56 protein-coding genes and 1 tRNA gene (1 of these 57 cut by a window edge) are annotated in these 56365 nt (G+C 54.7%); 29 read left to right on the top strand and 28 right to left on the bottom strand.

Annotation, left to right across the window (positions count from 1 at the left end):
* Positions 1-88 precede the first annotated feature (88 nt).
* A complete protein-coding gene (radC, locus tag E3U32_RS07970; protein WP_134348338.1) occupies positions 89-757 on the bottom strand; it encodes a RadC family protein in 669 nt (222 codons plus the stop codon).
* Positions 758-927: 170 nt separating this feature from the next.
* Between radC and coaBC the strand changes: the two genes are divergently transcribed.
* From coaBC to slmA, 3 genes are all read left to right on the top strand, one after another.
* Positions 928-2139 carry a bifunctional phosphopantothenoylcysteine decarboxylase/phosphopantothenate--cysteine ligase CoaBC gene (gene coaBC / locus E3U32_RS07965; RefSeq protein WP_134348431.1) on the top strand — a complete coding sequence of 404 codons (1212 nt, stop codon included), beginning with the start codon at positions 928-930 and terminating at the stop codon, positions 2137-2139.
* Entirely contained in the window at positions 2117-2575 is a 459-nt protein-coding gene (gene dut, locus E3U32_RS07960) for a dUTP diphosphatase (RefSeq protein WP_008502691.1), read from the top strand. The genes coaBC and dut overlap by 23 nt, the downstream gene beginning before the upstream one ends.
* 120 nt (positions 2576-2695) lie before the next feature.
* Positions 2696-3292 (top strand): nucleoid occlusion factor SlmA, encoded by a 597-nt coding sequence (slmA, locus tag E3U32_RS07955; RefSeq protein ID WP_008502690.1) that lies wholly within the window; start codon positions 2696-2698, stop codon positions 3290-3292.
* Between the two features lie 82 nt (positions 3293-3374).
* Here slmA and pyrE read toward each other — a convergent pair whose 3' ends face one another.
* Together pyrE and rph are read right to left on the bottom strand one after the other, a co-directional pair.
* A complete protein-coding gene (gene pyrE, locus E3U32_RS07950) occupies positions 3375-4016 on the bottom strand; it encodes an orotate phosphoribosyltransferase (protein ID WP_010426430.1) in 642 nt (213 codons plus the stop codon).
* 67 nt (positions 4017-4083) lie between these two features.
* Positions 4084-4800, bottom strand: a complete 717-nt coding sequence (rph, locus tag E3U32_RS07945; protein ID WP_059310368.1) for a ribonuclease PH — start codon at positions 4798-4800, stop codon at positions 4084-4086.
* Between the two features lie 125 nt (positions 4801-4925).
* On the opposite strand from rph, the gene E3U32_RS07940 reads away from it, so the two are divergent.
* Both E3U32_RS07940 and E3U32_RS07935 read left to right on the top strand, forming a co-directional pair.
* Complete coding sequence (locus tag E3U32_RS07940) at positions 4926-5789, top strand: YicC/YloC family endoribonuclease (protein ID WP_134348337.1); 864 nt, start codon at positions 4926-4928, stop codon at positions 5787-5789.
* A 203-nt stretch (positions 5790-5992) separates the two neighbouring features.
* Positions 5993-6610 (top strand): trimeric intracellular cation channel family protein, encoded by a 618-nt coding sequence (locus E3U32_RS07935; RefSeq protein ID WP_047347516.1) that lies wholly within the window; start codon positions 5993-5995, stop codon positions 6608-6610.
* Positions 6611-6612: 2 nt separating this feature from the next.
* On the opposite strand, the gene ligB is transcribed toward E3U32_RS07935, so the two are convergent.
* Complete coding sequence (gene ligB, locus E3U32_RS07930) at positions 6613-8283, bottom strand: NAD-dependent DNA ligase LigB (RefSeq protein ID WP_134348336.1); 1671 nt, start codon at positions 8281-8283, stop codon at positions 6613-6615.
* Between the two features lie 251 nt (positions 8284-8534).
* Between ligB and gmk the strand changes: the two genes are divergently transcribed.
* Genes gmk through recG form a run of 5 tightly spaced genes read left to right on the top strand, consistent with a single transcriptional unit; the run spans position 8535 to position 14401 of the window.
* The gene (gene gmk, locus E3U32_RS07925) at positions 8535-9158 is read left to right on the top strand and encodes a guanylate kinase (RefSeq protein WP_010426438.1); all 624 of its coding nucleotides are present in this window, start codon (positions 8535-8537) and stop codon (positions 9156-9158) included.
* Between the two features lie 54 nt (positions 9159-9212).
* Positions 9213-9488, top strand: a complete 276-nt coding sequence (gene rpoZ / locus E3U32_RS07920) for a DNA-directed RNA polymerase subunit omega (protein WP_000135058.1) — start codon at positions 9213-9215, stop codon at positions 9486-9488.
* Between the two features lie 19 nt (positions 9489-9507).
* Entirely contained in the window at positions 9508-11622 is a 2115-nt protein-coding gene (gene spoT / locus E3U32_RS07915) for a bifunctional GTP diphosphokinase/guanosine-3',5'-bis pyrophosphate 3'-pyrophosphohydrolase (RefSeq protein WP_134348335.1), read from the top strand.
* A gap of 4 nt (positions 11623-11626) precedes the next feature.
* Entirely contained in the window at positions 11627-12316 is a 690-nt protein-coding gene (gene trmH, locus E3U32_RS07910) for a tRNA (guanosine(18)-2'-O)-methyltransferase TrmH (protein ID WP_134348334.1), read from the top strand.
* Positions 12317-12319: 3 nt separating this feature from the next.
* Positions 12320-14401 carry an ATP-dependent DNA helicase RecG gene (gene recG, locus E3U32_RS07905; RefSeq protein WP_134348333.1) on the top strand — a complete coding sequence of 694 codons (2082 nt, stop codon included), beginning with the start codon at positions 12320-12322 and terminating at the stop codon, positions 14399-14401.
* 2 nt (positions 14402-14403) lie between these two features.
* On the opposite strand, the gene gltS is transcribed toward recG, so the two are convergent.
* The gene (gene gltS / locus E3U32_RS07900) at positions 14404-15606 is read right to left on the bottom strand and encodes a sodium/glutamate symporter (RefSeq protein WP_134348332.1); all 1203 of its coding nucleotides are present in this window, start codon (positions 15604-15606) and stop codon (positions 14404-14406) included.
* Positions 15607-15831: 225 nt separating this feature from the next.
* On the opposite strand from gltS, the gene xanP reads away from it, so the two are divergent.
* Entirely contained in the window at positions 15832-17223 is a 1392-nt protein-coding gene (gene xanP, locus E3U32_RS07895; RefSeq protein WP_014881972.1) for a xanthine/proton symporter XanP, read from the top strand.
* A 119-nt stretch (positions 17224-17342) separates the two neighbouring features.
* Positions 17343-19031, top strand: coding sequence for an AsmA family protein (locus tag E3U32_RS07890; protein ID WP_134348331.1), 1689 nt, complete (start codon positions 17343-17345; stop codon positions 19029-19031).
* A gap of 85 nt (positions 19032-19116) precedes the next feature.
* Here E3U32_RS07890 and yicI read toward each other — a convergent pair whose 3' ends face one another.
* Positions 19117-21435, bottom strand: a complete 2319-nt coding sequence (gene yicI / locus E3U32_RS07885; RefSeq protein ID WP_134348330.1) for an alpha-xylosidase — start codon at positions 21433-21435, stop codon at positions 19117-19119.
* Between the two features lie 327 nt (positions 21436-21762).
* Here yicI and E3U32_RS07880 point away from each other — a divergent pair.
* Positions 21763-21857, top strand: a tRNA-Sec gene (locus E3U32_RS07880).
* A gap of 15 nt (positions 21858-21872) precedes the next feature.
* Here E3U32_RS07880 and E3U32_RS07875 read toward each other — a convergent pair.
* Complete coding sequence (locus E3U32_RS07875) at positions 21873-22886, bottom strand: DUF3800 domain-containing protein (protein ID WP_134348329.1); 1014 nt, start codon at positions 22884-22886, stop codon at positions 21873-21875.
* 5 nt (positions 22887-22891) lie between these two features.
* Positions 22892-23062: a YlcI/YnfO family protein gene (locus E3U32_RS07870; protein ID WP_134348328.1), complete on the bottom strand. Its 171-nt coding sequence runs from the start codon at positions 23060-23062 to the stop codon at positions 22892-22894.
* Positions 23063-23190: 128 nt separating this feature from the next.
* Here E3U32_RS07870 and E3U32_RS07865 point away from each other — a divergent pair, with 128 nt between their 5' ends.
* The 4 genes from E3U32_RS07865 (at position 23191) to E3U32_RS07850 (ending at position 26012) form a co-directional block, all read left to right on the top strand.
* Complete coding sequence (locus E3U32_RS07865) at positions 23191-23532, top strand: SymE family type I addiction module toxin (RefSeq protein ID WP_134348327.1); 342 nt, start codon at positions 23191-23193, stop codon at positions 23530-23532.
* 498 nt (positions 23533-24030) lie between these two features.
* On the top strand, positions 24031-24726 hold the full coding sequence (locus E3U32_RS07860; RefSeq protein WP_126786504.1) for a hypothetical protein: 696 nt from the start codon (positions 24031-24033) through the stop codon (positions 24724-24726).
* A 211-nt stretch (positions 24727-24937) separates the two neighbouring features.
* Entirely contained in the window at positions 24938-25417 is a 480-nt protein-coding gene (locus tag E3U32_RS07855) for an Hcp family type VI secretion system effector (RefSeq protein ID WP_134348326.1), read from the top strand.
* A 10-nt stretch (positions 25418-25427) separates the two neighbouring features.
* Positions 25428-26012, top strand: coding sequence for a hypothetical protein (locus E3U32_RS07850; protein ID WP_286164243.1), 585 nt, complete (start codon positions 25428-25430; stop codon positions 26010-26012).
* Between the two features lie 38 nt (positions 26013-26050).
* Here the strand turns inward: E3U32_RS07850 and E3U32_RS07845 are convergent, their stop codons facing one another.
* The 5 genes from E3U32_RS07845 to E3U32_RS07825 all read right to left on the bottom strand — a co-directional run bounded on the left by E3U32_RS07845 (position 26051) and on the right by E3U32_RS07825 (position 30085).
* Positions 26051-26488 (bottom strand): acetyltransferase, encoded by a 438-nt coding sequence (locus E3U32_RS07845; protein WP_134348325.1) that lies wholly within the window; start codon positions 26486-26488, stop codon positions 26051-26053.
* A gap of 102 nt (positions 26489-26590) precedes the next feature.
* Positions 26591-27589 carry a class I SAM-dependent methyltransferase gene (locus E3U32_RS07840; RefSeq protein WP_134348324.1) on the bottom strand — a complete coding sequence of 333 codons (999 nt, stop codon included), beginning with the start codon at positions 27587-27589 and terminating at the stop codon, positions 26591-26593.
* An 85-nt stretch (positions 27590-27674) separates the two neighbouring features.
* Positions 27675-28544: a GlxA family transcriptional regulator gene (locus E3U32_RS07835; RefSeq protein WP_286164242.1), complete on the bottom strand. Its 870-nt coding sequence runs from the start codon at positions 28542-28544 to the stop codon at positions 27675-27677.
* 253 nt (positions 28545-28797) lie between these two features.
* Positions 28798-29277, bottom strand: a complete 480-nt coding sequence (locus E3U32_RS07830) for a hypothetical protein (protein ID WP_134348323.1) — start codon at positions 29275-29277, stop codon at positions 28798-28800.
* 1 nt (position 29278) lies between these two features.
* Positions 29279-30085, bottom strand: coding sequence for a winged helix-turn-helix domain-containing protein (locus E3U32_RS07825; protein ID WP_134348322.1), 807 nt, complete (start codon positions 30083-30085; stop codon positions 29279-29281).
* Positions 30086-30893: 808 nt separating this feature from the next.
* Between E3U32_RS07825 and E3U32_RS07820 the strand changes: the two genes are divergently transcribed.
* From E3U32_RS07820 to E3U32_RS07795, 6 genes are read left to right on the top strand one after another with little or no spacing between them, the layout of a single operon-like run.
* On the top strand, positions 30894-31496 hold the full coding sequence (locus tag E3U32_RS07820; RefSeq protein WP_134348321.1) for a helix-turn-helix transcriptional regulator: 603 nt from the start codon (positions 30894-30896) through the stop codon (positions 31494-31496).
* A gap of 51 nt (positions 31497-31547) precedes the next feature.
* Entirely contained in the window at positions 31548-32132 is a 585-nt protein-coding gene (locus tag E3U32_RS07815; RefSeq protein WP_134348320.1) for a fimbrial protein, read from the top strand.
* Positions 32133-32185: 53 nt separating this feature from the next.
* Entirely contained in the window at positions 32186-32863 is a 678-nt protein-coding gene (locus tag E3U32_RS07810) for a fimbrial biogenesis chaperone (RefSeq protein WP_134348319.1), read from the top strand.
* Between the two features lie 23 nt (positions 32864-32886).
* Positions 32887-35412, top strand: a complete 2526-nt coding sequence (locus E3U32_RS07805) for a fimbria/pilus outer membrane usher protein (RefSeq protein ID WP_134348318.1) — start codon at positions 32887-32889, stop codon at positions 35410-35412.
* Complete coding sequence (locus E3U32_RS07800; RefSeq protein WP_134348317.1) at positions 35403-35921, top strand: fimbrial protein; 519 nt, start codon at positions 35403-35405, stop codon at positions 35919-35921. The genes E3U32_RS07805 and E3U32_RS07800 overlap by 10 nt, the downstream gene beginning before the upstream one ends.
* Positions 35921-36931 carry a fimbrial protein gene (locus tag E3U32_RS07795; RefSeq protein ID WP_134348428.1) on the top strand — a complete coding sequence of 337 codons (1011 nt, stop codon included), beginning with the start codon at positions 35921-35923 and terminating at the stop codon, positions 36929-36931. The genes E3U32_RS07800 and E3U32_RS07795 overlap by 1 nt, the downstream gene beginning before the upstream one ends.
* A gap of 3 nt (positions 36932-36934) precedes the next feature.
* On the opposite strand, the gene E3U32_RS07790 is transcribed toward E3U32_RS07795, so the two are convergent.
* Entirely contained in the window at positions 36935-37459 is a 525-nt protein-coding gene (locus tag E3U32_RS07790) for a lipocalin family protein (RefSeq protein WP_134348316.1), read from the bottom strand.
* A gap of 117 nt (positions 37460-37576) precedes the next feature.
* Here E3U32_RS07790 and E3U32_RS07785 point away from each other — a divergent pair, with 117 nt between their 5' ends.
* The 4 genes from E3U32_RS07785 to E3U32_RS07770 all read left to right on the top strand — a co-directional run bounded on the left by E3U32_RS07785 (position 37577) and on the right by E3U32_RS07770 (position 41108).
* Positions 37577-38302, top strand: coding sequence for a MerR family transcriptional regulator (locus E3U32_RS07785; RefSeq protein ID WP_134348315.1), 726 nt, complete (start codon positions 37577-37579; stop codon positions 38300-38302).
* Between the two features lie 99 nt (positions 38303-38401).
* The gene (uraH, locus tag E3U32_RS07780; RefSeq protein ID WP_134348314.1) at positions 38402-38812 is read left to right on the top strand and encodes a hydroxyisourate hydrolase; all 411 of its coding nucleotides are present in this window, start codon (positions 38402-38404) and stop codon (positions 38810-38812) included.
* Between the two features lie 102 nt (positions 38813-38914).
* The gene (locus tag E3U32_RS07775) at positions 38915-39874 is read left to right on the top strand and encodes a YbgA family protein (RefSeq protein WP_134348313.1); all 960 of its coding nucleotides are present in this window, start codon (positions 38915-38917) and stop codon (positions 39872-39874) included.
* 145 nt (positions 39875-40019) lie between these two features.
* Positions 40020-41108 (top strand): AAA family ATPase, encoded by a 1089-nt coding sequence (locus E3U32_RS07770; RefSeq protein ID WP_134348312.1) that lies wholly within the window; start codon positions 40020-40022, stop codon positions 41106-41108.
* 28 nt (positions 41109-41136) lie between these two features.
* Here E3U32_RS07770 and E3U32_RS07765 read toward each other — a convergent pair whose 3' ends face one another.
* The 14 genes from E3U32_RS07765 to E3U32_RS07700 all read right to left on the bottom strand — a co-directional run bounded on the left by E3U32_RS07765 (position 41137) and on the right by E3U32_RS07700 (position 55330).
* The gene (locus E3U32_RS07765) at positions 41137-42090 is read right to left on the bottom strand and encodes a GlxA family transcriptional regulator (protein WP_134348311.1); all 954 of its coding nucleotides are present in this window, start codon (positions 42088-42090) and stop codon (positions 41137-41139) included.
* Between the two features lie 26 nt (positions 42091-42116).
* The gene (locus E3U32_RS07760; protein WP_134348310.1) at positions 42117-42896 is read right to left on the bottom strand and encodes an MBL fold metallo-hydrolase; all 780 of its coding nucleotides are present in this window, start codon (positions 42894-42896) and stop codon (positions 42117-42119) included.
* Between the two features lie 89 nt (positions 42897-42985).
* Positions 42986-44236, bottom strand: a complete 1251-nt coding sequence (locus E3U32_RS07755) for an HlyD family secretion protein (protein ID WP_134348309.1) — start codon at positions 44234-44236, stop codon at positions 42986-42988.
* 6 nt (positions 44237-44242) lie between these two features.
* Positions 44243-44992, bottom strand: a complete 750-nt coding sequence (locus tag E3U32_RS07750) for a hypothetical protein (protein ID WP_134348308.1) — start codon at positions 44990-44992, stop codon at positions 44243-44245.
* Positions 44989-47085 carry a peptidase domain-containing ABC transporter gene (locus E3U32_RS07745; RefSeq protein WP_134348307.1) on the bottom strand — a complete coding sequence of 699 codons (2097 nt, stop codon included), beginning with the start codon at positions 47083-47085 and terminating at the stop codon, positions 44989-44991. The genes E3U32_RS07750 and E3U32_RS07745 overlap by 4 nt, the downstream gene beginning before the upstream one ends.
* A 65-nt stretch (positions 47086-47150) precedes the next feature.
* Positions 47151-47336, bottom strand: a complete 186-nt coding sequence (locus tag E3U32_RS07740) for a hypothetical protein (protein WP_134348306.1) — start codon at positions 47334-47336, stop codon at positions 47151-47153.
* A gap of 23 nt (positions 47337-47359) precedes the next feature.
* Positions 47360-47554, bottom strand: coding sequence for a hypothetical protein (locus tag E3U32_RS07735; protein ID WP_134348305.1), 195 nt, complete (start codon positions 47552-47554; stop codon positions 47360-47362).
* A gap of 72 nt (positions 47555-47626) precedes the next feature.
* Positions 47627-48286: a hypothetical protein gene (locus tag E3U32_RS07730; RefSeq protein WP_286164240.1), complete on the bottom strand. Its 660-nt coding sequence runs from the start codon at positions 48284-48286 to the stop codon at positions 47627-47629.
* Positions 48287-49885 carry a receptor gene (locus tag E3U32_RS07725; protein WP_134348304.1) on the bottom strand — a complete coding sequence of 533 codons (1599 nt, stop codon included), beginning with the start codon at positions 49883-49885 and terminating at the stop codon, positions 48287-48289.
* Entirely contained in the window at positions 49863-52457 is a 2595-nt protein-coding gene (locus E3U32_RS07720; protein ID WP_134348303.1) for a CS1-pili formation C-terminal domain-containing protein, read from the bottom strand. The genes E3U32_RS07725 and E3U32_RS07720 overlap by 23 nt, the downstream gene beginning before the upstream one ends.
* A 6-nt stretch (positions 52458-52463) precedes the next feature.
* Positions 52464-53141: a fimbria/pilus periplasmic chaperone gene (locus tag E3U32_RS07715; protein WP_134348302.1), complete on the bottom strand. Its 678-nt coding sequence runs from the start codon at positions 53139-53141 to the stop codon at positions 52464-52466.
* A gap of 45 nt (positions 53142-53186) precedes the next feature.
* Positions 53187-53810, bottom strand: coding sequence for a common pilus major fimbrillin subunit EcpA (locus tag E3U32_RS07710; RefSeq protein ID WP_134348301.1), 624 nt, complete (start codon positions 53808-53810; stop codon positions 53187-53189).
* A 229-nt stretch (positions 53811-54039) separates the two neighbouring features.
* Positions 54040-54525 (bottom strand): hypothetical protein, encoded by a 486-nt coding sequence (locus E3U32_RS07705; protein ID WP_134348300.1) that lies wholly within the window; start codon positions 54523-54525, stop codon positions 54040-54042.
* A gap of 4 nt (positions 54526-54529) precedes the next feature.
* Positions 54530-55330: a transcriptional regulator gene (locus E3U32_RS07700; RefSeq protein WP_134348299.1), complete on the bottom strand. Its 801-nt coding sequence runs from the start codon at positions 55328-55330 to the stop codon at positions 54530-54532.
* Between the two features lie 374 nt (positions 55331-55704).
* Here E3U32_RS07700 and E3U32_RS07695 point away from each other — a divergent pair, with 374 nt between their 5' ends.
* Positions 55705-56289, top strand: a complete 585-nt coding sequence (locus E3U32_RS07695) for a fimbrial protein (RefSeq protein WP_134348298.1) — start codon at positions 55705-55707, stop codon at positions 56287-56289.
* A 52-nt stretch (positions 56290-56341) separates the two neighbouring features.
* Positions 56342-56365, top strand: the 5' end (the start) of a protein-coding gene (locus E3U32_RS07690; RefSeq protein ID WP_134348297.1) for a fimbrial biogenesis chaperone. 669 nt of this gene lie beyond the right edge of the window; only the first 24 of its 693 coding nucleotides appear in the window; the start codon lies at positions 56342-56344; the stop codon falls past the right edge of the window.

Below are 56365 nucleotides of genomic sequence, written 5' to 3'. Positions count from 1 at the left end.
ATTCTCAAAGGTGGCGTAGTATACGCTGACTCGGCGGTGTGCTCAAGTCCCGAACAGACAAAGATCCCGATGGATCGCGAGAAATAGCCTAAATCCAGCCATGTTCTGCAAAAGAAATGTACTCTCCGCGGCCAATTATCAGATGGTCCAGCACACGAATGTCCATGAATTGACAGCATTTGATAATGCGTTCGGTGATTTCTTTGTCAGCTCTGCTCGGTTCTGCACAGCCAGAGGGGTGATTATGCGCGAGGATCACGCCCGCTGCATTCACTTTTATCGCTTCCCGCACAATTTCACGCGGATGCACCTCGACGTGGCTTAACGTGCCCGCAAAGAGGCAGCTATGTTTCAGCACCCGGTTTCTGTTGTCGAGAAAGATCACCATAAAGATCTCACGCTCGGCATCGGTTAACTGGCTTTGCAGGAATTCACGCGTCATCGCGGGCGTCAGGATCGGATCTTCCTCCTCCATGCGGACCTTGTAAAAACGGCGGGCCAGTTCAGCAATGCCTCTCAACTGAGCATATTTTGCCACGCCGATCCCCTCGACGTGCTTAAACTGCGCCAGATCGGCGGTCAGCAACCCATGCAGTGAACCGAAATGCGCTATCAGCTCTTTTGCCAGCGTAAATACGGTCTTCCCGGACGTTCCGGTACGTAAAAAGAGCGCCAGCAGCTCATCGTCTTTTAACAGGGTGACGCCATAGCGCAGTAGTTTTTCGCGCGGTAGCAGCTGCTCATCCTCTTCATCCATGCTCTTTCTCCTTTTTTACCGCATGCTGCCACAGGCCAGTCAGTGGCTCGACGACCACGTTGCGTACTTGCGTAGCGCCTCGCAAAGTGTCCGAAGGACAAAATCACCTCGTTTTGGGGATTGTGATAAAATGCCCGCTCTCTGGTGAAACCCAACAGGAAAGAATCATGATGAGCCTGGCCGGTAAAAAAATCGTTCTTGGCGTGAGCGGCGGTATTGCTGCCTATAAAGCGCCGGAGCTGGTGCGTCGTCTGCGCGAGCGCGGGGCAGATGTGCGGGTCGCGATCACCGAAGGCGGTAAAGCCTTTATCACTCCCTTGAGCCTGCAGGCGGTTTCAGGGTACCCGGTATCTGACAGCCTGCTCGATCCGGCCGCCGAAGCTGCAATGGGCCATATTGAGCTTGGGAAATGGGCAGACCTGGTTATCCTTGCCCCCGCCACAGCGGATTTAATCGCGCGGGTGGCAGCCGGTATGGCAAACGACCTGGTCTCCACCATTTGCCTGGCCACGCCTGCGCCTGTTGCCGTCGTTCCTGCCATGAACCAGCAGATGTACCGCAACGCGGCCACCCAGCACAATCTGGAGACGCTGGCTGCACGCGGCCTGCTTATCTGGGGACCGGACAGCGGCAGCCAGGCCTGTGGTGACGTTGGCCCGGGCCGCATGCTTGATCCGCTGACGATTGTTGATATGGCCGCCGCCCATTTTTCGCCTGTCAACGATCTGCAACATCTCAACATCATGATTACCGCGGGCCCCACGCGGGAGCCGCTGGATCCGGTGCGCTATATCACTAACCACAGCTCCGGTAAGATGGGCTTTGCCATTGCCGCCGCTGCGGCAAAGCGCGGCGCAAACGTCACGCTGGTGAGTGGCCCGGTATCGTTGCCTACACCTGCGTTTGTAAAGCGAGTTGACGTCACCACCGCGCTGGAGATGGAGGACGCCGTGCAGGCACACGCGCAAAACCAGCAGATATTTATCGGCTGTGCGGCCGTCGCAGACTATCGCGCTGAGACCATCGCCGAGGCTAAAATAAAAAAGCAAGGTGATGAATTAACACTAAAAATGGTGAAAAACCCGGACATTGTCGCCGGCGTCGCCGCACTAAAAAGCCATCGTCCTTACGTTGTTGGGTTTGCCGCAGAAACAAATAATGTGGAAGAATATGCCCGGCAAAAACGTACCCGCAAAAACCTCGATTTGATTTGCGCGAACGACGTATCGCTGGCCACACAAGGATTTAACAGCGACAGCAACGCACTGCACCTTTTCTGGCAGGATGGAGATAAAGTCTTACCGCTTGAGCGCAAGGAACTCCTGGGCCAACAATTACTCGACGAGATCGTTACCCGTTATGATGAAAAAAATCGACGTTAAGATTCTGGACCCGCGTGTTGGCGAGCAATTCCCGCTGCCAACCTATGCCACCTCCGGCTCTGCCGGACTTGACCTGCGCGCCTGTCTCGATGACGCCGTAGAACTGGCGCCGGGTGCCACTACCCTGGTGCCGACTGGCCTGGCCATTCACATTGCTGACCCGTCTCTGGCGGCGGTGATCCTGCCGCGTTCTGGCCTGGGCCATAAGCATGGCGTTGTGCTGGGTAACCTGGTTGGCCTGATTGACTCTGACTACCAGGGTCAGCTGATGGTCTCCGTCTGGAACCGTGGTCAGGACAGCTTCACCATTGAGCCCGGCGAACGTATCGCACAGATGGTCTTTGTACCGGTGGTACAGGCAGAATTTAACCTGGTGGCAGACTTTGACGCCACCGACCGTGGCGAAGGCGGCTTCGGCCATTCCGGGCGCAAATAACCGCCCGACAGAGACGTTTCCCACAGCGCCATAATGCAATAACAAACCGCAAACGTCAGTTTGCGGTCGCTGTGTGGATGACAGCCTGGCAAGTGCTTATTTTCAGGGGTATTTTGTAACATGGCAGAAAAACAAACCGCGAAAAGGAATCGTCGCGAAGAAATACTTCAATCTCTGGCTCTGATGCTTGAATCCAGCGATGGCAGTCAACGCATCACTACCGCTAAACTGGCCGCCTCTGTGGGCGTGTCTGAGGCGGCGCTGTACCGTCATTTTCCGAGCAAAACCCGGATGTTCGACAGCCTGATCGAATTTATTGAAGACAGCCTGATCACGCGCATCAACCTGATTTTGAAAGACGAAAAAGACACCACCGCGCGTCTGCGTCTGATTGTGCTGTTAATCCTGGGCTTTGGTGAACGCAACCCGGGTTTAACCCGTATCCTAACCGGTCACGCGCTGATGTTCGAGCAGGACAGACTGCAGGGCCGCATTAACCAGCTTTTCGAACGTATTGAAGCACAGCTGCGTCAGGTACTGCGCGAGAAGAAAATGCGTGAAGGCGAAGGATACAGCATTGATGAAACGCTGCTAGCGAGCCAGATACTGGCGTTTTGCGAAGGCATGCTCTCACGTTTTGTGCGCAGCGAATTCAAATACCGTCCAACGGACGATTTTGACGCCCGCTGGCCGTTAGTGGCTGCGCAGTTGCAGTAACATCATTGCCGGATGGCGGCCTCGCCTTATCCGGCCTACAGGTTGCATTGCCCGGTAAACCTGACGTCACCGGGCAATGCAATTAAACCCCGAACTCTTCCCGGTATGCACGTACCGCTGCCAGATGGTCCGCCATCTCAGGCTTCTCTTCCAGATACGCAATCAGGTCTTTCAGGGTGATAATCGACGTCACTTTGCAGCTGTAATCACGCTCCACTTCCTGAATAGCGGAAATTTCACCACGACCACGCTCCTGACGATCCAGAGAAATCAGCACGCCAGCCAGCGTCGCACCGTTGGCCTGAATAATCTCCATCGATTCGCGGATCGCCGTGCCTGCAGTGATCACATCGTCGACCAGCATAACGCGGCCCTGCAACGCGCTGCCGACCAGATTACCACCTTCACCGTGGGTTTTGGCCTCTTTGCGGTTAAAGCAGTACGGCACATCGCGGTCATGGTGTTCCGCCAGCGCAACCGCGGTGGTGGTCGCAATCGGAATGCCTTTGTAGGCCGGGCCAAACAGCAGGTCAAAATCAATCCCGGAATCCACCAGCGCTTCGGCATAGAAACGGCCTAACAGTGCCAGATCGCGCCCGGTATTAAACAGCCCGGCGTTGAAGAAATAGGGACTCTTACGCCCGGATTTCAGCGTAAACTCGCCAAACTTAAGTACCTGCTTGTTAAGCGCAAACTCAATAAACTGGCGCTGATACGATTTCATGGATTTGCTCCTTTGGTTTTTCTGTCTTACAGGCAAAAAAAAGGCGACTCATTGGTCGCCTTTAAAATCAATTTTCTAACGCCGCTTTCTGCGTCGTGACGATAGATTCAATTCCCCCTCGGGCCAGAGCCAGCAGGGCAAGAAGTTCTTCATGGGTGAACGGCTCGCCTTCTGCCGTGCCCTGCACTTCAATGATGCGACCATCTTCGGTCATCACCACGTTCATGTCCGTCTCGGCAGCGGAATCTTCAACATATTCCAGATCGCAAAGCGCTTCACCGTTAACAATGCCCACGGAGACCGCCGCAACCATACCTTTCATTGGATTGGTTTTCAGCTTACCGGCCGCAACCAGTTTATTCAGGGCATCCGCCAGCGCCACGCATGCGCCGGTAATGGAGGCTGTACGCGTGCCGCCGTCTGCCTGAATCACGTCGCAGTCCAGCGTGATGGTAAATTCGCCGAGGATTTTCAGGTCAACGGCGGCGCGCAGCGCACGCGCGATCAGACGTTGAATTTCCATGGTACGGCCGCCCTGCTTGCCTTTTGCCGCTTCGCGGGCATTACGGGTATGGGTCGCACGCGGCAGCATGCCGTATTCTGCGGTGATCCAACCCTGGCCCTGACCTTTCAGGAAGCGCGGAACGCCTTCTTCGATGGACGCGGTGCACAGTACTTTGGTATCACCAAACTCAACCAGCACGGAGCCTTCAGCGTGTTTTGTATAGTTACGGGTCAGGGTGACGGGACGCACCTGGTTGGCGCTACGACCTGATGGACGCATGATGGATTCTCCGGCTTGAAACGAATGTGGCTGCGCATTATACGGATAAAGGACGCTTATTCCTATCCTGAGAAGCCCCCGAAAGCTATAATCCCCCCATCTCTCCTTTAAAAACGGGAATGTCTATGATCCGCAGTATGACCGCCTACGCCCGGCGTGAAATCAAGGGTAGCTGGGGTAGCGCCACATGGGAAATGCGCTCGGTAAACCAGCGTTACCTGGAAACGTATTTCCGTATGCCGGAGCAGTTCCGCAGCCTTGAGCCTGTTGTACGCGAGCGTATCCGTACGCGTCTGACGCGCGGTAAAGTGGAATGTAACCTGCGTTTCGAGCCTGATGCCAGCTCGCAGGGTGAGCTGATCCTCAACGAAAAACTGGCGAAACAGCTCGTGAATGCGGCGAACTGGGTCAAAATGCAGAGCGATGAAGGCGAAATCAACCCGGTTGATATTCTGCGCTGGCCTGGGGTCATGGCCGCCGGTGAGCAGGATCTGGATGCCATTGCCGCCGAAATCCTTGCAGCCCTCGACGGTACCCTGGACGACTTTATCGTTGCCCGCGAAACCGAAGGCCAGGCACTGAAAGGGATGATTGAGCAGCGTCTTGAAGGCGTAACCGCTGAAGTCGCGAAAGTGCGCACCCATATGCCAGAAGTGCTGCAGTGGCAGCGCGAGCGCCTGGTCGCCAAACTAGAAGAAGCGGAAGTTCAGCTGGAAAACACCCGTCTGGAACAAGAGCTGGTCCTGATGGCGCAGCGCGTTGACGTCGCTGAAGAGCTGGACCGTCTGGAAGCGCACGTTAAAGAAACCTACAACATTCTGAAGAAGAAAGAAGCGGTAGGCCGCCGCCTCGACTTTATGATGCAGGAGTTCAACCGCGAGTCGAACACGCTGGCGTCTAAGTCGATCAACGCTGAGGTGACCAATTCAGCGATTGAACTCAAGGTTCTGATTGAGCAAATGCGCGAGCAGATTCAGAATATCGAGTAACGTTTACGGGTGGTGCAGCCGGCACCACCCATTATTATTTCTAATCCATCTAATTGCTTTTTTTCTCAATAACCCCTCTTTCATCAAGCCTGTTCAACATAAATTGATAAAATTTTATATGGCAAACTGAGTCACCTTAGAAAATCTCAATCGTGATCTTGCGCACAAATCGCTAACCTCCACGCGTTCACACCGGAGGGTATATGCTGCTTCACATTCTTTATCTCATTGGTATCACCGCAGAAGCCATGACCGGCGCACTGGCCGCCGGGCGTCGCCGGATGGACACCTTCGGCGTGATCATTATTGCCACAGCAACCGCGCTGGGCGGCGGTTCCGTGCGCGATATTCTGCTGGGCCATTACCCACTCGGCTGGGTTAAACACCCTGAGTATGTGATTATCGTGGCGACAGCTGCCGTATTAACCACCATTGTGGCACCCGTTATGCCCCATCTACGCCGCCTGTTCCTGGTGCTTGATGCGCTGGGGCTGATCGTCTTTTCAATCATCGGCGCACAAATTGCGCTCGATATGGGTGAAGGGCCGGTCATCGCCACCATTGCTGCCGTGGTCACAGGGGTGTTCGGTGGTGTGCTGCGGGATATGTTCTGCAAACGCATTCCCCTGGTTTTCCAGAAAGAGCTGTATGCAGGTATATCCTTCGCTGCAGCGGTGCTCTATATCGCCCTGCAGCATTATGTTTCTAACCAGGATGTGGTGGTCATCTCCACATTGCTGTTTGGCTTTACGGCCCGCATGCTCGCGCTGCGTCTGAAGCTCGGGCTACCCGTTTTTCATTACAAGCACAGCGCACACTAATTTCAGAACCCGTTGATGTGCTGCTGAGCAAGCCATCTGACCAGCACATCAACTTCTGGCGCATGTATCCAGTTAACAATTTGCCTGGCCTTCTCCTCTCCCGTTCCCGGCAAGGTCTGCCAGTCCTTTGCGTTACGCCCGCTCATCTTCTGCCACGTTATATCCCCCATCGCCTTCAATGAAGCCTGCGTCAGCGGAACACCCAATGCCATAAGCCAGCGGATAAACGGTTGCTCACGCACCAGATTAAATCGATGCCAGAGCGCCAGCCCGCGTGCTGAGGAAAACCCTGGCGTAGCCTGCAGTTGCGCCTGAGTTAATAACAGCCATGAGAAGAGATGTTCAAACTGATGCGCCTGCCAGAGCGCACGCCATCCTGACTCGCCTAATCCTTCAATATCGAACACTTGCTTTGAGCTGAGCCACGTCAGCCTGGCAAAGAACTGCTCCATACACTCAGGCGAAGCATAAAAACAGCTAAGAGCATGATAACGCGCAGCCGGAGGCTCGGGTTTATGTCGGTCCGTCCCTCGCCAGACAACCTTATCAAACCGGGGGATCCCCTGCCCGGCCAGGCTGACTTGTATCTGATCTCCCGGGGCAATATCCAGCCTTTGCCAGCGCGCGACCGACCCCAGACTCACCCGCTGCACCTGTTTATCATCCAGCTTTACAGGTTCAAGCGCCGCGACAACGGAAATTTTGCCCGTTCGCCCCACGGAAAAATGAATATCACTGACCTCAGCGACCTGTGCTGCAGGAGTATATTTCCATGCGACGACCCAACTGCCTTCCCCAGGCAACCAATTTTCACCCGGGGGTGCATCTGCTGACCGAACCACAATGCCATCCGTGGCAAAGGGTAATGCTGTGTTTTGCCATGCCGAACGCTGTTTTTCGACGGCATCAACGGCTTCAACCGGCAAGGTATAACGTGCAGTCAGAGAAAATCCTGCCCTGGAAAGCTCAGACAACCTGTTCTGCATGCCTTTCGGCCCATCCGGCCAGGCCCAGATAAATATCCCTGTCTGGTTCAGAAGCGCGTTGTCCTTTTGTCGCATCATCGCACCCGCTACTTTTGCGCGAGCATTCATGCCGCCCATCTGCCGCTGAACATGCCCCTCACGTAACCAGAAAAGCTCCCCCTGTAAAACGCTGTTTGCCAGCGCGCCAGATACGTCCTTGGGCACAGACGGAATTAAACGCACTTGCGAAGTCCAGTCTTCGCCTTTTAGCCCATTACCACGGCTAGTGGCCTGGGTTAACTTTCCGTCGCGATACACCAGTGTGACTGCTACGCCGTCGACTTTTGGCTGCATCCAGAGATTGCTCCGACCGCGCATCCACTGATTAAGTGCTTCTTTGCTGGCAGCTTTATGGACTCCCGTATGGGCGACAGGGTGTTTTACGTTGCCCGTCAGCGCAGGAAGGGTGTTCTCAGGAAGATCCGTACCAAAGCAGCGCTGCCACTGCGTTAGCCGCCCGTTAAGCTGGTCATAAACCTCGTCGTTGACCTCGCTCACGCCCTGCTTCCAGTAAGCATCATCCCAGCGTTTGATTTGCGCGCTTAACGACGCGATTTCTTTCTCTGCTTTTGCCTGCGACCACACCGGACACACCGCCGCGCCATAGCCGCACCACAACAACATTAACCCGCTTATCCATCGCCACATCGCTACTCCTCCTTTGCGTTGCAGGAGGTATACCGCGATGTCTAAAACAACGCTAACCACAACGTTTCACCGTGCGAGGCGCTATCCGTTATTTCTTTTTGTTGCTGTAAACCACAGATAAAACCTGAAAACGGTACGCAAAATTCAATAATCCAGGGGAAAAAGTGTGACAAAGGCTACGTCACACGGCGGCGACGTGTATAATAAGCCCGTATGTAGGACTTCTTCGCTAACACATACAAAAGACTCTCATGGCTCAAGGCACGCTTTATATTGTTTCTGCCCCTAGTGGCGCGGGTAAATCCAGCCTTATTCAGGCACTGTTAAAAACCCAACCGTTGTACGACACACAGGTTTCTGTTTCTCACACCACGCGAGCGCCGCGTCCGGGTGAAGTGCACGGTGAACACTATTTCTTTGTGGATCACGACGAATTCAGAGCAATGATCGGCAGAGACGCGTTTCTTGAACACGCTGAAGTTTTCGGTAATTACTACGGCACCTCGCGTGAAACCATTGAGCAGGTTCTGGCCACGGGCGTGAATGTGTTCCTGGACATCGACTGGCAGGGCGCACAGCAAATTCGCAAGAAAATGCCCGACTCGCGCAGTATCTTTATTTTACCGCCATCGAAAGATGAGCTGGATCGCCGCCTGCGTGGCCGCGGTCAGGACAGCGAAGAAGTGATCGCAAAGCGTATGGAACAGGCTGTTGCAGAAATGAGCCATTACGCGGAATATGATTACCTTATTGTGAATGATGATTTTGATGCCGCGCTGAGCGATCTCAAAACCATTCTTCGCGCAGAACGTCTGCGTATGAGCCGCCAGAAGCAGCGACATGACGCATTAATCACCAAACTGTTGGCAGACTGAACCCACATTCAGTATCATGCCCAGTCATTTCTTCACCTGTGGAGCATTTTAAGTATGGCACGCGTAACTGTTCAGGACGCTGTAGAGAAAATTGGTAACCGTTTTGACCTGGTGCTGGTCGCCGCGCGTCGCGCTCGTCAGATGCAGGTAGGCGGTAAAGATCCGCTGGTACCGGAAGAAAACGATAAAACCACCGTTATTGCACTTCGCGAAATCGAAGAAGGTCTGATCAACAACCAGATCCTCGACGTGCGTGAGCGCCAGGAGCAGCAAGAGCAGGAAGCCGCAGAACTGCAGGCCGTAACCGCTATTGCTGAAGGTCGTCGTTAATTAAACCTGCGGGTCGCCCTTGTATCTGTTTGAAAGCCTGAATCAACTGATTCAAACCTACCTGCCTGAAGACCAGATTAAGCGTCTTCAGCAGGCGTATCTCGTTGCACGTGACGCTCACGAGGGCCAGACACGTTCAAGCGGTGAACCCTATATCACGCACCCGGTAGCGGTGGCCTGTATTCTGGCCGAGATGAAACTCGACCACGAAACGCTGATGGCCGCTCTGCTGCACGACGTGATTGAAGATACCCCTGCCACTTACCAGGACATGGAACAGCTGTTTGGCAAAAGCGTTGCCGAACTGGTGGAAGGGGTCTCTAAGCTTGATAAGCTGAATTTCCGCGACAAGAAAGAGGCGCAAGCCGAAAACTTCCGCAAGATGATTATGGCGATGGTGCAGGATATCCGCGTCATTCTCATCAAACTCGCTGACCGTACCCACAATATGCGCACGCTGGGCTCACTTCGCCCGGACAAACGTCGCCGCATTGCCCGTGAAACCCTCGAAATCTACAGTCCGCTGGCGCACCGTTTAGGTATTCATCACATTAAAACCGAGCTGGAAGAGCTGGGTTTTGAAGCGTTGTACCCGAACCGCTATCGCGTGATTAAAGAGGTGGTTAAAGCCGCACGCGGTAACCGTAAAGAGATGATTCAAAAGATCCTCTCTGAAATTGAAGGGCGCTTACAGGAAGCAGGCATTCCATGCCGCGTCAGCGGTCGCGAAAAACATCTTTACTCCATCTACTGCAAAATGGTGCTCAAAGAGCAGCGTTTTCACTCGATCATGGATATCTACGCCTTCCGCGTAATTGTCCACGACTCCGACACGTGTTATCGCGTGCTGGGGCAGATGCACAGCCTGTATAAACCGCGTCCGGGTCGCATGAAAGATTACATCGCCATTCCAAAAGCGAACGGCTATCAATCTTTGCATACCTCGATGATCGGGCCACACGGCGTGCCTGTTGAAGTGCAAATTCGCACCGAAGACATGGACCAGATGGCGGAGATGGGTGTTGCCGCACACTGGGCCTATAAAGAGCACGGTGGCGAAAGCAGCACGACCGCACAAATCCGCGCCCAGCGCTGGATGCAGAGCCTGCTGGAACTGCAGCAGAGTGCGGGTAGCTCGTTTGAATTTATCGAGAGCGTCAAATCCGATCTCTTCCCGGATGAGATTTACGTTTTCACCCCAGAAGGGCGCATTGTCGAACTGCCTGCGGGCGCAACGCCGGTCGACTTCGCTTACGCCGTGCATACCGACATCGGGCATGCCTGCGTGGGTGCCCGCGTCGACAGACAGCCTTACCCGCTGTCTCAGCCGCTTTCCAGCGGCCAGACGGTGGAAATCATTACTGCGCCGGGCGCACGTCCGAACGCGGCCTGGCTGAACTTTGTCGTGAGCTCCAAAGCGCGCGCCAAAATCCGCCAGCTGCTGAAAAACCTCAAGCGTGATGATTCCGTCAGCCTTGGGCGTCGTCTTCTCAACCACGCGTTGGGTGGTAGCCGCAAGCTGGCTGAAATCCCGCAGGAAAATATCCAGCATGAGCTGGAGCGCATGAAGCTCGCGTCGCTTGACGATCTGCTGGCAGAGATTGGCCTCGGCAACGCCATGAGCGTGGTGGTAGCGAAGAACCTGCAGCAAGGCGACACGACCGCCGTGCCTGCCACCACACAAAGCCACGGACACTTGCCGATTAAAGGCGCGGACGGGGTGCTTATCACGTTCGCAAAATGTTGCCGTCCAATCCCTGGCGACCCGATTATTGCGCACGTCAGCCCGGGTAAAGGGCTGGTTATCCACCATGAATCCTGTCGTAACATCCGCGGCTATCAAAAAGAAGCGGAGAAGTTTATGGCGGTCGAGTGGGATAAAGAGACCGCGCAGGAGTTTATCACCGAAATTAAGGTGGATATGTTCAACCACCAGGGTGCCCTTGCGAACCTGACGGCAGCGATCAACACGGCGTCTTCCAATATTCAAAGCCTGAACACGGAAGAAAAAGATGGCCGCGTTTATAGCGCCTTTATTCGTCTGACCGCCCGCGACCGCGTGCATCTGGCGAATATTATGCGCAAGATCCGCGTCATGCCGGACGTGATTAAAGTCACCCGTAACCGAAACTAGTGGCATGAATTCACAACGTTATGCACGGATCTGCGACATGCTCGCCAGGCGTCAGCCTGACCTGACGGTCTGCATGGAGCAGGTCCATAAACCTCATAACGTCTCTGCTATCGTCCGTACCGCAGATGCCGTCGGCGTGCATGAAGTGCATGCCGTCTGGCCGGACGGCCGTATGCGAAATACGGTCTCGGCGGCGGCAGGCAGCAACAGTTGGGTGTCTGTCAAAAATCATCACACCATTGGTGAAGCCGTCTCGCACCTGAAAGGACGCGGGATGCAGATCCTTGCTACTAACCTGTCCGCTAAAGCCGTGGATTTCCGCGAGATCGACTACACCCGCCCGACCTGCATTCTGATGGGCCAGGAGAAAACCGGGATCACCCAGGAAGCGCTGGATCTGGCGGATCGGGACATCATCATTCCGATGACCGGCATGGTTCAGTCCCTCAACGTCTCCGTGGCCTCCGCGCTCATTCTGTATGAAGCGCAGCGCCAGCGTCAAAACGCCGGGATGTACGAGCGCAGCAACAGCATGCTGCCGGAAGATGAACAGCAGCGCCTGCTGTTTGAAGGTGGTTATCCGGTACTGGCTCGCGTTGCGAAGCAGAAAAAATTGCCTTACCCCCACGTCAACGCGCAGGGCGAGATCGAAGCCGATGCCGAGTGGTGGGCCACCATGCAGTACGCTGGGTAACCGATGAAAGGCCGCCTGCTGGATGCCATCCCGCTCAATAGCCTGACGGGCGTGGGCGCGGCGCAAAGCAGTAAGCTGGCTAAAATCGGCCTGCACACGGTGCAGGATCTCCTGCTCCACCTCCCCCTGCGCTATGAAGACCGCACTCAGCTCTACAAAATTGGCGATCTGCTGCCCGCCATTTATGCCACCGTTGAAGGCGAAGTCCTGAACTGCAACATCACTTTCGGCGGACGCCGGATGATGACCTGTCAGATCAGCGACGGCACCGGCATTCTCACCATGCGTTTTTTCAATTTCAGCGCGGCGATGAAAAACAGCCTGGCGACGGGCCGCAGGGTGCTGGCCTATGGCGAAGCCAAACGTGGGAAATACGGCGCAGAGATGATCCACCCGGAGTACCGCGTTCAGGGCGATCTCAGCACGCCGGAGATGCAGGAGACCCTCACTCCGGTCTACCCGACAACCGAAGGCATCAAGCAGGCGACGCTGCGTAAGCTCACCGATCAGGCGCTGGAGCTGCTGGATACCTGCGCCATTACCGAGCTGCTGCCGCCAGAGCTGGCGCAGGGGATGATGAGCCTGCCCGAGGCGCTGCGTACCCTGCACCGCCCGCCGCCAACGCTGCAGCTCAGCGATTTAGAAAGCGGCAAACACCCCGCCCAACAGCGTCTTATCCTTGAGGAATTGCTGGCACATAACCTGAGCATGCTGGCGCTTCGTGCAGGCGCACAGCGTTTCCATGCCCAGCCCTTAAGCCCGCGCGATGAGCTCAAAGATAAGCTGCTGGCCTCGCTGCCGTTCAAACCCACCGGCGCACAGGCGCGCGTCACCGCCGAGATTGAACGCGATATGGCGCTCGACGTGCCGATGATGCGCCTGGTACAGGGCGACGTGGGATCCGGTAAAACGCTGGTTGCCGCCCTTGCCGCCCTGCGCGCGATTGCCCACGGCAAACAGGTGGCGCTGATGGCGCCGACCGAACTGCTTGCCGAACAGCACGCCAACAATTTCCGCGCCTGGTTCGCGCCGCTGGGCATTGAAGTAGGCTGGCTTGCCGGGAAGCAAAAAGGCAAAGCGCGCCTTGCGCAACAGGACGCCATTGCCAGCGGGCAGGTACAAATGATTGTCGGCACGCACGCCATCTTCCAGGAGCAGGTGCAGTTTAACGGCCTTGCGCTGGTGATTATCGACGAGCAGCACCGCTTTGGCGTGCACCAGCGTCTGGCGCTGTGGGAAAAAGGATTGCAGCAGGGTTTCCACCCGCATCAGCTGATCATGACCGCCACGCCCATTCCGCGCACCCTGGCGATGACGGCCTACGCCGATCTGGACACCTCCACCATCGACGAACTGCCGCCGGGTCGTACGCCGGTGACGACGGTCGCCATTCCGGACACGCGCCGCAGCGATATCATCGACCGCGTGCGCAACGCCTGCACGCATGAAGGACGTCAGGCTTACTGGGTATGTACGCTGATTGAAGAGTCTGAGCTGCTGGAAGCGCAGGCTGCAGAAGCCACGTGGGAAGAGCTCAAGCTGGCGCTGCCAGAGCTGAACGTGGGTCTGGTTCACGGACGCATGAAACCTGCCGAAAAACAGGCGGTGATGCAGTCGTTTAAACAGGGTGATTTACATCTGCTAATCGCCACCACGGTGATCGAGGTCGGCGTGGACGTGCCAAACTCCAGCCTGATGATCATCGAAAACCCGGAGCGTCTGGGCCTTGCCCAGCTCCACCAGCTGCGCGGGCGCGTTGGCCGCGGCGCGGTGGCGTCCCACTGCGTCCTGCTCTACAAAGCTCCGCTCTCGAAAACCGCCCAGATGCGGTTGCAGGTGCTGCGCGACAGCAACGACGGTTTTGTGATTGCGCAAAAAGACCTGGAGATCCGCGGCCCGGGAGAACTGCTGGGCACGCGTCAGACGGGGAACGCGGAATTCAAAGTCGCGGATTTATTGCGCGATCAGGCCATGATCCCCGAGGTTCAGCGCCTTGCCCGCCATATTCACGAACGCTACCCCGAACAGGCGGCAGCGTTAATTGAGCGCTGGATGCCGGAAACCGAACGCTACTCCAACGCCTGATTTCAGGCAAACATCGGCAGCATCAGGTACAGCTTAATCACCAGCGCGTTGACGATATCAATAAAGAACGCCCCGACCATCGGAACCACCAGAAACGCCATGTGCGATGGCCCGAATCGTTCGGTGATCGCCTGCATGTTGGCGATAGCCGTAGGGGTTGCTCCCAGACCAAACCCGCAGTGACCCGCCGCCAGCACCGCCGCATCGTAGTTTTTACCCATCATGCGCCAGGTGACAAACATGGCATAGAGCGCCATAAACAGGGCCTGAACCGCCAGAATAGCCACCATCGGCAGCGCCAGCGAGGCCAGCTCCCACAGCTTGAGGCTCATCAGCGCCATCGCCAGGAACAGCGACAGACAGACGTTGCCGAGCACCGAGACCGCCCGTTCAAACACGCGGTAGAAGCCCATCAGCGCCAGGCCGTTGCTCAGGATCACCCCGATAAACAGCACGCAGACAAACGTCGGCAGTTCAAACGCTGAGCCCGCCAGCCATTGCGCAACCAGTTTGCCCACGGTCAGGCAGATGGCGATCATCGCGATGGTTTCAATCAGCACCAGCGAGGTAATGCTGCGCCCGACGTCCGGCTTTTCAAATGCGGTCGGGACCAGCTCATCGTCCGGTCTGCCGTCCGGCGTGGTGGAGTGCTTCACCAGATAACGCGCCACCGGGCCGCCAATCAGTCCACCCAGCACCAGACCAAAGGTCGCACAGGCCATCGCTACTTCCGTCGCGTTTTCAAACCCGTAGCGCTCGACAAACAATTTACTCCACGCCGCCCCGGTACCATGACCACCTGACAGCGTAATTGACCCTGCCAGCAACCCCATCAGCGGATCCAGCCCCAGCAGTGTCGCCATCCCGATGCCGATAGCGTTTTGCATCAGCAGCAGCCCAACCACCACAATCAAAAATACGCCGAGCACTTTGCCGCCCGCCCGCAGGCTCGCCAGGTTGGCATTCAGGCCGATGGTGGCAAAGAAGGCCAGCATCAGCGGGTCTTTCAGGGACATATCAAAATCAATTTCCCAGCCCATGCTTTTCTTCAGCACCAGCAGGGCCAGCGCTACCAGCAGGCCGCCGGCGACAGGTTCGGGAATGGTGTATTTCTTCAGAAAGGAAACGCTATGTACCAGCTTACGGCCAAGCAGTAAGACCAGCGTTGCGGCAACAAGGGTCGACAACGTATCGAGATGAATCATAAAAGGCTCCTGTTTTGCGCGTGTTCCATACACACGCGGCGTTATCCTGGGCCGGTTTGCGCTCTTCATGAGCTCCCGGCGCAAAAAGTGTAATTTTTTTTCCCGATGGGTTGTAGAAAACCTGCTCACAGCGGCAGATTTTCTTGTCTTTTTTTGCTGGCAATCGTTTGCTTTTACCAGATGGTCAGATAAAATGCCCGCTTTTCCACCGTGGGATTGCCGCCGATGTCCGTTAACACCATAGAGTCGCCTGATGCGCAACCGATTGCGCAGAAGCAAAATAGCGAACTGATTTACCGCCTTGAAGACCGCCCGCCGCTGCCGCAGACGCTTTTCGCCGCCTGCCAGCATCTTCTGGCGATGTTTGTTGCGGTGATCACCCCGGCGCTGTTGATTTGCCAGGCGCTCGGCTTACCGGCGCAGGACACGCAGCACATCATCAGCATGTCTCTTTTCGCCTCCGGCGTGGCCTCGATTATTCAAATTAAAGCGTGGGGTCCGGTGGGGTCGGGATTACTGTCGATTCAGGGCACCAGCTTTAACTTCGTGGCGCCGCTGATCATGGGCGGTACGGCCCTGAAAACCGGCGGTGCGGATGTCCCGACCATGATGGCGGCGCTGTTTGGTACCCTGATGCTGGCAAGCTGCACGGAGATGGTGATCTCCCGCGTTCTGCATCTGGCGCGTCGCGTCATCACCCCACTGGTTTCCGGCGTGGTCGTCATGATTATCGGCCTGTCGCTGATTCAGGTAGGCCTCACCTCCATCGGCGGGGGTTATGCCGCAATGAGCGACCACACCTTTGGCGCACCGAAAAACCTGCTGCTGGCGGGTGTCGTGCTGGCCATCATTATTCTGCTTAACCGTCAGCGTAACCCTTACCTGCGCGTCGCCTCGCTGGTGATTGCCATGGCGGCAGGCTATCTGCTGGCGTGGGCGCTGGGCATGCTGCCGGAGAACACCGCGCCGACCAACAGCGCGCTGATCACCGTCCCAACGCCGCTCTACTACGGCCTGGGCATTGACTGGGGTCTGCTGCTGCCGCTGATGCTGGTCTTTATGATCACGTCTCTGGAGACTATCGGCGATATCACCGCCACCTCCGACGTCTCCGAGCAGCCGGTTTCAGGCCCGCTGTATATGAAGCGTCTGAAAGGCGGCGTGCTGGCGAACGGCCTGAACTCGTTTGTCTCTGCGGTATTTAATACCTTCCCGAACTCCTGCTTCGGCCAGAACAACGGTGTGATCCAGCTGACCGGCGTTGCCAGCCGCTACGTTGGCTTCGTGGTGGCGCTGATGCTGATCGTTCTCGGCCTGTTCCCGGCAGTGAGCGGCTTCGTGCAGCACATTCCTGAGCCGGTGCTGGGCGGCGCAACGCTGGTCATGTTCGGGACTATCGCGGCCTCTGGCGTGCGTATCGTCTCTCGCGAGCCACTGAACCGCCGCGCAATTATGATTATCGCGCTGTCGCTGGCCGTCGGTCTGGGTGTTTCTCAGCAGCCGCTAATCCTGCAGTTTGCCCCTGACTGGGTGAAAAACCTGCTCTCTTCCGGCATCGCCGCGGGCGGTATCACCGCTATCGTTCTGAACCTCGTTTTCCCGCCTGAGAAAAATTGATTTCTCTCACGGCAGGCAGTCAATGCCTGCCGTGACATCTCATTACACCATTCCCGCCTTGAGGATTGCGCATAAATCGTGCATAACTCCTCTATGTGTGTTTTGCGGGATGGAAGACCATGAAATTTATTGGAAAGCTACTCGTCTATCTTCTTGTCGCCCTGCTCATCGTGATACTGGCGCTCTATATTCTGCTCCAGACCCGCTGGGGCGCGGCTCAGGTCAGCAGCTGGGTGACGGTGAATACCGACTACGAACTCAGTTTCGACAAAATGAACCACCGCTTTTCGTCGCCTTCCCACATCATTCTGGAAAACGTCACCTTCGGTCGGGACGGTAAACCCGCCACGCTGGTCGCCAAAAAAGTTGATATTGGCCTGAGCAGCCGTCAGATAACCGATCCGCTGCATATGGACACCATCACGCTGTTCGACGGCACGCTGAATCTCTCTCCGCAAACCGCGCCGCTGCCCTTACAGGCGGATCGCCTGCAGCTGAGCAATATGGCGTTCAACAGCCCCAATACCGAGTGGGATCTGAGCGCGCAAAAGGTGACGGGCGGCGTCAGCCCGTGGCAGCCAGAAGCGGGCAACGTGCTGGGTAAAAATGCGCAGATTCAGATGAGCGCTGGCTCGCTGACCCTGAACGGCGTACCGGCCACCAACGTGCTGATCGAGGGCCAGCTTAACGGCCAGGAAGTCGTACTAAACACCATTGGTGCCGATATGGCCCGCGGCTCGCTCACCGGCTCCGCCCTGCGCAACGCCGACGGGAGCTGGATTATCGATACCCTGCGTCTGAACGAAATCCGCCTGCAGAGCGATAAAACGCTGATGGCGTTTTTCGCGCCGCTGACGACCATCCCTTCTCTGCAGATTGGTCGTCTGGACGTTACCGACGCCCGGCTGCAGGGCCCGGACTGGGCGGTAACCGACCTTGATTTGAGCCTGCGCAATCTGACGCTGAGCAAAGGTGACTGGCAGAGCCAGGAAGGCCGCCTGTCCATGAACGCCAGCGAGTTCATCTACGGCTCACTGCATCTGTTCGACCCTATCCTGAATGCGGAATTCTCTCCGCAGGGCATGGCGCTGCGCCAGTTCACCTCCCGCTGGGAAGGCGGCATGGTGCGTACCTCCGGTAACTGGCTGCGCGACGGCAAAGCGCTGGTGCTGGACGATGTCGCCATCGCCGGGCTGGAGTACACCCTGCCCGAAAACTGGAAAACGCTATGGATGGAGCCTCTGCCGGAATGGCTGAACAGCGTCACGCTGCAAAAATTCGGCCTGAGCCGTAACCTGGTGATCGACATCGATCCTGCCTTCCCGTGGCAGATCACCTCCCTGGATGGCTATGGCGCAAATCTGCAGCTGGCGAAAGATCGCCAGTGGGGCGTCTGGGGCGGCAGCGCAACCCTGAACGGCGCGGCGGCAACCTTTAACCGCGTGGACGTGCGTCGTCCGTCGCTGGCGCTGAACGCCAACGCCGCCACGGTGAATATTACCGACCTGAGCGCATTTACCGAGAAAGGCATACTTGAAGCGACCGCAACGGTTTCACAGCTTCCGCAACGACAGGCTACCGTGAGCCTGAACGGGCGCGGCGTGCCGCTCAGCGTGCTGCAGCAGTGGGGCTGGCCTGCGCTGCCGATTGCGGGCGACGGCAATATTCAGCTCACCGCCAGCGGCAGCGTGCAGGCCAGTGCGCCCTTGAAGCCAACAGTAAACGGCAAGCTGAACGCGGTGAATATGGATAAACAGCAGGTGCAGCAGACGATGACGGGTGGCGTAGTTTCAACGCCAGTGCAATAAACAAGCCGGGTGGCGGCTACGCCTTACCCGGCCTACGATCCCATGTAGGCCCGGTAAGCGAAGCGCCACCGGGCATTTTTGCGGCTCAGAAGTGAACCACCACCTCATCCCCCTCTGCTTTCACCACCACGCCCCACTCGCTGCCTGCGTGTGAACCGCCTTTCACGCCACTCACCTTCTGCACGTTGCGCAAGCAGACCGACCAGTTCCGCGCGTCACCCGCGCCGGTAAAGGTCACGGTGTCGCCCTGACGTGACGCCTTCAGCGTAAACGCCACCGCGCCGTCCGCCGCAGGTACCTCGCTCACCGCCGTGGTGCCATCATCCAGGTTAAACAGCTGGAAAGCCGTCCCCTCGTTCCACGCGTAGTCCGGTTTTTGTTTATTGTTGCCCAGCGCCAGCAGCGTGTTGTCGCGCACGTAAACCGGCAGGCTCATGAAATCATGCTGCTGCTTATGCCAGCGGCTGCCCTGGATTTCATCGTTGTGCCACAGGTGCGTCCAGCGTCCTTCCGGCAGGTAAAACTGCACGTCGCCCGCCTCGGAGAACACCGGCGCGACCATCACCGAATCCCCCAGCATGTACTGGCGGTCGAGGTAATCGCACGCTGGATCGTCCGGGAACTCCAGCATCATCGCGCGCAGCATCGGCGTGCCGAACTCGCGGGCCAGCGCCGCCTGACGATACAGGTACGGCATCAACTGGCATTTCACCTCGGTGAAGTGGCGCACCACGTCGCAGGATTCGCCATCGTACGCCCACGGCACCCGGTAGGATTTGCTGCCGTGCAGGCGGCTGTGGCTGGAGAACAGCCCGAACGCGCACCAGCGCTTGTAGACGTGCGCCGGGGCGGTGTTTTCGAACCCGCCGATATCGTGGCTCCAGAACCCGAAGCCGGACAGGCCAATCGACAGCCCGCCGCGCAGGCTTTCGGCCATCGATTCGTAGTTGGCGTAGCAGTCGCCGCCCCAGTGAACCGGGAACTGCTGCGCCCCGACGGACGCGGAGCGGGCAAACAGCACCGCCTCTTCCTCGCCCACCGTCTCCTTCAGCACGTTCCACACCAGCTCGTTATAGATGAAGGCGTAGTGGTTGTGCATCTTCTGTGGATCGGACCCGTCAAACCACTGCACGTCCGTCGGAATACGCTCGCCGAAGTCGGTCTTGAAGCAGTCGACGCCGATATCCACCAGGCCTTTCAGCTTGTCGGCATACCACCGGCACGCGTCCGGGTTAGTGAAGTCATAAATCGCCAGCCCCGGCTGCCATTTGTCCCACTGCCACACGCTGCCATCCGGGCGCTTGAGCAGGTAGCCCTTCTCTTTCAGCTCCTGGAATACCGGTGATTTCTGGCCGATGTAGGGGTTGATCCACACGCAGACCTTCAGCCCTTTCTCCTTCAGGCGGCGGATCATGCCTTCCGGGTCCGGGAAGGTGACCGGGTCCCACTCAAAATCACACCACTGGAAGGCCTTCATCCAGAAGCAGTCGAAGTGGAAGACGTGCAGCGGCAGGTCGCGCTCGGCCATGCCGTCGATAAAGCTGTTTACCGTCGCTTCGTCGTAGTTGGTGGTGAATGAGGTGGTCAGCCACAGGCCGAACGACCACGCCGGCGGCAGTGCCGGACGCCCGGTGAAGCGGGTATAGCGGTTCAGCACCTCTTTCGGCGTCGGGCCGTCGATCACGAAGTACTCCAGGAATTCCCCTTCGACGCTGAACTGTACTTTGGAGACTTTCTCCGAGCCAATTTCGAAGGAGACGTTTTCCGGATGATTGACCAGCACGCCGTAGCCGCGGTTGGTCAGGTAGAACGGGATATTTTTGTAGGACTGGTCGGTGCTGGTGCCGCCGTCGCAGTTCCAGGTATCGACCCGCTGGCCGTTGCGCACCAGGGCGGTAAAGCGCTCGCCGAGACCGTAGACCGTTTCCCCCACGCCCAGATCCAGGCGTTCAAACACATAATTGCGGTCGGTAGTGGCGTCCTGCACGTAGCCGTTGTTTTTCAGCTGGCTGCCGGTGATGCGCTGCCCGTCGCGCAGGAAATCCAGCGCCCAGAACTCGCCTTTGGTGACGCGCACGCTGACGTTGCCGCTTTTCAGCTCGGCAAACTCCGCGTTGTTTTCAATCTCAACCTTCGCATCTTTCAATACGTTGAGCGGGTAGTGCGGGCCTTTATCCTGCGCGCCCTGGAAATGCTCGATGCGCACCCCGACAATTCCTTCCTGCGGTGCGAAAAGCCGGACGGTGAACATCAACGTATCGAGCTGCCAGGCCCGTTCCCGAACGTCGCGCGGCGCTACGTAGATCACCAGGTCGTTGCCCTGCTGCTCCACGTCGAACACCTGCACCGGATACGTCACGTTCAGCCCCGGTTGAATAAGCCAGTTTCCATCACTGATTTTCATACTTTCGTCCTCCTGGTCCTGTAATCCTTTGCTGGCCGTCAGGCGCCTGCCGTGTGGCGATGAGGGCACTGAGACCGGTTACAGAGGTTTTAAACCATTGTTCCAGGGGCGAGTATTGCGTTTTCTGGTTAGCAAATTACGTTTCTTGTTTTTTGTGATCGGGGTAAATGTTGGCAGCACGCAGGGCTAACATGAGGATTTTCTTAAGAATTAACTGAAAGGGGGCCATTCAGGTCAAAAGAGAGGTGAAAAAAGTGTGTCGGGGTATGTGGTAAATGCCTGAAAGTAGCTATAATGCGCCCCGCCTCCATGTAGCAATGCAGGCGCGGAAGATCGTCATCTCCGGTGAGGTGGCTGGACTTCAAATCCAGTTGGGGACGCCAGCGTTCCCGGGCAGGTTCGACTCCTGTGATCTTCCGCCAAAAATTTTAGCTACTTCAACGTATCATTCGTTTTGAGTTTTTAATTAATATTCTTACAAGCTCGTCTAATTCAGTTTTTAAAGCAGCAGATTTCTCATCGAAGACAATTATGTCTATGGGCGGATTGTTATATTTCTGCTGTATCATGAGACTGCCGAGTAGATTGGCTATTAAAATATTATCTGCAAATCTCATTTTTAAAAGCTTACGCACACCAGAAACCAAAAGATCTATAACTTGCAAACCGTCATTTTTCATTGAATCCTCATAACTAATGTCATCCCGTAATATTTTTTGGATGTTAAAAGCGCGGCTATAAGCTAAGGATGGTTTTTTCTCAATCAGATAGTTAGGTATCTCTCCTTCATTATAAATAAACTCTCTCATATATTTATAGTTAAAACCATCCACTATACCCAAAGGATTTTCAAGGGTATACATTTGCAATAAAGCTGGTGAAAATTTTTCAAATATCAACTCATACTTAGTCTTGTGAGACGGCTGTTTTTGATCTAAACGCCATTTGAATTTTTTTAACGTTTGTGGTTGCCGTTGCGCATAGTAATTTACAGATTGTGCTATTATTGTATGCACTAATCTTATTTGGCACATCAACTGAATATAAAGTGGGAGAGATACAGACAATAATTCTTTTGCCATCAAATGTTGCGCAAGTTTTCCCTCGTGATAGCGCATCTGCTCAATACTATTTATTATGGTTTTCACATGCTTATCTTTATGGTTTTCGATAAAGCTTTTATTATTATAATATGAGTCTGTTACAACGCAAAAAAGACTACCGTTCAGCTGCGAAATTTCTTTAAGAAACAATATATAGTTATTTTCACTAATGTTAACTAATTTTATCTCTTGTCTGCCTAAACCATTCCTCTTTTTTAAATTATTGAGAGCATTCCTATATTTCCTTTTTTCAGTTTCCGGACAAATATAAGCAGCAACTACACTCCAAGAATTTTCTAGTTCACTTTCAGGAGTAAATGAACCTGATTCATCAATTAATATTTCCATATTTACTACTCTCTTTGGCTAGATAATAATCTTAACCTACAAGCTTCCTTCACCCACTTACTAAAATTCCCTTTCCCTGCTGCCTTCTCAATCTGCTCCAAAAGCTCATCCTCAAACCGAATGTTCTTCATCGTGCTCTTAGTACGGTCAAAATTAGGTTTCTTTTTCGCTTGCATGGTAGGTACCATTTCGGTTAATTTATCTGCATGTGGTACCTACCACATGGATTCAGAATTCTTACAACGCCCAGCAGTGTTGGAGCACTAATGGGCGTCTAACCTCACCAACTATCAAGGAGTTGATTATGGCTGATTCGCATTCTACCCCAGACACCGACCAATCCGGAACCGAGCGTTCGTTAATTGTGGGATACCGCCCGAATGTTTTCGACAAATCCACGCCGAAAATCATCCTTTCCGGCAAGTGGCTACGCGCAGCAGGTTTTGATACCGGACAGCAGGTCACGATAAAAGTAATGAAAGGATGCATCGTTCTGGTGGCGTATAACGAGCAGGAGCAGAGGTTGCAGGATGATTATAAACGCGCGAAAGCAAAGCTCATTGAGATAGAGGACGCGCTTGCAGCGATCCAAGCTCCCCGTCCTGGAAAGCGCCTCGCAAAATCAAATACAAGCCACCTGGCTTAACGACTGTTTCTGGCATACAACCAGCCATGCGTGTTAGACGATGTAGATGGGGAGACGACATGCAAAGAAAGACGCAACCCCATCGCCGTGTTCGAACCATCAATTAGCATCTCGTAAATAGAATTTCTGATGGCGAAATTGATCAGCATCCAAGTATCCGGAAATTCCGGATACTTGGCCAGGAAAGGAGACATCAGATTTCTAGTGAGAGATCACTACAATCTCAAAGCAACACTCGTAGTTACGCTCAGCTCGCGGCACCCAGTTTCGCCTTTACCGGCCATACGGCTATTAAACTAATACACAACGGATCTAACGCCCTCATTCTCACGCTCATACAATATCTAAATTGATAGCCAATCATTATTCATGATAAATATAATACAAGGTTAAAATCCCTGTTATTTTTATTAAAGATAAATTATTGCGATATGCATCACAGCAGAACGCCAATATTAATAGAAACTTGTGCCTATGTTTACTGTTAAAGGGTGCAATATGTATTATAGCGACTCATTAATAACATCAATAGATGCACATAAAATATTGGCTTTAAAGTTAGAACATGCCTTAACTGGCGTAAAAGATGAAGTATTAAAGCAAGCACAACTGTTAGATGATGGGGCAACACGATTAAGCTATCAACTTTCGTGCTTTACTGAAAACTATCAGGACGTATGTTTACGATTACGCAAAGAAGACTCAAGATTTTTGATAGGTATTGTCCAGTTAATAAAACACAGAGACGTTATCTTTAAGATGCTCTATATTTATATTAAAAGTCTATTAAGCAACAAGAGTGAAAAAAGAATACATAACATACAACGAAATCTTATGTATTTAGGCATATCAATTTCATCATCGATGCTCTCCAGCCAGGCTTTTATATATTCGGCAACTATTGCAATTTGTAGTAGTGTTCATACCAACATTTGGATGAAAGAAAAGATCACATCGTTTTCTACTTATGCTGTCCTTGGTTTAAAAGTTTATGGCATCGTTGAGCAGGCATCCAGAAGCGCCAACCATCTAAAAAACTATAATGCTTATTACTATAATCTCCTTTATCAGGAAGAGCTTGAAATGATGTTTTTCTTGATTGAGCCCATAATAATGAGGTCCCCCATACTTAACCAAGCTTATGCTTCAGACAGCGACATTGCATACGCGATTTCAAGGATGATAAAGGGATGATTAAAGCTATTAAAGACTGGCTAAAAGGCCAACTCATATTTTTCCTGAGAGGCGCAACTCCCCTTTTATTCGTCATAATATTTGCACTATTTGCCGTAACCTGGCTACCCGAAAAAATCGCAATGAATGCAATATGGTCAGTTGTAGTTATTGTAGGCCTCTATATCCTTTTACGTAAAAAAAGATAATTACTATTTAACAGGAGTAAATTATGTCAATTCCCGCTCATCTGTGGTTGTTTGATGAAAATGGTTCGCCCATCGTTGGTCCATCCTTACTGCCAGCGAGATTAGGATCGTTTGAAATCCGTTCAGTTATCCATCAGGTATGGATCCCTGAGAGCTCGCATACTGGTCGTTTGACAGGCACGAGAGTTCATTCCCCCTTAAATTTGCATAAGGAATTTGATGCTGCAACGCCTGTTTTATATCGTGCTATGTGTGAAGGAAGAACATTAAAAAAAGCAGAATTGAAAATGTATCGAATTCTTGACCAGGGCGTTGAGAGTGAATATTTCAATATGATAATGGAGAACGTGAAGATCACCTCTATATCCCCCCTGTTGCATCCCACCGGCTTGACGAGCACGCATCTCGAAGAGATTCAACTCCGTTACGAGAAGATTACATGGAAGCATTGCGATGGGAACATTCTCTATACTGACGAATGGAATAACCGTGCTACGTATTAGGGTATCTAAAATGAAAGTAATGTTAATTTTGGCTGCACTTCTTTTCCTGGTTCAAAATACATCAGCAGCCCAAATGTCCGGCTTCGCAGCCAGGTATTATCAGGATAATGGAACAACGCCGGAAGAACCCAAAGAAGCGCCCCTCTATCCCACTATTACCATCGGTAAGAAAACCGTGAAAATGGAGGTTACTCATCTGGCAGACATCTCCAGCACACCAATTAACAAAGACAGTTCCGCACGCTGGGTCTGCCTTCATGACGACGATGGAACGAATTACTGGTTCATTTCTGATAACGAAATGGGTGCAGGACTGCTAACTGCGCTAGCTATAGCCCAGGATGGCATCAATAACGAGTGTGCGAAAACAACGGAGCATGTCAGAGTCTCAGTCGCTAATCTACCATTGTTAAATGCGACGCATGGGGATTTAGTCGAATTGTTCGGCAAGAAAGAGAGCGCCAAAAACAACGCGATGCTTTTTTATCAGGAGACGCCAGTACAGAATGGATTCACCCGGAGTAATACTGTCTCTTATTACTTCGATGGCGAAAAAGTGCGTGGCGTCATCATCGGGCAAATTACCAGTAACTAGCTTGCAGGCTCCCTCTTCGCAGGAAGAGGGAGTGAAGGCTATTCAACTAACCGCATATGCAACAGCGGAAACGGATTCCCCTGCCCGTCCACTTCCGAGCGCCCAACCTGCTCAAACCCCATATGGCGATAAAATGCCACGCCCTGCGGGTTTTGCTCATTCACATCCACTTCGTTTACGCCAAACTCTGAGATGGCATATTTCAGCAGTAATTTCCCGATTCCCTTTCCCCGGCTCGCGTCATCAACAAACAGCATTTCAATGCGGTTTTCATCCACGCCTAAAAAGCCGTGAATAACGCCTGCGTCATCGCGGGCCATCACGACGGTGAGGTTTGGCAGATACGCGTTGAGCAATAGCGGGCGCAGCGCCGCAATATCGCTTTCCTGTAAAAAGTGATGGGTGGCGCGAACGGAAGATTCCCAGATGGCGACCAGGCGCTCGAAATGTGAGGGGTGTGCGGTTTCTATTTTCATGGGGGGATCATGTTTGGAAAACCAAAATAATTCAAGTCACTCTGTGCGGCCTGTTCCCACTCACTCTAATCCTTTCCCTCAAGGGAGAGGAAACCGACCGAGCTACGCTTTAATCTCCATCACCGCGTACACCCCATCCTTCGGCACCACCACGGTGACGTTTTCCACCGGGACGCCCGCCGCGATGTGGATATCCTGCAGCTGCTGTAACGACCGCGGGTGAATATCCTCCCAGCCAATACCGCGCAGCACAAAGTCAATCTGCGGGCTGCTGGTCAGCATGTTCGACACAATCACCGCCCCGCCGGGCTTTACCAGCCGCAGCACGCGCTGGAGGAAAATCACCGCATCGGTGTCGTTGAAATATTCGAAAATCCCCAGCGCGTCGACCAGTTCGGCCTGATGCTCGCCCAGCTCCAGCAGTAAGTCCTCGTTACGCACCAGCGTATGGACCAGGTTGCGCCGGAGCAGGGTCAGCTGTTCGCCCACCACAATGCCCTCCTGCGCCGCCATAGTTTCGGCCCAGCTGAGCGCCACGGGGTCTTTGTCCACCAGCGTAAGATATACCTGCTGGCCGTCGAGCTTTGCTTCGCGCAGCGCCTCCAGCACCGGGATGGCGGCCCCGCTCGCCAGGCTGACCCAGTTGTTCTCGCTTTCATTATGAATGTACTTATCTACCAGCGCGGCCAGCACCCGGGCGCGGGAGCGTACGCCTACCGCATCGTTAGCGTGGATAAACCACTGGCGGCTGTCGCTGTCCATTTTGGTTCCGTCGGGAAGACGCTCTTCCAGCGGATTTTGCACCACAAACAGCGCCAGTGCGGAGGGCACCAGCCGGGTTCGCCACGCGGTAAGCGCCGGGCGGTTGCGAAAGGCCTGTTCGGAATAGCGGTTCTGCGGGACAAGCACGGCCTGTCCCCCCTCTTCGTATTCAACAAGCGGAGGCCGGAGCGCAGGCTCGGCTTTCAGCGCCCGGTCAAGGGTAGCGATCTCACGGGCAGCATCGTCTTTCATCGGCCACTGGTCGCTGATGTCGGGAAATGACGCGCTGAAAATCGTCATATTTTCCGGTGCATCGCCGCGAAAAGGCTGCCAGTTCATGTCGTCTTCCCTCCGTTGGGCTTTTAACGGAAGTCTATCCAGGCGAGCCAGTAATACCCTACGAAGAAAGCACGAAATCGGGGCATTAGCTCTGAGACGTGCGCCATGCCCCAGGCGTACAGCCGTATTCGGTCTGGAAGTGACGGATAAAGTGCGCGCAGTCGCTAAAGCCCATCCGCCGCGCAATGTCCGTGACGCTTTGCTGCGAGTTCTTCAGCAGCCAGCAGGCGTAGCGCAGCCTGGCGCTGCGGATGAATTCCCGCGCTGTTTTGCCAAACTCGGCGTGAAACAGGCGGTTAAGCTGACGCTCGCTGAGCGCCACTTCACTCGCCAGCCCGGCGGTGCTGAGCGGGCGTGTCAGATACTGCTCGATCATCATGACAGCACGGCGCAGGCGTGAGTCCGGGATCAGGGCAATGTTGGCAGGCCGGGGCGTGGCCGTCTCATGCGCCGTCAGGGACAGGCGCTGGCAGGCGCTATGGGCGATCTCATTGCCGGCGTGGGCGCGGATAAGCTCTGTCGCGAGGGTGATGGTTGAAATCCCGCCGGGGCAGGTCAGGACATCCCCCTCATCAATAAAATCATAGCCTTGTTCGGCGTATACCTGCGGGAAGGCGTGGCGGAATCGCTCAAGATGGAAAGGGTGGATCGATGCGCGTCGCTCGTTCAAAAATCCCTCCTGCGCCAGCACAAAACTGCCGGTGCCGATCCCAATCAGCGGGATATTCATATGGTGGGCATGGGCGAGGTATTCTCTGTCCCCGGGATAACCCTGCGACAGGTACTCCAGCTCGCCGCCGATGGTCGCAATGTAGTTAAACGTCTCCGGCGGCGCATACGCGGCATCGGGCCTGATGCTCACCCCGGAGCTGCTGGTGATGGGGTTATCAGGCTGCTCGCTGAGTAAACTGATTTTAAATGTTTTTTTCTTCTGGGCTTTGGTTGCATATCGCAACGCTTCCAGCAAGCCGGACAAGGCTAAGAGTGAATATCGTGGCCACAGCAGTAACCCAACATGCAACTGCGTTTCCGACGCAGATATACCTCCACCGGAAGAGTCAAAGAGAGTTTTCATTTTCTTGCCAAATTTGAATTAGAACAGCATTATTGCAACGCGTGGCTGCTATTTATATTCCTAAGATAATCCTCAAGCTCTCAATCAAGCATAAATGAAAATGGCGGATTTGATAAATGTTAACTGAATACGCTTATCCTTTTTTTGAACTTCGGCATACATATGTCGGTAATGTTCCTAACGTAAAAATATAGTTACCATTTTGTTGTTCATTAATCCGGAAATAAATACTTTTTCCAGGGTAAACGAAGAACTGCGGCTCATATTTTTCGAGCCAGTTATCGGTAACATTATCGTCCGGGAATTTCATATGCCGCACGGAAGTCAGTAAAAAGACATTATCCTTGCGCTCCACCCGAAAGAATATTTTCCGGTCGATAATTTTTGTCGGGTCGCTATCAACGCTGGCATTCATACTGAGCGTCCCGCTGTTGCCGTCAAAGATGTAATTCAGCCACAGGGAGAGTTTCTCTTCGGGATGATGCTGTACCAGATTCGCCTGACACGAAAAAGGCTGCACGTAATACCGGTGCCACAGGTAATAACCCGAAAGCATTACTCCCAACAGCAGGCATGCGGTGAACAAATACAGCAGCTGACGAAAACGGGTCATGCTAGCGCTCCTCAATAAAATAGTCAGAGATGCAGCGATTCGGCTCCTTCATCGATCTGTCACACCGAATCACGGACGCACGCGGCAGCAGGGGGTACCAGCTGATATACACCCACGGATAGCTCGTGCACGCGTCCTTAAACTGCGTCACATACGTCAGGGCTTTCGACCGCTCATCCTGGGTCTGAATATCCTGAGCAAGATAGACATGACACGCCCCAACCATGGCAGCGAACCGATAATCATCGATAAAGCGATTTTCACGCGCGTTGCTGTGACCCACGATACCAGCCCCAACCAGCACCAGCAGCGCGATCAGGATGCAGGTCAGCCACCGGGAGCGATGAACGGACGCGCCGGTTACGGCTACCGGTTCCGCCAACAACGGTGGCGGCACGGCAGGCGAAGTCATGACGCGTGGCTCAGGCGCCTCTTCCTCTGGCTGTTCCGTTGGGCGAGGATGGGCGTCTTTAATCACGATTTGCGTATCGCTCGCCAGCGTTAACCCAATGCGCGGAATAGTGACGATGGGGTCAACCTCAAAACCAATCTTTTTCAGCCCTTTTCGCAGAATAGAGATGTTTTGATAATAAGTATTTGGCGAGACCAGCATACCGCGGCGCTGCCAGACAATATCCAGAAATTCCTGTTGTGTGACAATGGTCCCGGCTCTTTCTATTAATAACAACAGACATCGGCCTGCCGGGGAATTTAAAACCACAACCCGATCGGGACTGGCGATATCCCTCAGCGTACTGGCCGCGGGATGAAACTCAACTCTATTATTTATGATGTAATGCTTATGCATAGCGTTGGTGAGTGTTCTCCGTTCAATTGCGCCGTTCTTCACGACGACATATCAGTACACCGGCGAATGTTGAATACGTTCGCCACATAACTTAAGGATTAATGTGGCTGATAAAGCTTATGCTGTATATATCAGCAATTGGCGAAAAATCTTATTTTCCTCTCTTCTCTCTGTCACTTCACTGAAGCGTGAGACGCGTTAAACGCCGCTCTGGCGTGCTCTGGCTGGGCCCGACATTCTATCACTGAAGTTTTCTGAAGTGATGAATAAACAAGGCGGCAGAGAAGGAGTAGTCCGCCATGCTTGACACTGACAAAACCATACAAAACACGCAATTGAACACCGTGGACATGGACGTCTGAAATATACAGAGCGCTTAACGCTTAAGTTTTCTTAACCTCCTTTAAAATCAATAGATAACGCTATTTTTAGCAATATTCACCCTGCGGTATCATCAGTATAAATCGATGATAACACTCGGAAATTGTTATCCTCCGTAAGCACTTCAGCACCCGCACTGACACCAACAGACACTTCCCTTACACAACATTTAACAAAGCCAGATATTAATAAAAAAAAGTGGTTATGATTATTTACAGGCAATAACGAGGAGAAACATTAACAGGATGTCCGATCATCAGCGGTATCAGAATCGATAATTAATACAAGTTAAGATTAATTCAGATTACCTCTTTTATGGCCGGCGTATAGTAGGCCTACACCATGCATAGCGTGATTACTTCGAGAATACAGACCAACCTTAACCGTATCGGTTTGTCTTATTACTATTATAAATCGAGGGACTAACATGGCGAATAAGAATGAAACACAACAACATTTACGCATCGCGTTAATGGGTGGCGACCATTTTGCACGAAAGGGCATCATCACATTATTAAGGAGTATTACGCCAGAATCTCACATTGAAATTACAGCCGGGGATTTTCAGCAGCTTGATAACGTATTATCGACCACACCCATTGATATTCTCCTGTTATCAGGATCTGACAAATATCACACGGGATATGATTATCTTAATGGGCTAAAAAGAATAAAAGCGAAATATCCCGGCGTAATTGTTTGTATGTACTCCGCCCCTGCGCATTCATCGCAATGGATCAGAGGCGATATCGATGCCTATATCTCGCTGCATGAATCGGTTTATCACTGGCGGGCAAAATTATTAAAAATGGTCGATAGCCGTTATCGCCCAAAAATGAAACCAACGGCGTTATCGCTGACGCCCGGAGAGTGGAGGGTCTTAAAGGAAATCCGGAACGGACTGGATATGAGTTACATCGCAGAAATAGAGAAGCTTTCTTATCGCCGGGTTAGCGCTTTAAAAAGCTCCGCGATACGAAAACTCGGGCTCAGGAATAAGACAGATTTGCTGGTCTTTTTAACCAGTTAGACCTGCCGCTTTCAGAGCAAATCTCATCAATAACAACAAAGGAATTAAAAAATGAAAGCACACGTAAAACACAGCTCACTCCTGGCATTAAGCATTGCCGCTCTGCTGCCTGCCGGTTCCGCCATGGCGGCAACCACCAGCGGCGGTACGGTGAACTTCAGCGGCAAAGTCGTGACCTCCGCCTGCGCCATCAGCGCAGGAAGCGCCAACATTGACGTTGATATGGGCGAAGTGCGTACCGCGACGCTGGCGGCCGCAGGCAGTGAGGCCAGCACGGCAAAAGCGTTTGCCATCACCCTGGAAGATTGCGAAATCGCCGATACCTCAGCCTCAACGGATGAGAACCCGATTGCCGCAACAACCGTGGCCGTCACCTTCACCGGTACGCCGGACACCTCCGATGCCAATAGCCTGGCCGTTGGAGCAAACGGCAGCGCCAGTTCCGCGCAGCATGTGGCGATTCGCCTTTATGACGAACAGGGCAACGTAGTGAAGCTGGGTGAACCTGCTGCGGCCATCCCTCTGCGTAAAGGTGCCAACACCCTGAACTTCAGCGCGAAATATTACTCGCCGCAGGGCGGTGCCACCGCGGGTGATGCCAGCGCTGTCGCGACCTACACCGTTACCTATTCGTAATTTTCAGGCCCGGTCTGCTGGCCGGGCCTGACTCAGCTTTGAGGAGCGTCACTATGCGCGTAAACACCTGGATTTGCCTGGCTGCCACAGTATGTTCAACCGCCGCGTATGCCGGCGGCGTGGGGTTGGGCGCAACGCGAATGGTCTACTCCAGCGCCACCACCCAGTCCATGCTGCAGGTCAGGAACACACATCCCGATGCCACGTTCCTGATCCAGTCATGGGTGGAAAACGAGAAAGGACAGAAAACCAACGATTTCGTGATTACACCACCGCTGTTCGTCATGAAACCCGCCAGCGAAAGCGCGGTGAAAATCATGTTTAACGGTAAGGCCCTGCCGGAAGATCGCGAAACGCTCTACTGGATGACGGTCAAAGCCATCCCGCAGCAGACCAAAAGCGGTTCAGGTAATTCGCTGCAGTTTGCGTCAGCAAACCGCATCAAGGTCTTTTATCGCCCGCAGAGTCTCGGACAAGGCGCAGGCGAGGCATGGAAAAGCCTTTCTGGCGCCTATCGCGCCGGGAAAGTCACGCTCACGAACCCAACGCCGTACTACCTCACCACTATAAACGTGAAAATTGATGGTATGCCGGTACAGCCGGTGATGGTACCGCCGAAATCCAGCCTGACGCTGGCCGAAACCTTCAGCCATGCAAGCAGCATGAGCTATCAGACCATTAACGATTTTGGGGCATGGACCCCCGCCACGCGCGCGTCGTTATCCCAATAATAAAAACAGTAAGGCGTGACCACGTGAAAAGAAAAATCCTGTGCGCCACGGTGATCTCCCTGGTGATTCGGCAAGCCGTGGCTGCCGAAAGCGAATTGCAATTTAACCCCGCGTTTCTCAACGGCGAGAGCGCAAACAGCGCCGATCTCGCCTGGGTTAACGCCGGGAGCGCGCTGCCGCCAGGAGACTACAACCTCAACGTGTATATCAATAACAACTACGCGTTCACCGGGAATGTCACGTTCCGCATTGCTGAAAATACGGCGGGAGAAGCCCTGCCGTGCCTCACACCTGAACAAATCGCCGCGCTGGGCATCGATAGCAAGCAGGCAAAAGGCGGCGCACTGCCGCTGGCGCAGCGCTGCGTCTTCCTGACACAGGCATTTGCCGATGCCCGGTTTGATTTTGACCAGCAGACGCTCACCCTGAACTTCACCGTGCCGCAAAGTGCGATGCGCAATTTACCGCGCGGGTACGTCAGCCCGGAAAGCTGGGAGGCAGGCATTCCTGCCGCGTGGCTGAATTATGTGGTGAATGGTTCGAACAATGAATATCAGGGCGAGACGCGCACGCGCGATCGGCAGCTGTTTGCAAGCCTGAACAGCGCCATCAACCTCGGCGCGTGGCGGCTGCGTGATTTCACCACGTGGACCAAAGACAACAACGAGCTCACTCACGTGCAAACCTGGCTGCAGAGGGATATCCCCGGCCTGAATGCCCAGGCGTACGCCGGTGAAACCTATACCTCGGCACAGGTCTTTGACTCCGTGGGCCTGCGCGGTATTGCCCTGAAAACCGATGACAACATGCTGCCTGCCAGCCTGAGTGGCTACGCGCCGGAAGTCCGCGGCATCGCGCGCAGCAACGCCACCGTAACGGTTCGCCAGAACGGCAACATCATCTATCAAACCTCCGTTCCGCCGGGGGCGTTTGTGCTGAAAGATCTCTACCCGACATCGTCAGGTGGCGATCTCGCGGTCACCATTCAGGAGAACGACGGCAGCCAAACGCAATACACCCTTCCCTTTGCCAGCGTGCCGAACCTGGTGCGTAACGGGCAGGTGAAATACGCCTTCGGTGCCGGGACCTATCGCCCGATGGGGGATCAGGCGTCACCCTCTTTCGCACAGGGCGAGCTGTTCTACGGCTGGCGCTATGGCCTGACGTTTTACGGCGGGGCGCAGTTTGCCGATCGCTATAACGGTCTGGCGTTCGGGGTTGGGCAAAACCTTGGCCGCTTTGGTGCCTACTCCATTGACCTGACCCACGCCCGCAGCCGGCTGGCGGACGATCGGCACTACACAGGCGATTCCGTGCGACTGCGCTACAGCAAGCTGCTGAACGACACCGGTACGCGGGTAAACTTCTTCTCGCTGCGCTACTCCACTGAGGGGTTTTATACCCTCAGCGATACCACGTACAAAGGGATGGCGGGCGGGTCACCAAAGCAGATTGTGGAAGACGATGGCACCGTCACCACCCATTACGACACCGTGTACAACCTGCGGATGTCGCGTAAAGCCAAGAACCAGCTGCTGCTGTCGCAGCCGATGGGGCAATACGGCTCGCTGTCACTGTCGTGGGATCAGCAAACCTACTGGAACACGTCAAACACCACGCAAAGCCTGCAGTTCGCGTGGAACGCCACGTTTCGTAACGTGTCGCTTGGCGTCAGCGTTCAGCGCAGCGCCAGCCTGTATGACAACAAGAAAGAGAACCTTCTGGCGCTCTCCCTGTCGGTGCCGTTTGGTAACCCGCAGCTCGCCACGCGCGCCCGGTTTACAACCACCCATGCGGATTCTACCGGCACCACCGCCAGCACCGGCGTGAGCGGATATCTGCCGGGCCAGGAGAACCTGTTTTATAGCGTTAACCAGCGCTACAGCAAGCAGCAACAGTACGGCGGTGATGTCGCCCTGCAGTACGAAGGTGCGCGCGGAGACTATAACCTCGGCTACAGCTACACCCGCGATTCCCAAAACCTCAGCTACGGGATGAGCGGCGGCGCGGTGCTGCATGAAGATGGCCTGACGCTAAGCCAGCCGCTCGGCAATACCAATATTCTGGTTAAAGCTCCCGGGGCCAGCAACGTTTCCGTGCTTAATCACAAGGGCATCAAAACCGACAGCCGGGGATACGCGGTGATCCCCTACGCCACGCCGTATCGCGTCAATCAGGTTGCGCTGGACGTCACCACGGCGGGCAACGACGTGGAGCTCGAGAATGCCATCGTCAACAAAACGCCCACCGACGGCGCCCTGGTTCGTGCCACCATCGTCACGCGCCAGGGGGCAAAAGCAATGTTTATCGTGCGTCACGGCAACGACGTGCTCCCCTTCGGCACGCTGGTCTCACTCAGTGATGACAAAACCAGCGGCATCGTTGGCGACGGCGGCAGTCTGTATCTGTCCGGCTTGCCCGTTAAGGGCATGTTGAGCGCAGTGTGGGGCCGCAACAGCGACCAGCGCTGCACCATTAACTATGCGTTAAATAAGCAAAATTATAATGCCCGCACCGGCCTTTATTCACAGGAGGTGGTATGTCAGTAACGCTCCGGATGACCAGCATCGTCCTGCTGCTGTTTTTTACTCTCCCCGTTCGCGGCTATGACGTGCTGGTTTCCGTCACCGGGAATTTGATCGGCAACACCTGTGTTGTCGCCGCGGACTCCAAAGAGCAAGAGGTACCGCTGGGGACCATTGGGATGAAACAGTTCGCCCGCGCAGGGGCGGTAAGCAATATCAAAACGCCCTTCACGATCAGGCTTGAAGCCTGCGGGCCGACCTTTGCCGGGGTAAAAATCCGCTTCAGCGGCACGCCGGACAATGACGACCCGCAGCTGGTGAAAATTGCCGACGGCGGCGCAACCGGCGTGGCGGTGCAGATCCTCGATAAAGACAGCGTGCTGCTCCCACTGAACACGCAAACCACCGCCTGGGGCACACCGGGCGATGACAGCGTAGAGATGACCTTCTATGCCCGACTGGCCGCCACGGGCGCGCCCGTCAATGCCGGAGACGTCTCTGCTTTCGCGACCTGGACTACGGAGTATCAATGATGCGTTTAGTGTTTTTTATCACCGGATTACTGCTCTGCACCAGCGTACAGGCGATGGAGTGGAAATCGGATATTACCCTTTCCCCTCAGCCGATGACCTACAACGGGCCAGCGGATTCGGTGGTACCGGGCAACATAATCGGATCGACCTGGAGCGCTACCGCCAGCGTGCAGCAGGTGTTCTGGTGCGGGCTTGTTTTTACCTGCTCCAAAGGCACGCTGGAGCCGAGCAGCAGCGCCATCTCGAGCGGGATGACGGTCACCGTCGATGGAGTGAACTACACCATTTTTGAAACTGGGGTCCCAGGCGTGGGTTATATCATCGGGCTGAAGGATTTTAACGGCTCCGCCTGGATACCGCTGCAGAGCGGTATTACGCAAAGCTACCCGGCGGACGGGACCAATGGCTACGCCACCGATCTGGGCTGGTCCGCCAAGGTGACCTTTATTAAGACCGGCACGGCGCTGAAATCAGGGGTTTACCAGATCCCCACCATCAACGCCGCGGTCCTGACCGCATATAACAACGAGGTCAAAACGGCAAAAGTGATCATTAACCCCACCGCCATTACCGTGACGGCGAGCGGCTGTACGGTGGGAACAAAAAGCGCAAATGTCGATCTGGGCACGATTGATATCCGCACGTTGACCACCGTGGGCAGCACGTCACCTTCCGGGTCGTTTAACGTCAGCCTGACCTGCGACGCGAACGTGGCGGTTAACGCGGTGATGACCGATCAGACCACGCCGTCGAATACCTCGTCGGTGGTGACGCTGACCGGCGACTCCACGGCGTCCGGCGTTGGGGTGCAGTTTTTCTACAACGGCACCGGCCCGCTGATGATGGGGCCAGACAGCTCGGCGGCGGGCACAACGAACCAGTTCTTTATCCAGAGCACCACCGCGGCACAAACCCTGTCGCTGCCGTTCCAGGCGCAGTACATCCGAACCGGCGAACTGGTCCCCGGTTCGGCCAATGCCCTGGCAAGCATTACGTTTTCCTACCAGTAGAGGTTAGTGCTTCACCCACACCAGCTGGTCAACCCGGAAGCCCAGACTGCGCGCGGTGTTCAGGTAATCCTGCTTCACCGCCTCAGGAAGGGTTGGCGTGCGCGACAGGATCCACAGGTAATCGCGGTTCGGGCCGCTCACCAGCGCGTACTGGTACTTATCGTCGAGCTTGATCACGTTATAGCCGCCGTAGAACGGGCCGAAGAACGACACCTTCAGCGCGGCCGTGGTCGGTTCGCCGGTAAAATACGCTTTGCCTTCGCTCTCACTCCACTTGTTCTTCACCGGGTCGTACCCCCGATTCAGCACGCTAATGCCACCGTCGCTGCGTTTACCGTAGGTGGCGGTTACCTGCTCCAGCCCGCGTTCAAAGCGGTTTTCCAGACGGGCGACTTCATACCATTTGCCGAGATAGCGGCTGGCGTCAAAACCGGAAATCGGCTGCACGCCTTTCGGCGGCGTGGGGGATTTGCAGGCAACCAGGGTCAGGGCAATGGCAACACCGGTCACAACAGGCCATAGCTTCATGAGAATTCCTTTCATTTGCACGGTTGGATGTTAAGTGTAGTGCACCGTTTCGGTGCTTCATCCCGTTCGGGAGAATTCGTAGTATATTGAGAGTATTCCTCCACTCTGGACACGGACATGGCTTACTCCATCGGCGAATTCGCCAGACTCAGCGGCATCACCGCCACCACCCTACGGGCGTGGCAGCGTCGCTATGGTTTACTCAAGCCACAGCGCACGGAAGGCGGCCACCGCCAGTACAGCGATGAAGACGTCCAGCAGGCGCTAAAAATCCTCGACTGGGTAAAAAAAGGCGTCCCGATCGGCCAGGTCAAACCGCTGCTGGAACGCCCCACGCCGGGCCGGACCAACAACTGGCAAACCCTGCAGCAGAACATGCTGCAACGCCTGCAGGACGGCAAAGTCGAGTCCCTGCGCCAGATGATTTACGACGCTGGACGCGAATACCCAAGGCCGGAGCTGGTCGCGAACGTGCTGCGCCCGCTGCGCAGCCAGGTTTCAGCTAACGTCGCCGCCGCCATGACCCTGCGCGCGATCCTCGACGGCATCATCATCGCCTACACCTCGTTTTGCCTTGAGGGTGATAAAAAAGCGCCGGGCGATAATATTCTGCTCAGCGGCTGGCACCTGAACGACCCGTGCGAGATCTGGCTCGAAGCCTTAACGCGCACCGGGCAGGGCCACCGGATCGACATTCTGCCCTCGCCCCCTGACGCGCTGGCACCGGAAATATTCCCGGAGCGCAAATGGCTTCTGGTCACCAGCGGTAAGCTCACCGCCGGGCGGAAAAAGCAGCTGGAGCAGTGGCAGCAGCAGGTATCGCTTGAAGTGATTATCCTCTGATAATTTTCTCCTGCGGGAATCTTCACGAAAAGTTGAATATTTTCCCGCGCCGCAGATGCTAACGTTTTCCTGTGACGAATAACTCCACAGGAAAACACCATGAAAAAAACGCCCCCTCTGCTGATTCTGGCCGCGATGGCCTTTACCCCTGCTGCCTTTAGCGCTCCCGCTGGCACCCTGAGCGTCCACATTCTTGACCAGCAAACCGGGATGCCGCCATCGGACGTTACCGTGACGCTGGAGAAGCAGCAGCAGGACAAATGGACCCCGATTGCCAGCGGCAAAACCGACCATGACGGACGTATCAAATCGCTCTATCCGCAGGATCAGGACATGCAGCCTGGCGTGTATAAAGTGACGTTCAAAACCGCAGATTACTTCCACACCAAAAAGCTGGACTCCTTCTTCCCGGAAGTCCCAGTGCTGTTCACCGTGACCCGCACCAACGAGAAACTGCACATTCCACTTCTGCTGAGCCAGTACGGTTACTCGACCTACAAAGGCAGCTAAACAGCATTGATTATTAAAGAGTATAAAAAATAATTCCGCCAATACTTGGACAAAATAGTCATATTGTGTAAGTTTTAAGTATGAGAACTGGAGGTACACACCATGACAACGAAACCTGTACTGGGTATTAGCGGATGCTTGACCGGGTCCGCCGTTCGCTTTGACGGCGGACACAAGCGTATGGGCTTTGTCATGGACGAGCTGGCCCAGTGGGTGAATTTCAGGCCCGTTTGCCCGGAAATGGCGATTGGCCTGCCAACGCCCCGGCCAGCATTGCGCCTCACGGTGACCACCCGCGGTGAATTCGAAATGCGCTTTAGCAAGCCGCCTCACGACGATGTCACGCAAAAAATGGCCGACTTTACGGCGGAATACCTGCCGAAAATCGGCGATCTCGCGGGCTTTATCGTTTGTGCGAAATCCCCAAGCTGCGGCATGGAACGCGTGCGGCTGTATGATGAAAACGGCAACCAGGGCCGCAAGGAGGGTGTCGGGCTGTTCACCGCCGCGCTCCTTGAAACCCGGCCGTGGCTACCCGTGGAAGAAGATGGTCGTCTGCACGATCCGGTGCTGCGGGAGAACTTCATTGAACGCGTCTTCGCCCTCCACGAACTGAACACGCTGCGCGCCAACGGCCTGACGCGCCGCGCGCTGCTGGATTTCCACAGCCGCTATAAACTCCAGCTGCTGGCGCACCATCAGGCGGGCTACCGCGAAATCGGCCCGTTCGTCGCCTCGCTGCACGAGTGGGAAGACCTGGACGCCTTCTTCGTGGCGTACCGCGATAAGCTGATGGCCATCCTGAAGAAACCCGCTTCGCGGAAAAACCACACCAATGTGCTGATGCATATTCAGGGCTATTTCCGTAACCAGCTCAACAGCCGCCAGCGCGGCGAATTGCGCGACGTGATCCTGCACTACCGCGACGGGCTGCTGCCCATCCTCGCGCCGATCACGCTGCTGAAGCATTATCTGGCCGAATACCCTGACCGGTATCTGATGACGCAAAACTACTTTGATCCCTATCCTGATGATTTGGGTCTGCGTCTGGCTGTTAAGTGATCATAAAAATGCGAAGGCCCATTGACCCTTAGAGGCCCAAAGCAGTACCCCGTTTAGACGACACCCTCACTGTCGTCTCTTTTTTGCATTTTATCTAAAAGGCTGTGATTATATACAGGCTTATTCTGCAGAAAGGGGCCTGCCTGTGATTAACACCCTGCACATCCAAAACTATCGTTCCATCCGCGATATGTCGCTGGAGCTGGAGCAGCTCAACATCGTCTTCGGGCCGAACGGCACCGGGAAATCGAATATCTACAAGGCGATACATCTGATGCATAGCGCCGCGCAGGGGCAATTTTCCCAGGCGCTGGCGAACGAAGGCGGCATTCTGAAGGTGTTCTGGGCAGGTAAAACCCGCAGCGACCAGCTCAGGCGGATGAACCTGGCGGTGGAAACAGAGACCTACGAATACGAGCTGCAGGTCGGGTTTGTGGAGAAGCTGCCCTATCCTTCGCAGTTTCAGCTCGATCCGGTGATCAAAGAGGAGTCCATCTGGCTGAGCGGTCAGCACCGTCGGCCTTCGTCACAGCTGATGAAGCGTAAAAATCAGGCGGTGTTTCTGAATAACGTGCATCACGAGAAAGTGACCCACAGCGGCACGCTGTATGAGAATGAATCGGTATTCGGACAGCTCGGCGAACCGCATCTTTACCCGGAAGTGTCGCAGATGCGCGAGTCCCTGCGTAACTGGCGATTTTATCATGAGTTTTCCGTCTCATCCGGCTCGGCGATGCGCGCCCCGCAGGTCGGCTTCCGCTCTCCGGTGCTGGCCAGCGACGGCGCCAACCTGGCGGCGGCGTTTCAAACCATCGTGGAGATTGGCGACGAGCTGCTGCTGATGCGCATCCTCGACCAGGCCTTCCCCGGCTGCGTGTTTTACAGCGACAACACCGGCGGACGTTTCCGCATGATGATGCAGCGCGAGGGGCTGAGCAGGCCGCTGGAACCGGCGGAGTTCTCCGACGGCACCCTGCGCTTTCTGTGCCTGGCGGTAGCGCTGTTAAGCCCGCGCCCACCGGCGTTTATCGCGTTGAACGAACCGGAAAACAGCCTGCACCCGCAGATGCTGCCCGCACTGGCGAGCTTAATCGCCGAGGCAAGCCGCTACTCGCAGATCTGGCTCACCAGCCACTCGCCGGAGCTGGCGAAGTTGATTGAGAAGCAGAGGTCGTTCTCGCTGTATCAGTTGTCTATGGTGGAGGGGGAGACGAGGGTGGAGAGGCTGGGGTAAACGCCGGGTGGCGCTGCGCTGACCCGGCCTACGAGTGAGTCCGAAAGGTCTTTCGCCACTCCGCCGGACTGACCCCAAAACGCGCTTTAAACTGCTGTCGCCAGGTAACAGCAGAATTAAACCCCACCAGCTCGGCCACGCTTTCAACGGGCATATTTCCGGCTTCAAGCAAGAGCTGGCTGCGCCGCAGGCGTTCGGCGGTAAGCCAGTCGGCAACGCTCATCCCCGTGGCTTTAACAAAATGACGGGTCAGCGTACGGCGGCTCATTGAGACCACCTCCGCCAGCGAGTCCAGGCTATGCGGTTCGGTGATGTGCTGCTGAAGATAGTCGATCAGGCAGTTAATCCGTCCGTCCCGGGTATCTTTCGGCACCGGCTGGGCAATGAATTGCGCCTGCCCGCCCTCGCGGTGGGGCGGAACAATCATCCGGCGGGCAATCTGGTTTGCGACCACGCTGCCAAAGCGCTGGCGAATGATATACAGGCAGCAGTCCAGCGCGGCGGCAGTGCCTGCGGAAGTGATGATATTGCCGTCATCCACGTAGAGGGCGTTGATATCCAGCCGGACGTTCGGGAAGAGCGACTGAAACTGGCGTTCGAACTCCCAGTGGGTGGCCGCACGCTTGCCGTCGAGGATCCCCGCATAGGCCAGCACAAACGACCCAAGACACAGCCCGACGATCTCCGCGCCGCTGTCTCTTGCCTGTACCAGGCTGTCGAGCAGCGTCTGAGGCGGGCGTTCAAGGACGTGTTGCCAGTAGGGAACGACGACAATATCGGCCAGCCCAATGGCGGAGTAGTCCTCCGTAGCGTTGAGGGCAAATCCGTCTTTTGACGTGAGAAAACCTGGCGTTTCGGCGCAGATAGTGACGTTAAAGCGCTTTTCGCCGGAGACCGAATCGCCAAACAGAATGCAGGGAACGGAGTAGTGAAACGGGCTGAACCCGTCCACCGCGACAATTGCGACGTTGATTAGCGACATCTGCCTCTCCCTTCCCTTTAACACACTCAGAATATAACGGTTTCACCGTCCTGGGGAATGCTCACTGCGTCACTCACCTGGTTGGCTTCAACGTACTCACGCAGCGCGCTGCGGGTCAACAGGCAGTGGTTGATGGCCTCCATATGGCTCGCCACGATTTTAGCCTGCGGCAGCAGGAAATGGACGTTGAGCACGTCTTCCTGACCCATAATAATTGGCCCAAAACCAATGACGTGGGCATAGCCGGCGTTCAGCACCACCACATCCGGCTGGTGCTTTTGCAGATCGGCTGCCACCTCTTCGCGCCAGACGGTATCCCCTGCCAGATAGAGCGTCCTCTCATCAGGATGGCGCAGCACCACGCCGCAGGCCTCGCCCAGCCGCTCCGCCAGCTCAGGCACGGCGTAAGCGCGGTCGGTACCGTGCTGGCCGCCGTGGGTTTTCGCAATCTGAATGTCGCCGAAGGTAGTCGCATCGGTCATGACCGTCAGGTTGCTAAACCCCTGGCTGCGCAGCAGCGCGGCGTCGCTGTCGTTTTGCACGTAGATCGGTTTGTCTTTGGCGATCAGTTCCGCTGCGGTGCGATCCCAGTGATCGTCATGGATATGGGTGACGATCACCGCGTCGGCGTCCAGCAGGGTGTTGACGTCTACGGGGAGCTCAACCAGCGGGTTGCGGAGGTCGGCATGCGCCGTACCGGGAAAACCCGGATAAGCGCCCTTCGGGGCGAGCATCGGGTCGATTAAAAGACGTTTTCCGGCGTAGGTAATCAGCTGGGTGGCGTTACGAATATGGGTGATGTTCATGGGCTATCCTCCGGTTGGTGTGATAAGGAGGATAGCCCGTTACCCGGCTTAACAATGTGGGTTAAAGGGCGATAACCGATGAAATCGGGTCAATCGATAAACCGCTTGCGCACTCGCTCCAGCGGCGCGATAAGCAGGTTGATGAGCGGCTTACGATCGATAACGATATCGGCATTAACCGTCATCCCGCCCATCAGCAGACGCTTTTTCTTGTCCGGGTCGGTAAACCAGGAAGGAACCTGCACTTTGGCAAGGTAGTAGTTCTGCCCCTCCTGCAGCGGGATGAGCGCCGAATGGGCATCGATATTCACCTCATAGAAATCAGACAGGGTTGCCTCCACCGAGCCATATTTATCCACCGGCCAGGAGTCAAAGCGCAGCTTCACCTTATCCCCTTTCGCCACCCGGCCCACCCCCGTGGCAGGCACATAGAGATACCCCTCCATCGAGGCGGCGGTATTTTTACGGATCACCACCACCACTTCGCTGTTTTGCGTAATGGCCCGGCCCGGCGGGAAGTTGATCGCCACCACGTAGCCGTCGGCAGGAGCCAGCATCGCCATCGTTGAGCTGCCCCGGCTGGAGAGGTTGCGGTCGATTTCGCTGATCCGGTTCTTCACGTACAGCTGCTCCTCGCTCAGGGAGTCGATTTGCGACTGGGTGCTGTCGGTGAGGCTGGTTTTACGCGCCTCCAGGTCAAGGATGGTGCTCTCCTCCAGGGTCAGGTTGAGCTGGGCGTTGAGCACGTCGTTGTGGCTTTTATCGAGATCCACCTTTGAGACATAGCCTTTGCCCGACACCGATTTCCACGCCTCGTACGTGTCGGTGTTGTTTTTAAGCAGCGCGCGCAGCTTTTTCACCTTATCGCGGGAAACCGCTATCTGTCGGGCGGTAAGATCCAGCTGCTGCGCCAGATTTTTGCGGTAGGACGCAATAGAATCATCAATGGCTTGAATGCGCTGCTCGCTGCGCTTTTTCTCTGCTTCCATCTGCTGGCGGTCGAACTGCACCACCGACCCCTGTTTGCCGCCGTAATCCTGCGAAACGGTAAAAAGCGGGTCATTCTCTTTCACGTACTGGCCCGGACGCACCGCAAAATCAACGATGGTGCCGGACTCTCTGGCACGAACTTCCACATCACCCTGAGCCGGGATCAGCACGCCGCGCGCCAGCGTGGTCTCCGAAAAATTAAAGACGATAGAAAAGACCAGCAGGCAGAGGAAAAAGGAGATAAACAGCGTCAGCACGCTTTTCAGCCGCGGGGCGTTGATCTCGTAGCTCTTTGAAAAATGGTGCGGGATTAGCGCCCGACGTTGTCGGTTTCGGTTTTTTAATTTCACGACATGTCATCCATGATAAATCACTGAAAGATCGTCCCATGCACTCCAGAGCGTGGGGGTTTTACGCAGCGCATTCAGCGTGGCGGTGGCAGCCTGGCGGTAGTCCGCTGGCGCATACGTCTGGCTCTCTAACCCAAATTCCGCCGAGTGCAGCGAACAGGTAGGCAGCAGCGTGCGAATCGCGTATCCGTAGCGCGTTAAAAATCGCGTCGACACATCCGTTAGCCACGCTTTCTGGTCGCCCGCGTGGGTCATGAACAGAGGCGCATCCGGGAGGCGTTCATCCATCAGCAGCACGGTCACCAGCCGTTGTGGAGCGAAAAACGCCCCTGCACGTCGCCCTTCGTGAGCGGCCATGAGCTTGTGCAGCGCAGGATGGCGGGTGACAAACTGAAAGCGCACGTCTTCTGGCGCGGTGGCAAGCAGCGCATCCGCGATCAGGCCAAAACCTGCCCAGCGCATGCCCAGCAGCAGGGTGCGAGGCCGGGAATAGAAATCCTGCTCGCGGGTGAATTCCGCCACGCGGGCGTGCAGATCGAAGCGCACGTTGCGCTGCCACAGCGCGGGCGGGAAGATCTGCTCCACGAAGTTAAAACCACTCATCTCCCGGGCGTTCTGGCGCAGGAAATCGGCCGGGACGTCGGCCTCCGGGCAGCGCATAAACTGGCTGTAGTTTTGCGTGATCCGGCCTGCCAGCAGCGTGCGTCCGGCCTGTCGGGCGCAAAGTCGGGCATAGAGACGGGGCAGAAACATCATTGCTCATTCTCCCGCAGCGTGCCGTTTTCCATGGTATAGAGCCGTCCGTGGCAGCCGACCACCTCCGGCGCGTGGGTGACAAACACCAGGCCAATCCCCAGACCACGCAGGTTCGCCAACACCTTCTGCGCCGTGGTTTTATCGAGGTTCGCCGTCACTTCATCGCACAGCAGCAGCTTCGGCTGGCTGTACAGGGCACGCGCCAGCACCAGACGCTGCATCTCCCCGGCGGAAAAAAAAGTGTTCCCCGGCAGCAGCTCCGTTTCATAGCCGTGCGGCAGACGCGCCACAACGTGGTCGATCTCCGCCAGACGGCAGGCGGCAATCACCCGCTCTTTGTCCGGGGCGCTATCAAAACAGGAGAGGTTATCCAGGATTGAGCCGGTAAAGAGAATATCGTCCGCGTGCACGATACGAATATGCTGGCGCAGCGAGGAGAGATCGCACTCGGTAATGGGGATCGCGTTGATCCGCAAACTGCCCGAGGTGGAGAGCAACATCCCGGAGATCAGACGCAGCAGCGTGGTTTTCCCGGAACCGCTCTGGCCGACAATCACTGCCTCTTCTCCCTGCTTCAGGGTCATGTTGATGTGCTGAAGCGTCGCCCCACGCCCCGGGTAGGCAAAAGAGACATCCTCAAACTCCAGACTGACGGGCGAGGTAACAATCTTCCGGCCGAACTGGCTGGCTTCGGAGGGGGCAAACAGCAGGTCGCCAACGCGATCCAGCGGCCCTTTCAGCGCATTTTTGTCCAGCAGCTTTTGCGCCACCTGCACCATCGCATCGGAGAAATAGCGTTTGTAGCTTATGTAGGCGTAGAGCATCCCGATACTCATCTGCCCTTCCAGGATAAGCCAGGCGCCGAAGCAGACCACCAGCAGTTGCTCGGCGTTAATTACCAGCAGCGAGGCGATATCAAAGCGGGCCAGCAGGCGCTCTTTGCGCATCAGGCCGGCAATGTGTTCGCGCTGGGATTTGTCCATCACCGCGTCCCGGGCCTGCTCCATGTTGTTGGCCTTCAGGGTGATGATCCCCTTCTGCGTCTCCACCAGCAGCGATTCATACTTCGCGGTGCGCTCGATGGAGTCGTCCACCGCACGCTGGTAAGGGCCAATCAGCGAAAAACGGATCAGGAAGAAAACCCCCATCAGCAGCATCGTCAGCACGGCGATTTTCACGTTATACAGCAGCATAAACAGCAGGCTGGTGAAGGCAATCAGGCTGGAAAAGAGGATCTGCACATAGCCATTGCTGATGAACTCCGCGCAGGCATGGAGTGATTTTTCAATCGCCAGCACAATGCCCGGCGGGCGGCTGCGGAACCAGCCGGTTTGGGTGCGCAGCATATAGCGGCGTACCGACTGGCTGAGGTCGTCATAGGCAATGTTGCGCATCAGGATCTCAAGTATCTGCTTGAGGAACTTACCAATGACTTCAAAAATAAAAACGATGGCGAAAATCGCGGTGAGTAAGATCACCAGATCGTTGTCGTTGCGCGAGATAGCCTCATCCATGATCAGCTGCACGTAGGTGGGGCTGGCCAGCATGGTGATGAGGGTAAAAATCGAGAGCACAAACAGCAGCACCTGCCGCTGGAATAAACTCGGGGATTTATTGGCCAACCGTCCCAGCGTGAGCGTCTCGTCAGGCGTTTTTTTGTCGAAGCGCGGCGTTGGCTTTAGCTCCAGCACGTAGCCGGTAAAGAGTTTTTGCGCCTCTTTGAGGCTGTAGCGACGCACGCCGCTGGCCGGATCGTGAACCGTCACGCTGCGGCCGTCGACCTTCACGATCACCACGAAGTGGTTGCCGCGCCAGAAGGCGATAAGCGGCAGTTCGGCACTTTCAATTTCAGTGAGTTCGCCCTTAAGCACCCGGCCAGTCATATTTTTATCGCTGGCGAGGGTCATTAATTCCGCCATTGAGGTTCCCGCGTCGGCAGAGACTGAAAGCTCCCTGCGCAGCTGGCTGACGGAGACGTGGTGTTCATAGTGCCCCAGCACCATCGCCAGACAAGCCAGTCCGCATTCGGTAAATTCATGCTGGCGAATAACGGGTGTCTTACCCTTTTTTTTATACTGAAAAAGCGAAAACATAATTATCCGTGGCTGAAATAAAAAAATGGCCCGGCAAGCGGGCCATAGGTGCATAGGTCAACAACTTATGCGCTGAAGAAGCCGCCGATGAAGCCGCCCAGCAAGCCAAACACACCACCGACGGTGCCGCCCAGCGCGCCTAACATCTGGCTGCCTGCGTTATAACCTGCGCTCGCGCCCTGAATGGCAGCAGCGAACGGATCCCAACCACCGATGATGGCCTGTGCTTTTTTGAAATCGATAACTTGCATGATTGTCTTCCTGTTAATCTGAATTAGTTGTAGCTGCCAACCAGCGCACCCAGGAAGCCCATTACGCCACCCAGAATTCCACCAGCCACACCACCTACCATACCCATGATGCCTGCACCGGTGTCGTAACCCAGCTGTGCGCCCTTAACGAGGCCAGCGAATGGGTTTAATGCCCCACCGATAATGTCTTTCGCTTCTACGAATGAAATCGCTTTCATTTTATTCTCCTGTAGTTGTAAATCTTCAGCTTGCGCCAAAGGTTAATTTCCTTTTATGAAGGAAAGCGGTTGTTACGGGCAGCTTGAAAGCGGAATGATTTTATTTCCGTAAATAATCATCCGCCTTGCGGGCTGCGCGTAATTATCTATTTCCAGCCGTTGACCCGGCGGAAGATATTTTGAATCATTATATTGTGAGCTACATCCTTGCGAGGAAACATATTTAAACCAGGTATTCCCGGTATTACTCACCACCCCGTTGCTAAACGCATAATCAAAATGTCTTGTCCATGGCCGGACAATTAAAATAGCCTCAAGCGAAACCACCACATCCGACTGAATGCGTTGGCCTTTGCTCATCACAACCCGCGCCTGGAGCGGCGTCTCGGTGAATTTAACGCGATAATAGCGCTCCTTGCTATCGTGCGGGCCGGTGTAATAAAACTTAAAACCGGCCTGCCCGCCGCTCTCCAGGGTTAACTGTTTCGGCGAGAACATCACCTCGCCATCTTTTATTTCAGTCTCTTTCCCGTGCTCTTTAGGAACATCGACCTGAATAAGCGAAACAGTATAATTCTGTCGGACGCTGGTATCGTTTTTTATTGGCTGAAAAACAACTTCTTTTTCGGGTAGAAAATCAATATTTAGGCTTTCAATAATTAAAGCATTTGCGCTTGCAGAAATGAAGTAATTTATTGCAAAAATAGCCAGGAATTTTCCAGTCATCATCATTTAATTCCAGGAAGCGCTGACGTCAATTCGCCCCTGCGCCGTGACTTCACCAAACCAGCTATTACCGTCATAGGTGGTTTTCGAGACCGGGTTATTCATCACAAACTGCAATACCAGCGGCGTTTTCCACAGCCACATGTCCGTCACCCCTGAGCTTATTTTGTCCCACTCTTCCGCATGGCTGGCGGGGGCAGGAATGGACAGCACGTCGCCTTTGCAGTTATGCGCCTTCAGCGTGTGGCTTTTGCCCACCAGCACATTGCCGGGTATCGGCACGGTGAAGCCGTTGCCGCTAAAGGCGCAGTAGTCCACGCCGTTCAGGCTCTGCGTCGGCCCGGTGACCTTCACCGTTACCGCGATCGCCGCGTCTTTCTGCGCGCCGCTGTAGGTAATGGTGTAGGGGATCTCAATCGGCGCCTCGCCAATTGTCCCTTTTCCGGAGCCGCCAAGGCCGTTAGGGTCGAGCGTGTAGTCCGGGCTATCCGGCACAATCGCAAGTCCTGGCTGGATAGGGTTAATGACCAGTCCCCCACCCGGCTGGAAGCAGAAATCCGCCGCCAGCGAACTGTTGCCCGGCGTCAGGCACAGGCTGACAATATTGCCAATGTTGCTGCCATCTCCCGCCTGCGCCACGCTCAAAATCAGCGCCTTCGGTAAAAAGATTTTAAGGTAGGCCTTGCCGCCGTTTTTTTGCGGCGCAGCGAGGAAGGTATTCGCCAGCACGCGGGTATCGCTCATAATGCCGCCCGAGATGCTGTACCAGTTACTCTCATCAAAGGTGATTTCCGCCGACAGACCCGTTCCGCCGCTCATGTGCGACTGCAGCACGCCGTTAACGCGGGATGACGTCAGCGCCAGGCCCGGGCTATAGCCGGTGATATCTTCTCCGACGAAAGTATATTCCAGCAGCGAGCAGAGCACGCCCGACACCGTATTACGGGTGTATTTGGTACAGGTCGCCCCGGTTGTTCCATCCACAATCGTGACCTCGCCGCTGATCGGGTCTATCCCCAGATCCAGCGCCCGCGAGTTGGTCATGGTCAACGTCCCCACCTTGTGCAGCGTGTTGGTGGTGGTCACCTTATTGATAGAGGAGGTCTGCGGCGTGGAGGTAATGGTCACCTCGTTGCCGGGGGCCGCATTGAGCAGATAGTTAAAGAACGGATCCCCCAGCACCCAGCGGCCATAAGAGCTGCCCGGCTCAACGACCGGGGGCTTCACCACCATTGAGGTGTCGGTATAGCTGGTCGTTGCGGTATAGCCCGTGGTGCCGCAGCTTGAAGAGCACGCGGTGCCCTTAAAGAACGGCGAGGCGCTGGAGCCGGTGACGCTGAAGTTGATGGTCAGCGCGCTGCCCGCAGGGCCGTTATAGCTGTTATCCGGAATATACGTGGCAATCCCGTTGTTGGTTTTGGCGCTCAGGGTTGGCCACTCCCGCGAGCCATGTAAAAACGCGGTCGAGGTGCTGTTCAGGCTGAACAGCGCAGCCGTGTTGCCCGTCCCGTTGTTATCCGGGTTGTTGATGGCGAAATAGGGCATCTGCTGCGCCTGCGCCGCCGCGCTTATCAGCAGCAGATTAAGAGCGAATATTTTTTTCATCGTCACGTTCCCGTGTTCCTTTTGCTTCCTGCCAGACGAAATCGCCCTTATCGCAGGAGATGTCTCCAAGCCACAGCGCGCCGCGGTTGGACTCGATATCCAGACGCACCTCGCAGACGCTGTTGTCCGGTGTGGCAATGCTGAGAACCGGATTGTTCTTGTCCACGTCAATCACGAAGCGACCGTCGTTTTCGGTGCGGGTCAGCCCAACGTGGTTTTTGATTTGCGTGGCGCTCACCGGATTACCGTTGGCATCAACAAGGCGACCAAACAGGGTGACGATTTTTTTCACCTGCGGCTTCATCACCACCGTGTTCCCCGGGTAGACCGTGATATGACGACGGGCATTCGCGCCAATGTCATAGCTTTCGGTGCCGGTTTCACTGTTCATCACCTCAAGGTCATAGGCCTGATAGGCCGGCAACGACAGCCAGGTTTTATCGCCCTTAATCCGCTCCGTACGACCGTTGAGCTTCAGCGTGAGCGACTCGTCGGATTTCAGCCCGGTACTGACAATCACCCCCGCGCTGTCGGTACCTTTACCCGCCGCAATCGCCTCTTTCGACCAGCCGACGCTGCCGTCACTGGTCAGCGTGGAGTTCCAGCCTTTGCTGGTGCCGCTCTGCACGCTAAGAATGTTGCTGTTCCACGGCGTGTCGAAGCTCACGCTGCCCCCGCCGCTCACGGTGCGATCCTGGTTGCTGCTGAAGGCCCGCGAGACGTTGGCGGTGACCGACTTCAGGTAATCCCCTTCGAACTGGCGGCTGGCGCTGACGTTGAGCGCCGTGCCGGTATCGCGGTTATGGGAAACGCCCACGGAGACGGTGTTACCCAGCGGGATGGCGAAGTCGAGCATCACGTAGCGGTCTTTCTCTTCGTAATAACCCTCGTATTTATTGCGCGACATTCCCACCCGCAGGCGCGCCGTGCCGTAACGACCGGCGTACAGCCCCTGGGAGTAGTCAATCTGATAGCGTTTGTAGCGGTATACGTCGTCTTCCTGCCGCATCAGGCTCAGGTTCCCGGCAGACGGCAGACCGAACGACGGCAGGCTGAACGACGCGCCCCACGTGTTGCCTTTGTTTTCATAGATATCGAGGAATTTGCCGCTGGAGAGCTGCTCATGCGAGTACCAGACCGAACCGATATTCCACGGCAGGCTGACGTTAGCCCCGTAGTTGGCGCGGTACGTGCCGTCAGAGGCGGCCATCGTCTGGGTATTTACCGAGAAATACCCGGTCAGGTTCAGGGAGGCCCACAGTTCGCTGACCACGTGCTCGCGCATCATATAGCCGGACGCGTTCCAGTCGACCATCCCGCTGCGCTTGCTGAAGGAGGTGCCGACCAGCGACATGGTGTCTTTGTGTTTAGTGTCGTAATCGTAGTAGTAGCTGTTGTCCTGCTCGTTTTTCCGTTTGGCGTACTTTTTATAATTGACGACGGATTTGTCGCGGCTATAAATACCGCCCCACGTCTGCCAGCGCAGCGCCTCCGACACGTTATTGCTGAAAGGTTTGTTCACCGTGTACATGCTGCGCGACACGGTGCGGCTACCGCTGACCACCTCGACTTCCACGCTGTAGATACCGTAGGGCAGCGCGCTGGTATCGATTTCGTGGTTGCCCACGTCAAAGCGCTGAATGCCGATAAGCTGGCCGTCACGACGAATGCGCGCTTCCCCGGCGGTCGGGAAATAGACCACCACTGGCGTCAGGGAGAGGGTATTGTCCCGCTTGCGCGAGTTAGCCTGGTTGCCCACCGACACGCCGTACACTTCCCCGCCTGAGATACCGCTGACGCTGGCCAGAGACTGCATCGCCCAGCCGTTCAGCATCCCGGCGGCGTAGCGCATGCCCTGATAGTCGCGTTCCCACATCACCGCGTTCATCTGGGTGTCGCTGCTGTTCTCGTTAACATAGCCTGAGCCATCGACCAGCAGGTGATCGACCCCCATCGAGATCCAGCTTTTGGCGTTGAGATAGCCGGAAGACCAGCTATCGCCGTAGCCGGTCTCGGTATGATACGCGCCGAGGTTATAGGAGAGCGTGCCGCTCAGGTCGTCTGATTCAGGGGCATCAATATCCACTTCACGCGGGCGAATATTCACCCCGTAATCACGTTGAGAGAGGTTCAGCAACAGGCGCATCTTTTTCTGATCCAGTTCGAACGCCGACCCGGCGTTCACCGGAATACGCATGTGGTCGTCAAACTGCTTGCCGTTGATGCTTTGCAGCAACGTCCGCATCGCTTTCGACAGACGAATACCGTTGTCTGACTCCTGGACCTGAACATCGCGCAGCCCGAGTTGCCGATCTTTCGCGTAGATCGTCACGTCGCCAATACGGACATATTCGCTAACATCATTTGCGCTGCCCGCCTTTTGCGTTGCATTCGGGCGGGTATTGACCAAATAAACCGGGATTTTGATCCCCTGCTCCAGCAGGGCATAGAGCGAGTCGGGAAAACGGTAATTAGCGATAACCACGGAGCTGGAGGCAGCATGCGCAGACGCGGGCAAAAGGCCGGATGCGCACGCCATCATCACCGGCAACACTAATTTATTTTTCACCATGCATCCTTACTTAACAGGAATGAACTGTTTCAGGTCCCAAATTCCGAGATGAAAATGGTTGTCCGTAACGTTGATATCGTCGATCGCGCGAGAGGTACCCGGCATCAGGTAAAAGTTTTTAACGCACGGTGTGGTCGGTGATTCCGGGTTGGGTTTCAGGCATGTCCCGCTCGCATTAACGCGAAACGCGGTATTGCCTTTATTGGTTATCTTTCCGGCTACGTAGACAAAATCGACGTTCTTCTTCCGGGGCTGTACCACCAGAATGGTGCTCACCACGGCGCGGGTCATCCCTTTGCCATTCTTTTGCGTGCCGTTATCGAGATCTTCGCTGACCCCTTCATCAATGAAGGTAATGCGGTAATAGCGCTCCCGGTCATCGGCCTTACCGTGGTAGTAAAATTTGACGATATTGCTGGTCCCGGCGGGCATGACCATGCGGGTAGGCGTCAGCAACAGTTCGTCTATTTTCTCCGGATTAATCACCACGCCTTCATCCATCGGGCTGCTGATACGCTGGGCGCTGATGGAAATAATGCGCACGCTATCCGCTTCGTTTTTTAATTCCTTGGCGATGGAGTCCGCATTGGCAGGAATAATGGTGGTGACTTTGCCAACATTAATCGCCAGCGCGGAGGAGGAGATAAATAATAAAGAGAAGAAGATGGGTTTAAGGCTAAACATGATATTTCCCTAAACAGGGGCTTACGCCCCTGTGACTGTCAGCTCTTAGCTCCAGGTTGCGCGGAACGCAACGGATACAGTACCTTCCCACAGGCTGTTGGTCAGGTCTTTGAACGCTTTCGTTGCACCGGTGTTGTCCTGTGCAGAATCGACGTAGAACACAAATTTGTCCTGGCCGGTCACTTCGGTATTCGCCGTTGCGCCTGCGCTGGTGGTCAGGTTCCACAGGCCAGAAGAGACGCCAGTGTTGTTTGAAGAGTCAACCAGCGTAGTCCATGCTGTTGATTTCGCACCCACAGTGCCACCGATGGAACCCAGATCGGTACCGCCAAAGCGCGCGCCCACTTTCAGTTTGGTTGTTTCGCCGCCAACGCTGAACAGGGTGTTGTCAGAGTCATCAACGATCGCTTCCAGTTTGAAGTTGGTAGCAGAAGAGTGGTCACCACGAATTACCACATCAAACAGACCGGTGTCGGTGTTAAAAGCTTTCGTGTTTGCGCTGTAAACGAAGTTCAGTGCACGCGTCGGCGTAACAACCAGATCGGAATCGCTGTCTTTCGTTGCAGAAGCCTGCCAGGTTGCAGAAGCGGTAGTTTCCGCTGCATTAACAGCGCTCAGGGCGGAAAGAGACAGCAGTGAGCCCAGAACGATAGCGTTCAGTTTATTCATTTATTTAGTCCTTCAAAAAAGAATCCAGATGTTTAAAAAAGGGGAGCCCCTTTTTCGAGGCGGAGTATAGTCACCCCAAAAATAATGAGGCAATACAGAAAATTTCATTCCCCTCACAGGAAAAGATGAAAAATAACAGAATGCTTTTGCATCTTGTTGTTACATAATGAATAAAATTGAGACTTTTTGATTAATAGACAAACATCTATTCTTATTATTTTGCAGAATATCAGGATGTCGGCACGGCCACGCACATCATTATAGGCAATACCAGCCCTTTAATTAGCCAGACACGACTCTTCACTTGGGTAACATAAAAGAAGTCGATACCATCCAGCAGCAGTTCATTGACAATACCATCCGGTGCAACATCATCCTCAGATTTGTGCAGCTTTTTTCCTTTAATATAGTAAATATCACTCCCCGCAACTTTCTCAACATTAAGCACATAGTTGCGTTCAATTAAATAGCGCTTGCCTCCGCGAGTGAATACGCCTTTATGGATCACCGTGATCATATCTTTGCTATTAAACAGAAGCAGCGTCGTTAATGACAGACCGGTTGTCTCTCCCGTTGAATAGGTTTTCCTGGAAATGGTATCAGACTGACAGCCAAATCCTTTCTCCTGGTTTTTTTCAGGATAAAACAGGACAATGGCGATAACAGCAAGCAGCAGTACCCCGCTCAATAATATACTCAGGTATCTCTTTGACATGTTCTTAACTCCCTGTCAGGCTTCTGTAAGAGATGCAATTTTTATAGCCATCGCCGCTATCCTGCCGATAACAGACAGCCAGGAAATCATTTTCCAGTTGTGACTTTTTAAATTTTGAATAATACGCATCAGCGGTTTGATGTTCGCAGTCTATTTGTTGACGTGTAATGGCCTCTTTGGCCAGGCTAAACCAGGTCTGTTGCGACTGATACATATTCTTATCGATAAGATAAACCGTACAGCGATCAATTTTGCCCAGCAGATGGATATCGGACTCTTTCGGGCGTTCGGTCACGCGCATGTTTTGATAGAAAAGAAGTGCCGTAATACCGGCAATGGCGACCAGCGCCATCACGCACAGCGTGGTAAAGCCGCTGTCCCGACGACGCAGGCGTGCTGGCGGGTCTCGCTGTTGAGTCACAACATCGGATGCCTCCGCCGCGATTTTCTCCGGGGCAGAAACGGGTGGCCTCACCGTGTGATGCTCAATATGCGCGGCCAGGCTAAAACCTTTACCCCGAATGGTCTTAATCAGCAGAGGGTCACGTCCTAAACTACGAAAGGCTTTCCTGATTTCACTGATGGCAACATTAAGACTGACCGAGGAACCGGAAAAACCGTGGTCTTCCCAGACTTTCTTAATCAGGTCGTCCCTGTCGAGGGTTTTGCCATTATTAATGATGAGTTCATATAACAAACGTGCCGCCTGATTGGATAACTTAATTGAAGATTCCTCTTCTCCATTTATCATGATCACACCGGAGTCCACTTCATAAAGCATTGCGAGATCAATAAGATACTTCATATGATTATTACACCACTGTTATAAACGACTGTATTTGTCTCGCAATAATAGGTCTAAAGGGTGTGTGGTCAAGTCATCAAATATTATTTGAGGATGCGGCATAGAAAATTTCATAAATTCACAATTATTAATTCATTAATTAAGAGCTTCGAATGAAGGCGTTTAGATTATGATCTTTAAAAAAATATTATATCAAGATTATAATCTTATTATATTGAGTTTACCGGAATAATGTTTTGTTATGTGTCTTTTTGATGCAACATAATATCGTCAAGGCTCGTACTCAGGTCGCTATGCGCGTTAGCCGGTAACAGTGTGTTGCGCAGCCGGGAAACATTCTTTTTTATATAAAACAAAACATTATGGAGTTTATCATGTTCAAAACGATCATGACCGTATCTGTGCTTGGCGCAGCCATTGCATCTACTCACGCGATTGCCGCCGATAACTCAGCAGGTGGCGTAATTAACTTTACCGGAGCCATTACCGATACCACCTGTACGATTAATGGCGGTAAAAGCGCCGATATGACCGTCGCCCTCTCACCAATTTCGGTTAAGGATGCCGGAACGACGGTTGGCCTGATTACTAAAAATAAAAAATCTATTGCGTTAACCTTCTCCGGCTGTACGCCAGCAGCGGGTACGACCGGCACGCCGCTGAAAGTGTACTTCTCCAGCGCCGATAATATTTCTACCGACGGTAAATACCTGCTGAATAACAGCGTAAATGAAAACGATGCCAGCGTGGCGCGTAACGTAGGTTTCGCATTAGTGGAACCGGGTAAATCAACGCCTGTTACGCTTAATCAGGCTTACACCACCAGCATTATGGGTACCGCAACAGCGCCAGATTCTGAAACGCTGACGCTGGACGTTTATTACTATAAAACCAACGCCGCTGCCGCAACGGTCGGTGCATTGAGCTCTAACGTGACGTACACCATTTCCTATCTGTAATTTCAGTTAAACAGGCTTCGTTCCTGCGAAGCCTGTTTTTAAGGTTACCATTATGCGTAAGATTATTATGCTGGCA

Origin of the sequence: Lelliottia nimipressuralis (genome assembly GCF_004402045.1) — a bacterium.
GTDB classification, from domain to species: Bacteria; Pseudomonadota; Gammaproteobacteria; order Enterobacterales; family Enterobacteriaceae; genus Enterobacter; species Enterobacter chinensis.
The sequence above is the reverse complement of the archived record's forward strand: the minus strand, read 5'-3'. Positions and strand labels throughout refer to the sequence as shown.

Excerpts from the sequence above, each read along its gene's own strand:
- E3U32_RS07710 (WP_134348301.1), bottom strand. The coding sequence starts at position 53,810 with ATGAATAAACTGAACGCTATCGTTCTGGGCTCACTGCTGTCTCTTTCC.
- E3U32_RS07775 (WP_134348313.1), top strand. The coding sequence starts at position 38,915 with ATGACAACGAAACCTGTACTGGGTATTAGCGGATGCTTGACCGGGTCC.
- E3U32_RS07860 (WP_126786504.1), top strand. The coding sequence starts at position 24,031 with ATGTATTATAGCGACTCATTAATAACATCAATAGATGCACATAAAATA.
- pyrE (WP_010426430.1), bottom strand. The coding sequence starts at position 4,016 with ATGAAATCGTATCAGCGCCAGTTTATTGAGTTTGCGCTTAACAAGCAG.
- E3U32_RS07855 (WP_134348326.1), top strand. The coding sequence starts at position 24,938 with ATGTCAATTCCCGCTCATCTGTGGTTGTTTGATGAAAATGGTTCGCCC.
- E3U32_RS07830 (WP_134348323.1), bottom strand. The coding sequence starts at position 29,277 with ATGACCCGTTTTCGTCAGCTGCTGTATTTGTTCACCGCATGCCTGCTG.
- E3U32_RS07720 (WP_134348303.1), bottom strand. The coding sequence starts at position 52,457 with ATGGTGAAAAATAAATTAGTGTTGCCGGTGATGATGGCGTGCGCATCC.
- E3U32_RS07850 (WP_286164243.1), top strand. The coding sequence starts at position 25,428 with ATGAAAGTAATGTTAATTTTGGCTGCACTTCTTTTCCTGGTTCAAAAT.
- E3U32_RS07750 (WP_134348308.1), bottom strand. The coding sequence starts at position 44,992 with ATGATGTTTCTGCCCCGTCTCTATGCCCGACTTTGCGCCCGACAGGCC.
- E3U32_RS07785 (WP_134348315.1), top strand. The coding sequence starts at position 37,577 with ATGGCTTACTCCATCGGCGAATTCGCCAGACTCAGCGGCATCACCGCC.
- E3U32_RS07815 (WP_134348320.1), top strand. The coding sequence starts at position 31,548 with ATGAAAGCACACGTAAAACACAGCTCACTCCTGGCATTAAGCATTGCC.
- dut (WP_008502691.1), top strand. The coding sequence starts at position 2,117 with ATGATGAAAAAAATCGACGTTAAGATTCTGGACCCGCGTGTTGGCGAG.
- E3U32_RS07765 (WP_134348311.1), bottom strand. The coding sequence starts at position 42,090 with ATGTCGCTAATCAACGTCGCAATTGTCGCGGTGGACGGGTTCAGCCCG.
- gltS (WP_134348332.1), bottom strand. The coding sequence starts at position 15,606 with ATGATTCATCTCGATACGTTGTCGACCCTTGTTGCCGCAACGCTGGTC.
- trmH (WP_134348334.1), top strand. The coding sequence starts at position 11,627 with ATGAATTCACAACGTTATGCACGGATCTGCGACATGCTCGCCAGGCGT.
- gmk (WP_010426438.1), top strand. The coding sequence starts at position 8,535 with ATGGCTCAAGGCACGCTTTATATTGTTTCTGCCCCTAGTGGCGCGGGT.
- recG (WP_134348333.1), top strand. The coding sequence starts at position 12,320 with ATGAAAGGCCGCCTGCTGGATGCCATCCCGCTCAATAGCCTGACGGGC.
- E3U32_RS07695 (WP_134348298.1), top strand. The coding sequence starts at position 55,705 with ATGTTCAAAACGATCATGACCGTATCTGTGCTTGGCGCAGCCATTGCA.
- E3U32_RS07845 (WP_134348325.1), bottom strand. The coding sequence starts at position 26,488 with ATGAAAATAGAAACCGCACACCCCTCACATTTCGAGCGCCTGGTCGCC.
- E3U32_RS07810 (WP_134348319.1), top strand. The coding sequence starts at position 32,186 with ATGCGCGTAAACACCTGGATTTGCCTGGCTGCCACAGTATGTTCAACC.
- E3U32_RS07820 (WP_134348321.1), top strand. The coding sequence starts at position 30,894 with ATGGCGAATAAGAATGAAACACAACAACATTTACGCATCGCGTTAATG.
- coaBC (WP_134348431.1), top strand. The coding sequence starts at position 928 with ATGAGCCTGGCCGGTAAAAAAATCGTTCTTGGCGTGAGCGGCGGTATT.
- E3U32_RS07875 (WP_134348329.1), bottom strand. The coding sequence starts at position 22,886 with ATGGAAATATTAATTGATGAATCAGGTTCATTTACTCCTGAAAGTGAA.
- E3U32_RS07705 (WP_134348300.1), bottom strand. The coding sequence starts at position 54,525 with ATGTCAAAGAGATACCTGAGTATATTATTGAGCGGGGTACTGCTGCTT.
- yicI (WP_134348330.1), bottom strand. The coding sequence starts at position 21,435 with ATGAAAATCAGTGATGGAAACTGGCTTATTCAACCGGGGCTGAACGTG.
- E3U32_RS07790 (WP_134348316.1), bottom strand. The coding sequence starts at position 37,459 with ATGAAGCTATGGCCTGTTGTGACCGGTGTTGCCATTGCCCTGACCCTG.
- slmA (WP_008502690.1), top strand. The coding sequence starts at position 2,696 with ATGGCAGAAAAACAAACCGCGAAAAGGAATCGTCGCGAAGAAATACTT.
- xanP (WP_014881972.1), top strand. The coding sequence starts at position 15,832 with ATGTCCGTTAACACCATAGAGTCGCCTGATGCGCAACCGATTGCGCAG.
- E3U32_RS07795 (WP_134348428.1), top strand. The coding sequence starts at position 35,921 with ATGCGTTTAGTGTTTTTTATCACCGGATTACTGCTCTGCACCAGCGTA.
- rph (WP_059310368.1), bottom strand. The coding sequence starts at position 4,800 with ATGCGTCCATCAGGTCGTAGCGCCAACCAGGTGCGTCCCGTCACCCTG.
- E3U32_RS07825 (WP_134348322.1), bottom strand. The coding sequence starts at position 30,085 with ATGCATAAGCATTACATCATAAATAATAGAGTTGAGTTTCATCCCGCG.
- E3U32_RS07700 (WP_134348299.1), bottom strand. The coding sequence starts at position 55,330 with ATGAAGTATCTTATTGATCTCGCAATGCTTTATGAAGTGGACTCCGGT.
- uraH (WP_134348314.1), top strand. The coding sequence starts at position 38,402 with ATGAAAAAAACGCCCCCTCTGCTGATTCTGGCCGCGATGGCCTTTACC.
- E3U32_RS07865 (WP_134348327.1), top strand. The coding sequence starts at position 23,191 with ATGGCTGATTCGCATTCTACCCCAGACACCGACCAATCCGGAACCGAG.
- E3U32_RS07760 (WP_134348310.1), bottom strand. The coding sequence starts at position 42,896 with ATGAACATCACCCATATTCGTAACGCCACCCAGCTGATTACCTACGCC.
- E3U32_RS07715 (WP_134348302.1), bottom strand. The coding sequence starts at position 53,141 with ATGTTTAGCCTTAAACCCATCTTCTTCTCTTTATTATTTATCTCCTCC.
- E3U32_RS07725 (WP_134348304.1), bottom strand. The coding sequence starts at position 49,885 with ATGAAAAAAATATTCGCTCTTAATCTGCTGCTGATAAGCGCGGCGGCG.
- ligB (WP_134348336.1), bottom strand. The coding sequence starts at position 8,283 with ATGTGGCGATGGATAAGCGGGTTAATGTTGTTGTGGTGCGGCTATGGC.
- rpoZ (WP_000135058.1), top strand. The coding sequence starts at position 9,213 with ATGGCACGCGTAACTGTTCAGGACGCTGTAGAGAAAATTGGTAACCGT.
- E3U32_RS07735 (WP_134348305.1), bottom strand. The coding sequence starts at position 47,554 with ATGAAAGCGATTTCATTCGTAGAAGCGAAAGACATTATCGGTGGGGCA.
- E3U32_RS07730 (WP_286164240.1), bottom strand. The coding sequence starts at position 48,286 with ATGATGATGACTGGAAAATTCCTGGCTATTTTTGCAATAAATTACTTC.
- radC (WP_134348338.1), bottom strand. The coding sequence starts at position 757 with ATGGATGAAGAGGATGAGCAGCTGCTACCGCGCGAAAAACTACTGCGC.
- E3U32_RS07740 (WP_134348306.1), bottom strand. The coding sequence starts at position 47,336 with ATGCAAGTTATCGATTTCAAAAAAGCACAGGCCATCATCGGTGGTTGG.
- E3U32_RS07940 (WP_134348337.1), top strand. The coding sequence starts at position 4,926 with ATGATCCGCAGTATGACCGCCTACGCCCGGCGTGAAATCAAGGGTAGC.
- E3U32_RS07840 (WP_134348324.1), bottom strand. The coding sequence starts at position 27,589 with ATGAACTGGCAGCCTTTTCGCGGCGATGCACCGGAAAATATGACGATT.
- E3U32_RS07745 (WP_134348307.1), bottom strand. The coding sequence starts at position 47,085 with ATGTTTTCGCTTTTTCAGTATAAAAAAAAGGGTAAGACACCCGTTATT.
- E3U32_RS07870 (WP_134348328.1), bottom strand. The coding sequence starts at position 23,062 with ATGCAAGCGAAAAAGAAACCTAATTTTGACCGTACTAAGAGCACGATG.
- E3U32_RS07935 (WP_047347516.1), top strand. The coding sequence starts at position 5,993 with ATGCTGCTTCACATTCTTTATCTCATTGGTATCACCGCAGAAGCCATG.
- E3U32_RS07890 (WP_134348331.1), top strand. The coding sequence starts at position 17,343 with ATGAAATTTATTGGAAAGCTACTCGTCTATCTTCTTGTCGCCCTGCTC.
- E3U32_RS07800 (WP_134348317.1), top strand. The coding sequence starts at position 35,403 with ATGTCAGTAACGCTCCGGATGACCAGCATCGTCCTGCTGCTGTTTTTT.